The 55,749-nt window shown below is 71.1% G+C and carries 54 protein-coding genes and 1 tRNA gene (2 of these 55 cut by a window edge); 38 read left to right on the forward strand and 17 right to left on the reverse strand.

The window, feature by feature from the left end; translation table 11 throughout:
• A protein-coding gene (locus QRX60_RS13965) for a spermidine synthase (RefSeq protein ID WP_286003585.1) crosses the window boundary here: on the reverse strand, positions 1-443 show its 5' portion. It extends 382 nt beyond the left edge of the window; only the first 443 of its 825 coding nucleotides appear in the window; it begins with the start codon at positions 441-443; its stop codon lies beyond the left edge, outside the window.
• A gap of 72 nt (positions 444-515) precedes the next feature.
• Here QRX60_RS13965 and QRX60_RS13970 point away from each other — a divergent pair, with 72 nt between their 5' ends.
• A complete protein-coding gene (locus tag QRX60_RS13970) occupies positions 516-2,615 on the forward strand; it encodes a DNA polymerase III subunit gamma and tau (RefSeq protein ID WP_286001209.1) in 2,100 nt (699 codons plus the stop codon).
• Between the two features lie 61 nt (positions 2,616-2,676).
• On the opposite strand, the gene QRX60_RS13975 is transcribed toward QRX60_RS13970, so the two are convergent.
• Positions 2,677-3,525: an N-acetylmuramoyl-L-alanine amidase gene (locus QRX60_RS13975; protein WP_286001210.1), complete on the reverse strand. Its 849-nt coding sequence runs from the start codon at positions 3,523-3,525 to the stop codon at positions 2,677-2,679.
• 79 nt (positions 3,526-3,604) lie between these two features.
• Here QRX60_RS13975 and QRX60_RS13980 point away from each other — a divergent pair, with 79 nt between their 5' ends.
• From QRX60_RS13980 to QRX60_RS13995, 4 genes are all read left to right on the forward strand, one after another.
• On the forward strand, positions 3,605-3,964 hold the full coding sequence (locus QRX60_RS13980) for a YbaB/EbfC family nucleoid-associated protein (protein ID WP_155549341.1): 360 nt from the start codon (positions 3,605-3,607) through the stop codon (positions 3,962-3,964).
• Between the two features lie 5 nt (positions 3,965-3,969).
• Positions 3,970-4,566: a recombination mediator RecR gene (gene recR, locus QRX60_RS13985; protein ID WP_286001211.1), complete on the forward strand. Its 597-nt coding sequence runs from the start codon at positions 3,970-3,972 to the stop codon at positions 4,564-4,566.
• 378 nt (positions 4,567-4,944) lie between these two features.
• Positions 4,945-5,883 carry a glycosyltransferase 87 family protein gene (locus tag QRX60_RS13990; RefSeq protein WP_332845856.1) on the forward strand — a complete coding sequence of 313 codons (939 nt, stop codon included), beginning with the start codon at positions 4,945-4,947 and terminating at the stop codon, positions 5,881-5,883.
• A 152-nt stretch (positions 5,884-6,035) separates the two neighbouring features.
• Positions 6,036-8,006, forward strand: coding sequence for a DUF6541 family protein (locus QRX60_RS13995; RefSeq protein WP_286001212.1), 1,971 nt, complete (start codon positions 6,036-6,038; stop codon positions 8,004-8,006).
• A 27-nt stretch (positions 8,007-8,033) separates the two neighbouring features.
• Here the strand turns inward: QRX60_RS13995 and QRX60_RS14000 are convergent, their stop codons facing one another.
• Entirely contained in the window at positions 8,034-9,131 is a 1,098-nt protein-coding gene (locus QRX60_RS14000) for a UDP-N-acetylglucosamine 2-epimerase (RefSeq protein WP_286001213.1), read from the reverse strand.
• An 84-nt stretch (positions 9,132-9,215) separates the two neighbouring features.
• Between QRX60_RS14000 and QRX60_RS14005 the strand changes: the two genes are divergently transcribed.
• From QRX60_RS14005 to QRX60_RS14055, 11 genes are all read left to right on the forward strand, one after another.
• A complete protein-coding gene (locus QRX60_RS14005; RefSeq protein WP_286001214.1) occupies positions 9,216-10,235 on the forward strand; it encodes a glycosyltransferase family 2 protein in 1,020 nt (339 codons plus the stop codon).
• Entirely contained in the window at positions 10,232-11,551 is a 1,320-nt protein-coding gene (locus QRX60_RS14010) for a lipopolysaccharide biosynthesis protein (RefSeq protein ID WP_286001215.1), read from the forward strand. Before QRX60_RS14005 ends, QRX60_RS14010 begins: the two co-directional genes overlap by 4 nt.
• A 79-nt stretch (positions 11,552-11,630) precedes the next feature.
• Positions 11,631-13,598, forward strand: coding sequence for a DUF6541 family protein (locus QRX60_RS14015; RefSeq protein WP_286001216.1), 1,968 nt, complete (start codon positions 11,631-11,633; stop codon positions 13,596-13,598).
• 67 nt (positions 13,599-13,665) lie between these two features.
• Positions 13,666-14,403, forward strand: a complete 738-nt coding sequence (locus QRX60_RS14020; RefSeq protein WP_286003587.1) for a glycosyltransferase family 2 protein — start codon at positions 13,666-13,668, stop codon at positions 14,401-14,403.
• 13 nt (positions 14,404-14,416) lie between these two features.
• Complete coding sequence (locus QRX60_RS14025) at positions 14,417-14,851, forward strand: DUF2304 domain-containing protein (RefSeq protein WP_286001217.1); 435 nt, start codon at positions 14,417-14,419, stop codon at positions 14,849-14,851.
• 94 nt (positions 14,852-14,945) lie between these two features.
• Entirely contained in the window at positions 14,946-15,392 is a 447-nt protein-coding gene (locus QRX60_RS14030; protein WP_456298894.1) for a uridine kinase family protein, read from the forward strand.
• Between the two features lie 327 nt (positions 15,393-15,719).
• Positions 15,720-17,390, forward strand: a complete 1,671-nt coding sequence (locus tag QRX60_RS14035; protein ID WP_286001219.1) for an ABC transporter substrate-binding protein — start codon at positions 15,720-15,722, stop codon at positions 17,388-17,390.
• 86 nt (positions 17,391-17,476) lie between these two features.
• Positions 17,477-18,478: an ABC transporter permease gene (locus QRX60_RS14040; protein ID WP_286001220.1), complete on the forward strand. Its 1,002-nt coding sequence runs from the start codon at positions 17,477-17,479 to the stop codon at positions 18,476-18,478.
• On the forward strand, positions 18,475-19,398 hold the full coding sequence (locus QRX60_RS14045) for an ABC transporter permease (RefSeq protein WP_286001221.1): 924 nt from the start codon (positions 18,475-18,477) through the stop codon (positions 19,396-19,398). Before QRX60_RS14040 ends, QRX60_RS14045 begins: the two co-directional genes overlap by 4 nt.
• A 6-nt stretch (positions 19,399-19,404) precedes the next feature.
• Complete coding sequence (locus tag QRX60_RS14050; RefSeq protein ID WP_286001222.1) at positions 19,405-20,400, forward strand: ABC transporter ATP-binding protein; 996 nt, start codon at positions 19,405-19,407, stop codon at positions 20,398-20,400.
• The gene (locus tag QRX60_RS14055; protein ID WP_286001223.1) at positions 20,397-21,509 is read left to right on the forward strand and encodes an ABC transporter ATP-binding protein; all 1,113 of its coding nucleotides are present in this window, start codon (positions 20,397-20,399) and stop codon (positions 21,507-21,509) included. The genes QRX60_RS14050 and QRX60_RS14055 overlap by 4 nt, the downstream gene beginning before the upstream one ends.
• A 52-nt stretch (positions 21,510-21,561) precedes the next feature.
• Here QRX60_RS14055 and QRX60_RS14060 read toward each other — a convergent pair whose 3' ends face one another.
• Positions 21,562-21,984 carry a nuclear transport factor 2 family protein gene (locus QRX60_RS14060; RefSeq protein ID WP_286001224.1) on the reverse strand — a complete coding sequence of 141 codons (423 nt, stop codon included), beginning with the start codon at positions 21,982-21,984 and terminating at the stop codon, positions 21,562-21,564.
• A gap of 80 nt (positions 21,985-22,064) precedes the next feature.
• Here QRX60_RS14060 and QRX60_RS14065 point away from each other — a divergent pair, with 80 nt between their 5' ends.
• The 3 genes from QRX60_RS14065 (at position 22,065) to QRX60_RS14075 (ending at position 24,424) form a co-directional block, all read left to right on the forward strand.
• The gene (locus QRX60_RS14065) at positions 22,065-22,436 is read left to right on the forward strand and encodes a YciI family protein (RefSeq protein ID WP_286001225.1); all 372 of its coding nucleotides are present in this window, start codon (positions 22,065-22,067) and stop codon (positions 22,434-22,436) included.
• Positions 22,433-23,614 (forward strand): RNA polymerase sigma factor, encoded by a 1,182-nt coding sequence (locus QRX60_RS14070; RefSeq protein ID WP_286001226.1) that lies wholly within the window; start codon positions 22,433-22,435, stop codon positions 23,612-23,614. The genes QRX60_RS14065 and QRX60_RS14070 overlap by 4 nt, the downstream gene beginning before the upstream one ends.
• 165 nt (positions 23,615-23,779) lie before the next feature.
• Entirely contained in the window at positions 23,780-24,424 is a 645-nt protein-coding gene (locus QRX60_RS14075; protein ID WP_286001227.1) for a DedA family protein, read from the forward strand.
• Here the strand turns inward: QRX60_RS14075 and QRX60_RS14080 are convergent.
• Positions 24,421-25,317, reverse strand: coding sequence for an EamA family transporter (locus QRX60_RS14080; protein ID WP_286001228.1), 897 nt, complete (start codon positions 25,315-25,317; stop codon positions 24,421-24,423). The genes QRX60_RS14075 and QRX60_RS14080 overlap by 4 nt on opposite strands.
• An 83-nt stretch (positions 25,318-25,400) precedes the next feature.
• On the opposite strand from QRX60_RS14080, the gene QRX60_RS14085 reads away from it, so the two are divergent.
• Together QRX60_RS14085 and QRX60_RS14090 are read left to right on the forward strand one after the other, a co-directional pair.
• Entirely contained in the window at positions 25,401-26,453 is a 1,053-nt protein-coding gene (locus QRX60_RS14085; RefSeq protein ID WP_286001229.1) for an EamA family transporter, read from the forward strand.
• 24 nt (positions 26,454-26,477) lie between these two features.
• Entirely contained in the window at positions 26,478-27,380 is a 903-nt protein-coding gene (locus QRX60_RS14090; protein ID WP_286001230.1) for a LysR family transcriptional regulator, read from the forward strand.
• Positions 27,381-27,412: 32 nt separating this feature from the next.
• Here the strand turns inward: QRX60_RS14090 and QRX60_RS14095 are convergent, their stop codons facing one another.
• Positions 27,413-28,018 carry a TetR/AcrR family transcriptional regulator gene (locus QRX60_RS14095; RefSeq protein WP_286001231.1) on the reverse strand — a complete coding sequence of 202 codons (606 nt, stop codon included), beginning with the start codon at positions 28,016-28,018 and terminating at the stop codon, positions 27,413-27,415.
• Between the two features lie 59 nt (positions 28,019-28,077).
• Here QRX60_RS14095 and QRX60_RS14100 point away from each other — a divergent pair, with 59 nt between their 5' ends.
• Entirely contained in the window at positions 28,078-28,683 is a 606-nt protein-coding gene (locus tag QRX60_RS14100) for a peroxiredoxin-like family protein (RefSeq protein ID WP_286001232.1), read from the forward strand.
• Here the strand turns inward: QRX60_RS14100 and QRX60_RS14105 are convergent.
• Entirely contained in the window at positions 28,670-29,221 is a 552-nt protein-coding gene (locus tag QRX60_RS14105) for a DedA family protein (RefSeq protein ID WP_286001233.1), read from the reverse strand. The two genes, QRX60_RS14100 and QRX60_RS14105, sit on opposite strands and share 14 nt — an antisense overlap.
• A gap of 80 nt (positions 29,222-29,301) precedes the next feature.
• Entirely contained in the window at positions 29,302-31,062 is a 1,761-nt protein-coding gene (gene leuA, locus QRX60_RS14110; protein ID WP_286001234.1) for a 2-isopropylmalate synthase, read from the reverse strand.
• Between the two features lie 217 nt (positions 31,063-31,279).
• On the opposite strand from leuA, the gene QRX60_RS14115 reads away from it, so the two are divergent.
• Positions 31,280-31,654 carry a hypothetical protein gene (locus QRX60_RS14115; RefSeq protein WP_286001235.1) on the forward strand — a complete coding sequence of 125 codons (375 nt, stop codon included), beginning with the start codon at positions 31,280-31,282 and terminating at the stop codon, positions 31,652-31,654.
• Positions 31,655-31,717: 63 nt separating this feature from the next.
• Here the strand turns inward: QRX60_RS14115 and QRX60_RS14120 are convergent, their stop codons facing one another.
• Complete coding sequence (locus QRX60_RS14120) at positions 31,718-32,308, reverse strand: nitroreductase family protein (RefSeq protein WP_286001236.1); 591 nt, start codon at positions 32,306-32,308, stop codon at positions 31,718-31,720.
• A gap of 228 nt (positions 32,309-32,536) precedes the next feature.
• Between QRX60_RS14120 and QRX60_RS14125 the strand changes: the two genes are divergently transcribed.
• Together QRX60_RS14125 and QRX60_RS14130 are read left to right on the forward strand one after the other, a co-directional pair.
• The gene (locus QRX60_RS14125; RefSeq protein ID WP_086863551.1) at positions 32,537-33,802 is read left to right on the forward strand and encodes an aspartate kinase; all 1,266 of its coding nucleotides are present in this window, start codon (positions 32,537-32,539) and stop codon (positions 33,800-33,802) included.
• Positions 33,802-34,842, forward strand: a complete 1,041-nt coding sequence (locus QRX60_RS14130) for an aspartate-semialdehyde dehydrogenase (protein ID WP_286001237.1) — start codon at positions 33,802-33,804, stop codon at positions 34,840-34,842. Before QRX60_RS14125 ends, QRX60_RS14130 begins: the two co-directional genes overlap by 1 nt.
• 54 nt (positions 34,843-34,896) lie before the next feature.
• Here the strand turns inward: QRX60_RS14130 and QRX60_RS14135 are convergent, their stop codons facing one another.
• The gene (locus QRX60_RS14135; protein WP_286001238.1) at positions 34,897-35,994 is read right to left on the reverse strand and encodes a DUF4034 domain-containing protein; all 1,098 of its coding nucleotides are present in this window, start codon (positions 35,992-35,994) and stop codon (positions 34,897-34,899) included.
• A 10-nt stretch (positions 35,995-36,004) separates the two neighbouring features.
• Positions 36,005-37,483, reverse strand: coding sequence for a M48 family metallopeptidase (locus QRX60_RS14140; RefSeq protein WP_286001239.1), 1,479 nt, complete (start codon positions 37,481-37,483; stop codon positions 36,005-36,007).
• A gap of 161 nt (positions 37,484-37,644) precedes the next feature.
• Between QRX60_RS14140 and QRX60_RS14145 the strand changes: the two genes are divergently transcribed.
• Together QRX60_RS14145 and QRX60_RS14150 are read left to right on the forward strand one after the other, a co-directional pair.
• Positions 37,645-38,835, forward strand: coding sequence for an RtcB family protein (locus QRX60_RS14145; RefSeq protein WP_286001240.1), 1,191 nt, complete (start codon positions 37,645-37,647; stop codon positions 38,833-38,835).
• 16 nt (positions 38,836-38,851) lie between these two features.
• On the forward strand, positions 38,852-39,232 hold the full coding sequence (locus tag QRX60_RS14150; protein WP_286001241.1) for a hypothetical protein: 381 nt from the start codon (positions 38,852-38,854) through the stop codon (positions 39,230-39,232).
• A gap of 66 nt (positions 39,233-39,298) precedes the next feature.
• Here QRX60_RS14150 and QRX60_RS14155 read toward each other — a convergent pair whose 3' ends face one another.
• Entirely contained in the window at positions 39,299-40,435 is a 1,137-nt protein-coding gene (locus QRX60_RS14155; RefSeq protein WP_286003588.1) for an MFS transporter, read from the reverse strand.
• A gap of 184 nt (positions 40,436-40,619) precedes the next feature.
• Here QRX60_RS14155 and QRX60_RS14160 point away from each other — a divergent pair, with 184 nt between their 5' ends.
• The 3 genes from QRX60_RS14160 (at position 40,620) to QRX60_RS14170 (ending at position 43,674) form a co-directional block, all read left to right on the forward strand.
• Positions 40,620-42,146 (forward strand): DHA2 family efflux MFS transporter permease subunit, encoded by a 1,527-nt coding sequence (locus QRX60_RS14160; protein ID WP_286001242.1) that lies wholly within the window; start codon positions 40,620-40,622, stop codon positions 42,144-42,146.
• Positions 42,127-42,726, forward strand: coding sequence for an acyl-CoA-like ligand-binding transcription factor (locus tag QRX60_RS14165; RefSeq protein ID WP_286001243.1), 600 nt, complete (start codon positions 42,127-42,129; stop codon positions 42,724-42,726). Before QRX60_RS14160 ends, QRX60_RS14165 begins: the two co-directional genes overlap by 20 nt.
• 423 nt (positions 42,727-43,149) lie before the next feature.
• Positions 43,150-43,674: a hypothetical protein gene (locus QRX60_RS14170; protein ID WP_286001244.1), complete on the forward strand. Its 525-nt coding sequence runs from the start codon at positions 43,150-43,152 to the stop codon at positions 43,672-43,674.
• A gap of 90 nt (positions 43,675-43,764) precedes the next feature.
• Here QRX60_RS14170 and QRX60_RS14175 read toward each other — a convergent pair whose 3' ends face one another.
• A complete protein-coding gene (locus QRX60_RS14175; protein ID WP_286001245.1) occupies positions 43,765-44,817 on the reverse strand; it encodes an alpha/beta hydrolase in 1,053 nt (350 codons plus the stop codon).
• Between the two features lie 126 nt (positions 44,818-44,943).
• On the opposite strand from QRX60_RS14175, the gene QRX60_RS14180 reads away from it, so the two are divergent.
• The 4 genes from QRX60_RS14180 to QRX60_RS14195 all read left to right on the forward strand — a co-directional run bounded on the left by QRX60_RS14180 (position 44,944) and on the right by QRX60_RS14195 (position 48,072).
• Positions 44,944-45,516: an NADPH-dependent FMN reductase gene (locus QRX60_RS14180; RefSeq protein WP_286001246.1), complete on the forward strand. Its 573-nt coding sequence runs from the start codon at positions 44,944-44,946 to the stop codon at positions 45,514-45,516.
• A 134-nt stretch (positions 45,517-45,650) separates the two neighbouring features.
• Positions 45,651-46,073: an organic hydroperoxide resistance protein gene (locus QRX60_RS14185; RefSeq protein ID WP_285457651.1), complete on the forward strand. Its 423-nt coding sequence runs from the start codon at positions 45,651-45,653 to the stop codon at positions 46,071-46,073.
• A 46-nt stretch (positions 46,074-46,119) separates the two neighbouring features.
• Complete coding sequence (locus QRX60_RS14190) at positions 46,120-46,596, forward strand: Dps family protein (protein ID WP_286001247.1); 477 nt, start codon at positions 46,120-46,122, stop codon at positions 46,594-46,596.
• 87 nt (positions 46,597-46,683) lie between these two features.
• A complete protein-coding gene (locus QRX60_RS14195) occupies positions 46,684-48,072 on the forward strand; it encodes a glutamate decarboxylase (RefSeq protein WP_286001248.1) in 1,389 nt (462 codons plus the stop codon).
• A 154-nt stretch (positions 48,073-48,226) separates the two neighbouring features.
• Here the strand turns inward: QRX60_RS14195 and QRX60_RS14200 are convergent, their stop codons facing one another.
• The gene (locus tag QRX60_RS14200) at positions 48,227-49,288 is read right to left on the reverse strand and encodes an NADH:flavin oxidoreductase/NADH oxidase (protein WP_286001249.1); all 1,062 of its coding nucleotides are present in this window, start codon (positions 49,286-49,288) and stop codon (positions 48,227-48,229) included.
• A gap of 73 nt (positions 49,289-49,361) precedes the next feature.
• Here QRX60_RS14200 and QRX60_RS14205 point away from each other — a divergent pair, with 73 nt between their 5' ends.
• Positions 49,362-49,988, forward strand: coding sequence for a TIGR03085 family metal-binding protein (locus tag QRX60_RS14205; protein ID WP_286001250.1), 627 nt, complete (start codon positions 49,362-49,364; stop codon positions 49,986-49,988).
• 10 nt (positions 49,989-49,998) lie between these two features.
• A complete protein-coding gene (locus QRX60_RS14210) occupies positions 49,999-50,184 on the forward strand; it encodes a tautomerase family protein (protein WP_086859558.1) in 186 nt (61 codons plus the stop codon).
• 64 nt (positions 50,185-50,248) lie between these two features.
• Here the strand turns inward: QRX60_RS14210 and QRX60_RS14215 are convergent, their stop codons facing one another.
• Entirely contained in the window at positions 50,249-52,099 is a 1,851-nt protein-coding gene (locus QRX60_RS14215) for a prolyl oligopeptidase family serine peptidase (protein ID WP_286001251.1), read from the reverse strand.
• Positions 52,100-52,138: 39 nt separating this feature from the next.
• Between QRX60_RS14215 and QRX60_RS14220 the strand changes: the two genes are divergently transcribed.
• The gene (locus tag QRX60_RS14220) at positions 52,139-52,909 is read left to right on the forward strand and encodes a class I SAM-dependent methyltransferase (RefSeq protein ID WP_286001252.1); all 771 of its coding nucleotides are present in this window, start codon (positions 52,139-52,141) and stop codon (positions 52,907-52,909) included.
• A 127-nt stretch (positions 52,910-53,036) separates the two neighbouring features.
• Here QRX60_RS14220 and QRX60_RS14225 read toward each other — a convergent pair.
• Both QRX60_RS14225 and QRX60_RS14230 read right to left on the reverse strand, forming a co-directional pair.
• Positions 53,037-53,110, reverse strand: a tRNA-Pro gene (locus QRX60_RS14225).
• A 29-nt stretch (positions 53,111-53,139) separates the two neighbouring features.
• The gene (locus QRX60_RS14230; protein WP_286001253.1) at positions 53,140-54,120 is read right to left on the reverse strand and encodes a metallophosphoesterase; all 981 of its coding nucleotides are present in this window, start codon (positions 54,118-54,120) and stop codon (positions 53,140-53,142) included.
• Between the two features lie 118 nt (positions 54,121-54,238).
• Here QRX60_RS14230 and QRX60_RS14235 point away from each other — a divergent pair, with 118 nt between their 5' ends.
• Positions 54,239-55,749, forward strand: the 5' portion of a protein-coding gene (locus QRX60_RS14235; RefSeq protein WP_286001254.1) for a serine/threonine-protein kinase. 181 nt of this gene lie beyond the right edge of the window; only the first 1,511 of its 1,692 coding nucleotides appear in the window; its start codon is at positions 54,239-54,241; its stop codon lies beyond the right edge, outside the window.

Below are 55,749 nucleotides of genomic sequence, written 5' to 3' on the forward strand. Positions count from 1 at the left end.
CCGCCGGCCAGGGTGGCGCGCTCGAACGCGTCGACCACCACCAGGTCCGCCGAGTTATCGCGTCTTGTCGCCAGGCCTTCGCGGCCGTCCGTCACCCGGACGCGCAGGCCTGGGACCCGCAGCCCCAGCTGCGTGCGGACCAGCTCGACCAGTTCGCCGTCGGCGTCGAACACCAGTTGGCGAGATCCCGGGCGCGAGGCCGCCACGTAGCGCGGGAGCGTGCACGCCGCCCCGCCGATGTGCAGCGCGTCCAGCGGGCCCGGGGGCAGGTGGTCGACCACGTCGCCGAACCGGCGGACGTAGTCGAACTCCAGGTTGGCCGGGTCGTCGAGGTCGACGTACGACTGGGCGACCCCGTCCACGGACACCAGCCACGCGTTGCTGCGGTCGGCGTCGCGGAGGAGCTCCGCCGTCCCGAACCTGACCGGGTACCGCCCGGGCACCGGACCAGGCCTGCGAGTGCGCGCCACGACCGGCGAGCCTAACTGTCGGACCCTCCCGGTAGATTCACGGGCGTGGCTCTCGCGCTGTACCGCAAGTACCGTCCGGCAACCTTCGCCGAGGTCGTCGGGCAGGAGCATGTGACCGAACCCCTCCGCACGGCGCTGGCCGCCGGGCGGATCAACCACGCCTACCTCTTCTCCGGCCCCCGCGGCTGCGGCAAGACGTCGAGCGCGCGCATCATGGCGCGCTCGCTGAACTGCGCCCAAGGCCCGACGCCGGACCCGTGCGGCGAGTGCAACTCGTGCAAGGCGCTCGCCCCCGAGGGGTCGGGCAGCGTCGATGTCACGGAGCTCGACGCGGCCAGCCACGGTGGTGTCGACGACGCCCGTGAGCTGCGCGACAAGGCGTTCTACGCGCCGGCGGAGTCGCGGTACCGCGTGTTCATCATCGACGAGGCGCACATGGTCACCACGCAGGGCTTCAACGCCCTGCTGAAGATCGTGGAAGAGCCGCCCGAGCACGTCATCTTCATCTTCGCGACCACCGAGCCGGACAAGGTGCTGACCACCATCCGCTCGCGGACGCACCACTACCCGTTCCGGCTGATCCCGCCGGGCGCGATGCGCACCCTCCTGGAGGGCAACGTCGCGGCGGAGGGCGTCGAGGTCGAGCCCGCGGTGTACCCGCTGGTCATCCGGGCCGGCGGCGGTTCGGCGCGCGACACGCAGTCGGTGCTCGACCAGCTGCTTGCCGGCGCGGGCCCGGACGGCGTTTCGTATTCGCGCGCGGTGGCGCTGCTGGGCGTCACGGACGTCGCGCTGATCGACGACATGGTGGACGCGCTCTCGACCGAGGACGCCGGCACGGTGTTCGGCACGGTCGAGAAGGTCACGGAGGCCGGGCACGACCCGCGCCGGTTCGCGACGGACCTGCTCGACCGGCTGCGCGACCTGGTGCTGCTGCGCGCGGTGCCGGACTCCGCGGGCGGGCTGGTGTCCGCGCCGGAGGAAGAGCTGTCGCGGATGGTCGCGCAGGCGGAGCGGATCGGCCTGGCCACGCTCTCGCGGTACGCGGACATCGTCCACAACGGACTCCTGGAGATGCGCGGGGCGACCTCGCCCCGGCTGGTGCTCGAGCTGTTGTGCGCGCGGATGCTGCTGCCGTCGGTGACGGAGGCGGAGAACGCGCTGCTGGCCCGGCTCGAGCGGCTGGAACGCCGCGCGACGCTGGCCGGCGGAGGTGGCGCGCCTGCCGAGGGTGGCGTGGAGCCCCCGGTGCGGGCGGCGCCGGAGCGGGCGTTCTCACGTCCTTCGCAGCGTCCGGCTTCGGCCGGGCCGGCGCCGGTCGCGGCCCCGGAACCCGCGAGGCCCGAGCCCGCCGCACGTCCCGCGCCCACCCCCGAGCCCGTTCCGGCCGCGGAGCCGGTTCCCGCCGCCAAGTCCGCGGACAGCGGCTGGGGGACGCCGCGAACTCCTGGTGGCGACACGCCGGCCGCTGCCGCTGCCGCTGCCACCGCGCCGGCCGCCGCCCCGCCGGCCGCGGCCCCGAGCGCTCCGGCTCAGGAAGCGCCCGCGGCGTCCGGAGCCCTGGACGCCGCCGCGATCCGGAACGTCTGGCCACAGCTCATGACCGCCCTGCGCAAGTTCACCGGTGGCCGCAGCCTCGAGGCGATGCTCACCCAGGCGACGGTCGCGACCGTCGAGGGGAACTCCCTCACCCTCACCCACAAGTCCGAACCCCTGGCCCGCCGCCTGTCCGACCAGGACAACGCCCGCAAGATCGCCGGCGCGCTGTCGGACGTCGTCGGGGGCGACTGGCAGGTCCGCTGCGTGCACGGCAGCGCCCCGGCCGCGACCGCCGCGCGGCCGCAGCAGGCCGCGCCCGCGCCGGAACGGTCGTTCACCCGGCAGTCGGCGGCCCCGGCCGCCGCGCCCGCCGAAGCGCCCGCCCGGCCCGCGCCGGCACCCGCCGCACCGGCCCGTCCCCGGGTGGCCACCTCCGAGCCGGACATCCCGCTGCCCCCGGAACCCGCCGACGAGGACGACGAGGACCTCTACAACGAGGACGCCAGCCCGGCCCCGCCGCCGCCCCCACCGCCGCCGGACAAGGACCCGGACGAGCTGGCCCGCAAGCTGCTCTCGGACCACCTCGGCGCCCGCCCGCTCGACTGAACCCGGCCGCCGAGGCGCTCCTGAGCCTGCCGGTCCACCACGGAGAGGCGGTCCTCGCGGCTCAGGAAGCCAGGTAGGCCTCGATCGCCGCCGCGATGGCGGACGCGTACTGCTGGCGGCCCTCCGCGCTGGTCATCCGGGCCGCCTCCGCCGCGTTGCGCATGTTCCCGCACTCGACGAGCACCGCCGGCCGCGTCGAGAGGTTCAGCCCGCCGAGGTCCGTGCGCGCCGAAAGGCCGTTGCCGCCGATGTAGTTCGACGTGCTGAAGCCGTCCGACCGCATCGTGTCCCGGACGACCTGTGCCAGCCGCGTCGACGGCGCGCCCTGCGCCGCGTTCAGCGGCGGCGACGAGTACGCGACGTGGAAGCCGTTCGCGCCGGCCGCGGTCGAGCCGTCGGCGTGGATGGAGACGACGGCATCGGCGTTCGCGTCGTTGCCGACCGCGGCCCGCTTGTCGACGCAGGGCCCGACGCCGGTGTCGTTCTGTCGCGTGTAGACAACGCGGATTCCCTTGTCCGCCAAGGCTTTCCCGATTCGCTGAGCGACGTCCCAGGTGAACGCGTGCTCCGGGTAGCCGGCGTTGGTGGCGGTGCCGGTCGTGTTGCACGGCTTCGTCTGGCCGCGCCCGGCCGGGACCTGCCGGTTGATCTCCGCCGGGTGGGCGCCGTTCCCGCCGTTGTGGCCGGGGTCGAGCACGACGACCTTCCCGGACGCGACCGGCGGCGCGGCGGCCGAGGACGGCGGCAGCGAAGGCGACGGGGACGGCGTCACCGTCGTCGGCGTCGGCGTGACCGTCCGGGTGGTGACGGGAGCGGGCGCCGGCGCTGCCGGGGCGTCTTCTTCGCAGCCGGTGAGCAGCAGGGCACCGGCCAGCAGGAGGGGGGCAATCGCGCGTCGCACGGCGACCACGGTGCCACAGCCCGGCCCCCGGCGTGGCGCGACTACCCTGGTGGACGACACAGGCGTGCAGAGAGGACCGAGTGCGATCATGGTGCAACCCGGCGGCGGCTTCGACATTTCCCAGCTGATGCAGCAGGCGCAGCAGATGCAGCAGAAGCTCGTCGAGGCCCAGGAGGAGCTCGCCAACACCGAGGTCACCGGCACGGCCGGTGGCGGGCTGGTCACCGCGACCGTCTCCGGTGACAGCCAGCTCAAGAGCCTGCAGATCGACCCGAAGGTGGTCGACCCGGACGACGTCGAGACGCTGTCCGACCTCATCGTGGCGGCGGTCCGCGACGCGTCGGCGAGCGCGCAGAAGCTCACCGAGCAGAAGCTCGGCCCGCTGGCCGGCGGTCTCGGCGGCGGTGGCGGCATGCCCGACCTCGGCGCCCTCGGTTTCGGCGGCTGACGAACTTGTACGAAGGTGTCGTCCAGGACCTGATCGACGAGCTCGGGCGCCTGCCCGGGGTCGGGCCGAAGAGCGCCCAGCGGATCGCGTTCCACCTGCTGGCCGCGGACCCGGCGGACATCTCCCGGCTGCAGGATGTCCTCGGCAAGGTCAAGGAAGGCGTGCAGTTCTGCGAGGTCTGCGGCAACGTCTCCGAGCAGCAGAAGTGCCGCATCTGCCGCGACGAGCGCCGCGACCTCACGGTCATCTGCGTGGTCGAGGAGCCCAAGGACGTCCTGGCGGTCGAGCGCACGCGCGAGTTCAAGGGCCGCTACCACGTCCTGGGCGGGGCGCTCGACCCGTTGTCGGGCATCGGCCCGGAGCAGCTGCGGATGCGCGAGCTGCTCAGGCGCATCGGCGAGGCGGACATCAGCGAGATCATCATCGCGACGGACCCCAACACCGAGGGCGAAGCGACGGCGACGTACCTGGTGCGGATGCTGCGGGACTTCCCGGGGTTGAGCGTGACGAGGCTGGCGTCGGGGCTGCCGATGGGCGGTGACCTGGAGTTCGCGGACGAGCTGACGCTGGGGCGCGCCCTCTCGGGCCGGCGGGTGCTCTAGCTGGGGGACGAATCCGGATGGCGGCAGTCGCGGTGCCGGAACAGCCGGTGGAACGCAGATTGCCCGCGCCACTGTGGTGGGTGGTGCTGTCCGGGACGCTTTTGCTGGTGATTCTCGCCGGTTACACGGTGTGGGCCGGTGTCTGGGCGGCGACCGGGATCTATCTCGAGGACTTCCAGTCCTATGTGGCCACCGGCGAAGCGGTGCGTGCCGGGACGCCCCTGTACCAGGCGGGGGTCTCGCACCTGCCGACCATCGGCGGCACGTTCAAGTACCCCCCGTTCGCGGCCGGCGCGTTCGTCCCGTTGACGGTGCTCCCGAAGCTGCTGCTGCCGCTGTTCGCCGGGCTGGTGAACCTGTTCGCGTTGCTGGCGGTCGCTGGGGCAGCTGGGTTACGCGCGGGACCGCGGCCGGGCGGCGGCGACGGCGGGACTCGCGGCGCTCGCACTGCCGATGCAGCCGGTGCTGATGACCTTCACGGCCGGCCAGGTGAACCTGCTCCTGCTTCTGCTGGTGCTGCTGGACCTGGCCGGCCGGAACCGCTGGTGGACCGGCGCCGGGGTGGGGCTGGCGGCCGGGATCAAGCTGGCCCCGGCGATCTTCGTGGTGTACCTGCTGCTGACCCGCCGCTTTCGCGCGGCCGCGGTCGCGGTGGCGACGTTCGGCGCGACGGTTCTGGCGGGTTTCGTGGCCCTGCCGCGGGACTCGGCGGCGTTCTGGTCGGCGAACCTGGCCGACCCCGCGCGCATCACGGGCGACCGCAACGCGATGCCTTCGGAGAACCAGTCGATCCGCGGTGCCCTCGCCCGCCTGCTGGGCATCGCGGACGTCCCGGGTGCGGTCTGGATCCCGGTGGGCGTGGCGATCGCCCTGGCGGCCTTGTGGATCGCCGTGCGGGCGCACCGCCGCAACCGCGAACTGCTGTCGCTGGGCGTGGTGGGGGTGGCGATGGTGCTGGTCACCCCCTGGACCTGGACGCACTACTGGGTGTGGTTCATCCCGTTCCTGGTGATGGCGGCGTGCGCCGCGTTCCGCGCACGCACCTGGTGGCCGGCGGCGCTGCCGGCCGTGGCGTACCTGCTCCTGCTCCCGTGGCGGGTGGGAACGGGCCGCGCGGACATCCCTCTGGTCGGCCTGGTGCTCCTCCCGGAAAACCACTCGCCCTTGGTCCGGGCACCGGCTCACGCGTTGTACGTGGCGCTGGCCTTGGCGCTGCTGGCGATCTCGGCGTTCCGGCCGGCCTGGTTCGACCCGGCAACGCCCGCAGACTCCGCTCCGGCCGGTGGAGGATCACCCGGAAGCCGGCGCCACGCGTAAAACGGCAAGCCACCGCGGCTGTCGGGCAGCCCAGTACCAGTGGGCCGGTCAGCGTGTGAAAAAATTCCGGGCGGCTTGCCGATCGGGGTCGCGCAAGCGTTCGATGTGCCCGGGTGACGCGCGCCCTGAGTCGATAAGCGAGGAGCTCCTCCATGGCTTGGCTTGACGCGGTGCCGACCGTGCTCCTGTGCGGGTTGCTGCTGGTCTTGCCCGGGCTTCCCATCACCTACCTGCTCGGGTTGCGCCGGCTGACGGCCGTCGCGCTCGCACCGGTCGTCGTGACGGCCGTGGTGGTGCTGACGGCCGTTGCCGCGTCGAAACTCGGCATCGCCTGGTCGCCGCTGCTCGTGCTGCTCGTCTTCGCCGGGCTGGCGCTGGTGCTCGGCTGCGTGGTCGTTCCCCTGCGCAGACGGTTGCCGCCGGCGGCGCCGGGAGACAGCTGGCCGGTCGTCGGGGCTTCGGTGGCCGGCCTCGCCGGCGCCGTGCTGCTGGGCGCCCTCGCGGTACGGCTGTCGATCCGCGGTCCGGAAGAGCTGGTCCAGACCGACGACTCGTCGTTCCACTACAACGCCATCGCGAACATCCTCAACACTCGCGACGCCTCCACGTTCATGATCGACACCCTCGGCGTGCCGGGCCGCGCCCACGGGTTCTACCCGGCCGCCTGGCACGACCTGGGTTCGCTGTTCGTCATGATCAGCGGCAGTTCCGTGCCGGCGGCGGCGAACATCCTGTCGGTCACCATCGCCCTGGTCGTCTGGCCGCTGGGCTGCGTCCTGCTGATGCGCCAGCTCGCCGGGCCCTCGAAGCTGGCCCTCGGCCTCGCCGGCCTGCTCAGCACCGCTTTCGGCGCGTTTCCCTGGGAGATGCTCGGCTGGGGGATCCTCTGGCCCAACCTGCTGGGTCTCTCGCTCGTCCCGGCCGCGCTCGCCGCCTTGCTTTCGGTCACCAAGCTGGCCAAGGAGGACGCCATCGGCCGCGGCCGCGCGTGGTTGCTCGCGCCGGCTTTCCTCGTGGCCTTGACCATCGCGCACCCCAACGCGGTGATCAGCCTGGCGGCGATCGCCCTGCCGCTGGTGTTCCTCGGCTTCGCCCGGGCGTCGCTGCGGCGGTACCGCGCCGGCAGGCGGCTGCCCGCCGCCCTGCTGGCCGCGCCGATCGTGCTGGCGGCGCCGGTGTACTGGCTGGTCGTCGTCAAGTCCGGGGTGTTCGCGGTGACGATGAGCGCGGACGCGAAGCCGTTCGAGTCGCCGTCGCACGCGATCGGCGAGGCACTGACCGGGGCGACGAACGGCCGGGGCGCGGGCTGGGTCCTGGCCGTGCTCGTGATCGTCGGGGCCGTGTCGTGCTTCCGGCAGCGAAGCCTGCGCTGGCTGGTGGCCGGGCACGCCATCTCCGCCGGCCTCTACGTGCTGGCCGCGGGGGTGCAGTGGCCGGGCCGCAGGATGTTCACCGGGTTCTGGTACACCGACTCCCACCGGCTCGCCGCCATGCTGCCGATCACCGGGATCCCGCTCGCGGTGATCGGGGTGCTCGCGGTGATCGCCGCGGTCCGGTCCTGGCTCAGCTCGGCGAGCTTCCTCGACCAGCGCCGGACCCTGGCCACGCGGGCGTCCGCGGTCGTGCTGCCGGTGGTGTTCCTCCTGCTGCTGCTGTCGACCGGTGGCCTGAACGTCCTCGACCACCGCAACCGCGTGCTGAGTGCCTACCCCAAGGTCGATCCGCTCGTGAACCAGGAGGAGTACGACCTCTTCAAACGGATCGCCGAGCGCACCGAGCCCGGCACGATCGTGGCCCAGATGCCGTACAACGGCAGTCCGGCGGTGATGGCGCTGACCCGCCGGCAGGTGCTGTTCCCGCAGCTGAACATCGGCAGGCTCACCAGCGACCAGATCTACCTGGCCCGCCACCTGAACCAGGCGGCGACGGACCCGCGGGCGTGTGCCATCGCGGACCGCCTCGCCGTGCGGTACCTGCTCACCAACGACATCCCGCGGGGCAACCTGTGGGACGGCCTCGCCTACCCGGCGCCGTCGGCGGGCTTCCGCCAGATCGACCAGGGCGGCACGTTCAAGCTCTACCGCGTGCCGTTGTGCGACCGGGCGCAGCCCGAGAACCGCTGACGGCCCCGGGCGGCGGGCCCGGGGCCGTCAGCAGTAGCCGAGCTGCGCCAGGGTGTTCACGACGATCTCGGACGGGTGGTACTTGTCCATCCAGTTGTCGCCACGACGCTCGGTGTAGCTGTCGAGGAACGCGCGCAGCTTGTCGCCGCGCATCTCGGTGAGCTCGATGTTCGCCCCGATGCCGACGTGCCGCTCGGTGCGGTGGCGGTGCACGGCGCAGGGGATTCCGAGGTAGCCGCACTCCTCCTGCAGGCCGCCCGAGTCGGTGACGACGTACTCTGCGCGCGCGACCAGCGGCAGGAACTTCAGGTACCGCAGCTTCGGCCGGATGATGAACTTGTCGTCGAAGAGGTGCTCGAGGTCCAGTGCGCGGATCTTCTCGCGCTCCGGCGCGCCGGCCATGTACAGCACCGGCATCTTGCGGCTCTCTTCGCGCAGGATCTCCAGCGCCTCGCGGTACTTGTCCGCTCGGGAGAGCAGCTCGAAGCGGTGCAGCGTGGCCAGGCCGAACTTCTCCGGCAGGTCCTCGATCACCAGCGGCTGGCCGATCGCCAGGCGCATCGAGTCGATCGCCGTGTTCGCCTCGGTGTCGACCACCACACCGCGGGTGTGCTTCAGGTTCGCGACCTCGCGGGCCGTCGGCGCGAAGTGGATGTCGACGACCTTCGCGGCGATCTTGCGGTTCAGCTCCTCCGGCAGCGGCGACAGGATGCTCCCCGACCGCGCGCCCGCCTCGATGTGCCCGACCCTCGACTTGAGGATCCGCTTCCCGATCAGCGCGCCGTACGGCGTGGTGAACGTGTCGCCGTGCACCAGCACCAGCGGCGGCCGGCCGTCCTCGGTCAGCGCCGCGCGAAGCTCGTGGCGGCGCCCCCACGCGGTGCGCAGCACCTGGGCGGCCCAGCCCGGCACCTGCGCCGGCGACTCGAGGTTGTGCGCCTTCTCGCGCGGCACGAGCCAGACGTCCGGCTCCGGCAGGTTGAGGTCGGCCAGGACGTCGGCCACCTCGTCGACGTGCTGCGCCGTGAACCAGATCTTCGGCCGCACCCCGCGCTCGACGATCCCGTGGTAAACCGGCGCGATCTTGATCAGTTCCGCGGTGGTACCGAGGATGAAGGAAATCACCGTGAGAGCCCATTCCTGGTCGGGTGCGGTGGCGTAAGGATACTGGCCGACCCGCCGCAGGGGTCGCCGGGTAGCCTCGGCACGGTGAGTGCGAACCCGCTCCTTCCCTCGCTGAGCGTCGTGATCCCGGTCTACAACGAACAGGACTGGATCGAACGCAGTGTCGGCGCCCTGCTCGCCTCGGCCGAGGCGGCGAACTGGCCGATCGAGGTCGTCGTCGTGGACGACGGCAGCACCGACGCCACGCCGTCGCGGCTCGACGAGCTGCGCGAACGGCACGGCATCACGGTGCTCAGCCAGGCCAACTCGGGCCGCTTCGAGGCGCGCAGCGCCGGCATCGCGAAGTCGTCGGGCGACTGGATCGTGCTGCTCGACAGCCGGGTCATCGTCGGCGAAGGCAGCCTGACGTTCCTGCGCGACCAGCTCGTGGACCACCCCGAGCGCGCGGTCTGGAACGGCCACATCGACGTCGCCTCCGACCACAATCCGTACGCGGGGTTCATGGCCGGCCTGGTGAAGGTGCCGTGGCGCAAATACTTCGCGAATCCGCGGTTGACGTCGTACGGAATCGAGGAATTCGACGTCTACCCGAAGGGGACGACGTTTTTCTGTGCCCGCCGGGCTCTGCTCGAAGGGTCGATCACGGCGTTCGTGTCGCTGTTCGACGACATCCGCTTCGCCAGTGACGACACCCGCATGCTGCGGTGGATCGCCGAGCGCGAGCGGATCTGGCTGGCACCCGGGTTCTCCGCGGTCTACAACGGGCGCGACTCGTTCAAGAAGTTCGTGCACCAGGCCTACTTCCGGGGCACCACCTACGTGGACTCCTACATCGGCTCGCCGGGCCCGGCCCGCAACGCCCTCTTCGGGGCGCTGGCCGCCGGCGTCGTCGGGCTGGTCTTCGCCACCAAGAAGCCGAAGACGACCCTGGTCGCCGGGGTGGCCGGCGTCGTCGCGGCCGGCGAGGTCGTGAAGAAGTGCGGTGCGACCGGCCCGGAGGCCCGCGCGGTCACCCGGCTGCTGCCGGTGTTCGCCGGCGGCTTCGGCGCGGGTGTCCTGCGTGGACTGGCCATGGCCGTGCGGGCCCGGCTCCGGCGCCGATGAGCACCGCGGGCGTGCGGGGGACGAACGTGGAGGCCGGCACCGGCGCACGCGGCCGTGCCACCGCGGGCAGCCTCGGCAGCTCGCTGCTGGTGTCGATCGGCCTCGGCTACGTCCTCACGGTCGCCTGCCAGCGCCTGCTTCCGCCGCAGGAGTACGCGGTCTTCGTCACGTTCTGGGGCCTGCTGATGGGCCTCGGCAGCACCCTTTCGCCGCTGGAGCAGGAGCTGTCCCGCCAGTCGGCGGTGGCGGCCCTGGCCGGCGGCAAGGCGGGCCGCCCGGCGCTGCGCGCGGTCGCCGTCGGCGTGGTCGTCGCGGCCGCTTTCTCGCTGGCTCTGCTGATCCCGCCGGTCAATGACCGGCTGTTCCACGGAGACTGGTCGCTGGCGGTCATCGTGCTGGCCGGCGGTGTCGCGTTCGCCTGCCAGTTCGGCACCCGCGGGCTGCTGATCGGGCAGCACAAGGTGAAGGCCTTCTCGCTGCTCGTGGTCGCCGAACCGGCGGTGCGCGCGCTCATCCTCGGCGTCCTGTTCGTGTCGGTCGCCTACAACGTCGTCTCGCTGGCCATCGCGGTCGCCGCCGGCTCGTTCGCCTGGCTGCTGTTCGCCCGGCCGGCCCGGCGCCTGCTCGACCCGCACGTCGAGGGCGACGGCTGGGGCGTCACCACCCGCCGGATGGGAATGCTCCTGGTCGGGGCCGCGCTGACGTCGGCGGTCATCACCGGCTACCCGGCGCTGGTCGGCCTGCTGGCGCCCGGCGGAGACGGCGACCGCGTCGGCTCCCTGTTCGCCGCGCTGGTCATCGCGCGGCTGCCGCTGACCCTGATCGGGCCGGTCCAGTCGCTGGCCGTGCCGTTCGTCGTCCGGCTCTCGGTCACCGAAGAGGGCCGCCACCGCCTGCGCCGCGTGCTGGCCCTCGGCGCCGTCGCCTCCCTGGCCCTGGCCGCACTCGGCGCACTGGTCGGGTTGTGGCTCGGTCCCTGGGCGGTGCGGTTCGTCAGCGGCCCGGGCTACGACATCGACGGCTGGTCGGTCGCGGGACTGGTGTGGTCTTCGGTGCTGCTGGTGCCGATGCAGCTGCTCACGGCCGTGCTCGTGGCCCGCACCCAGGCGAAGCTCGTGCTGGTCAGCTGGGCCGTGGTCACGGGCACGGCGTCGCTGTTGCTCCTCTTCCTGCCCGGTGACACGGTGTTCCGTGCGGTCGTCGCGCTGGCCGCGGCGCCCGCGCTGGGCCTGGCCGTGGTGCTCGCGTTCGTCCTGCGGCGTGCCCCGGAGAACGGGACGGCGACAACCGCGGGCGCAGATGAAGCGTCTTCATAGCGGCCCAGTAAGGTGCAGTGCGCCCGCTGGTGGGACGGGAACGGCGTGAAGCGCCGGTGAGGTTTGGACTGCGAATTCGATGAACGTTCTGCTCGTTTTGCTCGCGTTCTGGTTGCCGGGTCTAGTCTTCGGTGCCGCGATCCGGCTGCGGGGCTGGACCTTGGCCGCCGCCGCGCCGATGCTCACTTTCGGCCTCGTCGCACTCGGTATCCCGGTGCTGGGCAAGCTCGGCATCCGCTGGACGATGCTCGACGTGGCGTTGTGGACGCTCGTGCTCTCGGCCGCCGGTTTCGGGCTCGCCTTCGCGGTGTCCCGGTTCACTCGGCGACGCCACCCCGACCGGGAAGAGCCGGAGCGGCCGGCGCGGAGCGTGCGGGACCACGTGCTCATCGGTCTCGGCGTCGCCCTCGGCATGGGGATCGGCACCGTCACGTTCCTGCGGGGCATCCGGAACCTCGGCAACGTCCAGCAGGGCTGGGACGCGCCGTTCCACGCGAACCTGGTGCGCTGGATCGCCGAGCACGGCGACGCCCGGCCGTCGACCGTCGGCACGATCTCGAACCTGCCGAACCAGACGGACTACTTCTACCCGGACACCTACCACGCGCTGCTCGCCCTGGTCTTCGGCAAGGCCGGCCTGACGATCATGCCGACGCTGAACCTGGCGGCCCTGGCGGTGGTCCTCACCGTCCCGCTGGGTGTCGCCGCGATGTGCCACGCCTGGCGGATGCCCCCGATCGGCGTCGCCGCGGCGGCCGCGGTTTCGGCCTCGTTCTCGGTCTTCCCCTACGACTCGCTGTGGCGCGGTCCGCTGTGGCCGTACGTCGCCGGTGTCGCCCTGATCCCGGCCATGCTCGCGGTCGCGCGGCACCTGCTGGAGCCCCGCGGGATCGCCGGGCCGGTGGGGATCGGCGTCGGCGTGGCCGGGCTCGCGGGCCTGCACACGAGCGTCGTCTTCGTGGTCATCGTCTACTTCCTGCTGATCCTCGTCGCCGTGCTGGTCCGCTGGGAGCCGATCACCTGGAGCCGGTCGGCGCCGTCGCTGGTCGCGACCGTGGTGCTGGCCGCCGCGCTCGGCATCCCGGTGGTGCTGCCTTCGCTCTACAACGCCAGCGGCGTGACCAGCGCTTACTGGGCGTCCGAGGCGACGGTCTCCGGTGCCGTCGGCGAAACCATCACGTTCTCGCCGATGGCCGACTTCCCGCAGTGGTGGATCGGCGTCCCGGCCATCATCGGGGTGTTCCTGCTGGTCAAGCACCGCCGGATGCTGTGGATGGTGGCCGCGTACGTCGTGCTGGGCGGGTTCTTCGCCGCCACGGTTTCGCTCGAGACCGACCTGGTGCACACGCTGAGCAGCCCGTTCTACAACGACCACTGGCGCATCGCGGCGCTCGTGCCGCTGGCCGGCTGCGTCGCGTTCGGAGAGTTCGTGAACACCGCGTCGGCCGGGTTCGCCCGGAAGGTCGCGCCGCGGCTGCCCAAGCTCAAGCCCGCGACGCTGACCGTCCTCGGCGTCGTCGTGCTCGCGCTGGTCGTCGGCGGGCTGAGCCGCGGTGGCTACATCGGCCGCAACGCCGCCCGGCTCCAGTTCAACTACGGGGGCGGCCCGACGGTCAGCAAGGACGAGGAGACGGCGTTCACCTGGCTCGCCGGCCACACCTCGCCCGGTGAGCGGGTGCTGAACGACAAGGCGGACGGCTCGGTCTGGATGTACGCGCTGGCCGGGGTGCAGCCGACGCAGTGGACGTTCTACGGGGCCGAGCCGGCCACCGACGCCGGTTACCTGAGCATCTTCGGCAACGACGTCGACAAGTACCCGAAGGTGCGCGAGCTGCTCACCGACCTGAAGGTGCGGTACGCGTTCGTCGGAACCGGCAAGGTCACGCCGACGACGGTGCGCGACGTCGGTCTCCAGCACCTCGACACCAATCCCGGCTTCAAGCTGGTCTACCGCAACGCCGGTGCCTCGATCTACGAGATCGAGGGCCAGCAGGGTGTGGTCGCGTCCGGTGCGACGCCCGGCGCCGCTCCCGGTGACGGCCAGTGACCGGCGGTTCGGCCCCGGGGGCTGGAAGTCCGCCGCAGAGCCGAAAGGTTAAGGTGATGGCGTGTCCATGACCCCTGTGAGCAGCCGTCGCGTGCTCATCGTGATGCCGGCGCTGAACGAGTCCGCGAGCGTCGCTTCGGTCATCGAGCAGGTGAAACGCGCCCTGCCGAACGGCGATCTGCTGGTCGTCGACGACGGTTCGGTCGACGAAACCGCCAAGCTCGCCCGGGCGGCCGGGGCCGAGGTCGCCCGGCTCGCGGTGAACCTCGGGGTCGGCGGGGCCATGCGCACCGGGTTCCGGTACGCCGCGGCCCGCGGGTACGACGTGGTCGTGCAGGTGGACGCGGACGGCCAGCACGACCCGGACGAGCTCGACGCCCTGCTGCGCGGCCTGGACGACGCGGACATCGTGATCGGCTCCCGCTTCGCCGGCAAGGGCTCCTACAAGGCCAGCGGACCGCGCAAGTACGCGATGGTCGCGCTTTCGCTCGTGTTCTCACGGCTGGCGAAGACCAAGCTCACCGACGTCACGTCGGGGTTCAAGGCGATGGGACCGCGCGCGATCCGGTTGTTCGCCTACTACTATCCGGCCGAGTACCTCGGCGACACGGTGGAATCGCTGGTCATGGCCATCCGCGCCAAGCTGACCATCCGGGAGATTCCGGTCATCATGCGGGAACGGGCGGGCGGCACGCCCAGCCACTCACCCGTCAAATCGGCGGTCTACCTGGGCCGGGCCGGCCTCGCGCTGCTGCTCGCGCTGGTCCGGCGCCGCCCCGCGGTCGACTCTTCAGACTCGGCATAAGGAGCTTGCGAAGATGGCCGGTTGGCGCATCCTCAGCATCGTCATCGCCTGCCTGGTGCTGTTCGTCGTCATCGAGATGATGCGGCGACGCAAGCTCCGCGAGAAGTACGCGGGCGTCTGGCTGGTCGTCGCCACCGGTGTGGTGGTGCTCGCCGTGGTCCCGTCGGCCGCGCTGTTCCTCGCCCGGCTGACCGGGGTCGAGACCCCGTCGAACTTCGTCTTCCTCCTCGCCGGCGTCGTGCTGGCGCTGGTGTCGCTGCACCTGTCCACCGAGGTCGGGCACCTGGAGGAAGAGGTGCGCACGTCGGTCGAGGAGACCGCGCTGCTGCGCTGCGAGCTCGAGGACGCCAAGCGCGAGCTGGTCGCCCGGATCGCCGAGCTGGAGGCGCGGACCACCGCGCCGGACAACGTCAACGGGCTTCCCGAGGTCGAGCGCGTCAGCAAGTGACCGGGTGATCGAAGCCCTGCTCGCCGCGCCCGCCCGGTTGGGGGCGGTGCGCCTGCTGGCCGTCGACGGCCCGTCGGGCGTGGGGAAGTCCACAATGGCCGCCCAGGTCGCCGCCGGACTGCGTGCTCGCGGGTGCCGGACCGAGCTGGTGAGCACGGACGCCTTCGCCACGTGGGACGACCCGGTCTCGTGGTGGCCCCGGCTGGTCGACGGGGTCCTGAAACCGCTCGCGAACGGCGTCGAAGGCGCTTACCGGCCGATGGACTGGACGGGCGGGGCACCCCGGCCGGGTGAGCTCGTCCGGGTGCCCGTGCCGGAAGTCCTGGTGCTGGAGGGCGTCTCGTGCGGCCGGACTTCGGTAAGACCCCTGCTTTCGCACCTCTGCTGGCTCTCCGGCGGCCCGGAGGCCGGGCGGTTGGCCAGGGCCGTGGCGCGCGACGGTGAGGCTGCACGGGCCGAACTGGGCCGCTGGCAACGGTTCGAGCGTGGCTGGTTCGCCGTCGACGGCACCTCCGAGGCCGCCGACACCCGACTTTCGTAGGAAACCGAGTCGTCACCGTGCGTGCGCGAGCCGCCCTGGATCGATCAAGGAAGACCTTCGCGCCAACACGACCGGGCTAACGTTGGTACCGCCATCTGAGTCAGTGATCCGGCACCGGACGCAGTGGTCGGCCACAAATGGTCACATTCTGTCGCGATTTACGGACACATTGCGGTCAAATCGACGCCCACGTAGCGCGATCGTAACCTCACGTGCTTAAGTGCGGGCCGAGTTCCCGCTAGTGTCGGCGAGCACACCGATCGTCCGTCGAGTTCCTGACCGACCGGACGGTGACTTTGAACCCGAACATCTCCCAAGGGGTGCCAGATGCAGCAATTGCGGCTGACCCGAACACGCCGCGTGGCCCTGATCGGGCTCGCCGGCGCGCTCGCGGTTTCGCTGTCCGCCTGTGCGGAATCCAAGCGTGAAGAGGGCGCCGGGGGTGGTACCGGAGGCACGATGATCTTCGGTGCGGCCGGTAACCCGAAGATGTTCGACCCCGCGTTCAACGACGAGGGCGAGACCTTCCGGATCACGCGGCAGATCTACGACACGCTGATCCAGAACAAGCCGGGCACCGCCGACCTCGAGCCCTCTCTCGCCGAGAAGTGGGAGTCGAGCAACGAGGGCAAGACCTGGACGTTCACCCTCAAGTCCGGCGTGAAGTTCTCCGACGGCACCCCCATGGACGCCACGGCGGTCTGCTTCAACTTCGACCGCTGGTACAACATGAAGGGCGCCGCCGCCCAGAGCCAGATGATCTACTACGGCGACGTCTTCGAGGGCTTCGCCAAGAACGAGGGCGACGCGAGCGGCGACCCGGTCTACAAGAGCTGCGAGGCGAAGGACCCGACGACCGCGGTCCTCAACCTGAACAAGGCCAAGGGTGCGTTCCCGGCGGCGTTCACGCTGCCGTCGTTCTCCATCGAGAGCCCGGCCGCGCTCAAGCAGTACAACGCGGATCAGGTCACCCAGAGCGGCGACTCGTTCACCTACAGCGAGTACGCGAACAAGCACCCGGTCGGCACCGGCCCGTTCAAGTTCGAGAGCTGGGACCAGGCCAAGGGTGAGATCACCCTGGTGCGCAACGACACCAGCCCGAACCCGGCGAAGCTCGACAAGCTGATCTTCAAGGTCATCCCGGACGAGAACGCCCGCAAGCAGGCGCTCAAGGCCGGCGACATCAACGGCTACGACTACCCGAGCCCGGCGGACTACGGCCTGCTGCGCAACGACGGCGAGCAGGTGCTCATCCGCCCGTCGTTCAACGTGCTGTACCTGGGCATCAACCAGGCCAACAACCCGAAGCTCAAGGACGTCAAGGTCCGCCAGGCGCTGGCCTACGGCATCAACCGCGAGCAGTTCGTGAAGTCGAAGCTGGCCGAGGGTTCCGAGGTCGCGACCGAGTTCGTCCCGAAGGTCATCTCGGGCTACACCGACGACGTCACGAAGTACCCGTACGACCCGGAGAAGGCCAAGCAGCTGCTGCAGCAGGCCGGGGCGACGGACCTGACGCTGAAGTTCTACTACCCGACCGAGGTCAGCCGGCCGTACATGCCGAACCCGGCGGACACCTTCACGGCGATCTCCGAGGACCTCAAGAAGATCGGCGTCAAGATCGAGGCCCACGCCGAGCCGTGGAACGGTGGCTACAAGGACGACGTGCAGAAGGCCGGCAAGCAGGACCTCCACCTGCTCGGCTGGACCGGTGACTACAACGACGCCGGCAACTTCGTGGGCACGTTCTTCGGCCGCAAGAAGGCGGAGTTCGGGTTCGACAACGCGGAGCTGTTCTCGGCTCTGAACGCGGCGGACGCTTCGCCCGCCGGCGACGCCCACGCCAAGGCGTACCAGGAAGTCAACAAGAAGATCATGGACTTCCTCCCGGCGATCCCGATCGCGTACCCGACCCCGGCGATCGTGGTCGGCCCGAAGGTCAAGGGTCTGGTGGCGAGCCCGCTCACCGACGAGCGTTTCAACACCGTGACCGTGAGCTGATTCTGGATTTCAGCCAAAGGCAGGGGGTGGGTGCTACCGCACCCACCCCCTGCGCCTGATCCCGGGCTGGCAACAAAGGACTGCAAGTGCTCCGTTTTCTCGTGCGTCGGCTGCTACAAGCGATCCCGACGCTCTTCATCCTGTCCATCCTGGTCTTCGCTTGGCTCCGGTCCCTGCCCGGCGGTCCCGCCGCCGCTCTGCTGGGGGACAAGGCGACGCCGGAGAAGATCGCCAACCTCAACCACGTGCTCGGCCTCGACCAGCCGATCTTCGTGCAGTACTTCGGGTTCCTCGGCCGGGCGGTCACCGGCGACTTCGGCAACTCCCTGGTGTCGACCCAGCCCGTGATGGGCGAGATCGTCACCTTCCTGCCGGCGACCATCGAGCTCGGTCTCTCCGCGATGATCATCGCGGTCGTCATCGGCATCCCCGCCGGCTACCTGTCCGCGCGGTACCGCGGCGGGCCGGTCGACAACGTGGTCATCGTGCTGAGCCTGATCGGCGTCGCGGTGCCGGTGTTCTTCCTCGGCTACATGATGCAGGACATCCTGGCCGCGCCGCTGGGTCTGCCGTCCCAGGGCAGGCAGGCCGCGGGCCTCGACGCCACCGCGATCACGAACTTCGCCATCCTCGACGGCATCATGACGAGCGAATGGGACGCCGTCTGGGACGCGATCAAGCACCTGATCCTGCCCGCGTTCGCCCTCGCCACGATCCCGCTCGCGGTGATCACCCGGATCACCCGCGCGTCGGTGCTGGACGTCCTCAACGAGGACTTCATCCGCACGGCCAACTCGAAGGGCCTGACCCAGCAGGTGGTGCGCACCCGGCACGTCCTGCGCAACGGCCTGCTGCCGGTGGTCACCACCATCGGCCTGCAGACCGGCGCGCTGCTCGGCGGCGCGGTGCTGACCGAGCGGGTGTTCAACTTCCGCGGCCTCGGCTTCCTGCTGGCCGAAGGGATCGAACGGCGTGACTACCCCCGCCTGCAGGCACTCCTGCTGTTCGGCGCCGTGGTCTACGTCCTGGTGAACATGCTGGTCGACATCTCGTACGGGATCATCGACCCGAGGGTGCGTGTGCGATGAACACTCTGCTCAAGAAGAAGAAGGAACCGATCGACAAGCTCGCCGCGGCGAGCGGGCACAGCCTCGGCGGGGACGCGATCCGCCGGATGCTGCGCAGCCCGGTCGCGATCACCGGCGGGGTCATCACCGGCCTGTTCCTCATCGTCGCGATCTTCGCGCCCCTGCTGGAACCGAAGGACCCGGACGTCCACTACCTCGGCGACCAGATCCGGCCGAACTTCATCCCGGGCGCGCAGAGCGGGTTCCCGCTCGGCGTGGACGACTTCGGCCGCGACTTCCTGTCGCGGCTGATCGCCGGCGCCCAGCAGACGCTGATCGTCGGTGTGCTCGCCACGATCGTCGGCGTGCTCATCGGCGTGCTCATCGGTGGCCTGGCGGGCGCGTTCGGCGGCTGGGTCGACACCGTCCTCATGCGACTGGTCGACGTCATGCTGTCGTTCCCGTCGCTGCTGCTGGCCATCTCGATCGCGGCGCTGTTCGCGAAGCCGAGCCAGTGGACCGTCATCCTGGCCGTGTCGATGATCGGCGTGCCGATCTTCGCCCGGCTCCTGCGCGGGTCCATGCTTTCCCAGCGCGACGCCGATCACGTGCTGGCGGCGAGGTCGCTGGGCGTGAAGCGCGGGGCGATCGTGTTCCGGCACATGCTGCCGAACTCGCTCGGCCCGGTCATCGTGCAGGCGACGCTGACGCTGGCGACCTCCATCCTGGAGGCCGCGGCGCTGTCGTTCCTCGGTCTGGGCGACCCGGACCCGTCGCGGGCGGAGTGGGGGCTGATGCTGGGCAAGGCCTCGCACCAGTTCCTCGACGTCCGTCCCGAGCTGGCGTACTACCCGGCGATCGCGATCATCATCGTGGCGCTCGGGTTCACGCTGGTCGGCGAGTCCCTCCGTGAAGCCCTCGACCCGAAGAACAGGCGGTGAGAACCCATGGCACTCCTTGAAGTCCGTGACCTGACGGTCAACTTCGTCCGCCGCGGCGAGCGCCCGTTCACCGCGGTCGACGGCGTCAGTTTCGACGTCGAACCCGGCCAGACGGTCGGCCTGGTCGGCGAGTCCGGCTGCGGCAAGTCCGTGACGTCGCTGGCGATCATGCGGCTGCTGGCCCGGCGCGGCAACAAGGTCAGCGGTTCGGTGCGCTTCGAAGGCACCGACCTGCTCAAGCTGTCCGACAAGGACATGCGCGACCGCCGCGGTCGCGACCTCGGCATGGTGTTCCAGGACCCGCTGTCCTCGCTGAACCCGGTCATCCCGATCGGGCTGCAGATCACCGAGGTGCTGGAACGCCACCGCGGGATGTCGCGCAAGGCGGCGACCGTCGAAGCGACGGACCTGCTCGACAAGGTCGGCATCCCGGACCCGGCGCGCCGGCTTTCCGAGTACCCGCACCAGCTTTCCGGCGGGATGCGGCAGCGCGCGCTGATCGCGATCGCGCTGGCGTGCCGGCCGCGGCTGCTCATCGCCGACGAGCCGACCACTGCCCTGGACGTCACCATCCAGGCGCAGATCCTGGCGCTGCTGCGGGAACTGGTGCAGGACACCGGCACCGCGCTGATCATGATCACGCACGACCTCGGCGTCGTCGCCGGGCTGTGCGACGAGGTCAACGTGCTCTACGGCGGCAAGATCGTGGAGCGGGCGCCGCGGCACCAGCTGTTCGCCGAGCCGCGGCACCCGTACACGCACGGCCTGCTGGCCTCGATCCCGCGCCTGGACGCGGGCCGCGGCGAGAAGCTGGTCCCCATCCGCGGTTCGGTGTCCGACAACATCCCGTGGGAGGGCGGCTGCGCGTTCGCGCCCCGCTGCCCGAACGCGCTGCCGGTCTGCCGTGAGGTCTCGCCGCAGCTGGTGCCCGACCAGGGCGGGCTGCTGCGCTGTCACAACCCCGTGCGGCCGGCGGTCGCGGCGGGAGGAGGAACCCGATGACCCGTCCTGCTGGTGACGTGCTGCTGGAGGTCAAGGACCTCAAGGTGCACTTCCCGATCAAGAGCGGCGTCGTGTTCGACCGGACGGTCGGGCACGTGTACGCGGTCGACGGCGTCGACCTGGCCATCCGGCGCGGGGAGACCTACGGCCTGGTGGGCGAGTCCGGGTGCGGCAAGTCCACTTTGGGCCGGGCGATCCTGCGGCTCAACGAGCCGACCTCCGGGCACGTCGTGTTCGACGGTACGGACGTCGCGCACCTGAAAGGTGAGGAGCTGCGGAAGGCCCGGCGCCGGATGCAGATGATCTTCCAGGACCCGATGTCCAGTTTGGACCCGCGGCAGTCGGTCGAGTCGATCCTGGTCGAGGGCATGCACGCGCACGGCCTCGACAAGGACAAGGAGGCCACCCAGCGGCGGCTGCGGCAGCTGCTGGCCGCGGTCGGCCTGCCGGAGACGTCGCTGCGGAAGTACCCGCACGAGTTCTCGGGCGGGCAGCGCCAGCGCATCGGCATCGCGCGGGCGCTGGCGGTGGAGCCGGACCTGATCGTCGCGGACGAGCCGGTGTCGGCGCTCGACGTGTCGGTGCAGGCCCAGGTGGTCAACCTGCTGGAGGACCTGCAAGACCAGCTCGGCCTGACGTACGTGGTGATCGCGCACGACCTCGCGGTGGTGCGCCACATCTCCGACCGCATCGGCGTGATGTACCTCGGCGCGCTGGTCGAGGAGACGGACGCGGATTCGCTCTACCGCGACCCGCTGCACCCGTACACGCGGGCGCTGCTGTCGGCGATCCCGGTGCCGGACCCGCAGGTCGAGGACACCCGCGAGCAGATCCTGCTGGCCGGTGACCTGCCCTCGCCGGCGAACCCGCCGTCGGGCTGCCGCTTCCACACGCGGTGCCCGTGGAAGCAGGCGAGCCTGTGCGACACGGACCGCCCGCAGCTCCGCGAAATCGGTGCCGGCCACCGGGTGGCGTGCCACTACGCGGAGGACATCCGCGACGGGCGCATCCAGCCGCACGAGGTGGAGCCGGAGCTGATCGAGCTCACCGGGGCGCTGAACCCCGACCTGGGCCCGCCGGACGTCGGCACGTCCGCCGAGATCCTCTGAGGTCTCTCCGAACGGCCGGCCGGGGTTCGTCCCCGGCCGGCCGTTCGCCGTTTCAGGGCCGCAGGTCCAGTGCCGCCCGGAAGGTGCCGTCCATGTGGAACGGCGTCGAGTCGTGCACGTGGGTGATCCGCCAGTCGCCGTCGTGCTTCCGGAAGCAGACCGTCGAGCGGAACCACAGCTCGAACGGCTGGGGCAGACCCTTCGGCGTCGCCGACAGCCGGGTGAGGGCGTGGCAGTACGCGATGTCCTCGCCGGCCGTGACCGCGAGGTCGCGGGTCGCATACTCGATCGGGCCGTCGAACGACGCGAACCACGCTTCCCGGGCCGTGCTGTCTTCCCCGTGGTGCACCAGCGGTGGGGCCAACGTGTACGCCACGGCTTCCGGTGCGTACTGCGCCGCCAGCGCCGCGGCGTCGCGGGCGGTCATCGCCGCTTCACGCGCCGCCATCAGTTCGCGGATCCGCTGCTCCGTCATGCCATCCTCCTGAGGTGGGGTGCTTTCGGAGGGGACGTAGGCGCCGCCGCGCGGATTTCGACATCGACCGGGAGGCGTTCGTGAAATATGTGGTCCTGATCTACGGCAACCCCGAGTCCCGGCAGGCCTGGGAAGGCATGAGCGACGAGCAGCGCGCCGCCGGGCTCGCCTACTACCAGCAGCTCAACGACGACCTCGACGCGTCCGGCGAGCGGATCGTCTCCGAGCGGCTCGCCTTCCCCGAGCTCACCACCCGGGTGCGCGCCGGCGACGGCGGCACGATGACCACCGACGGGCCCTTCGCCGAGGCCAAGGAGTTCCTCGCCGGCTTCTACCTGCTCGACTGCGAGAGCCACGAGCGCGCCGTCGAGATCGCCGGGCGGATCCCCGAAGCCGCGTTCGGGGTGGTCGAGGTGCGGCCGGTGATGGGGCTGCACGGGCCGGACCTGTGACCGAGGTCGAAAGCCTGCTCCGCGAGCTCGCGCCCCAGGTCCTCGTGGCGCTGGTCCGGCACTACGGTGGCTTCGACACCTGCGAGGACGCCGTCCAGGAGGCCCTGCTGGCGGCGTCGCAGCAGTGGCCTGCTTCGGGGATCCCGGACCACCCGAAGGGGTGGCTGATCACCACGGCGTCCCGGCGGCGCATCGAGCAGTTCCGCAGCGAGACCGCCCGGCAGCGGCGGGAGCAGGCCGTCGCGCTGGCCGAGCCGGCGGACCCGGAGCCGGTCGCCGTCGACGACACGCTGACGTTGCTGCTGCTCTGCTGCCACCCGTCGCTGACCCGGCCGTCCCAGGTGGCGCTCACGCTGCGCGCGGTCGGCGGCCTGACGACGGCGGAGATCGCCCGCGCGTTCCTCGTCCCGGAGGCCACGATCGGGCAGCGGATCAGCCGCGCGAAGCAGAAACTCCGAGGGGAACGCCTCACGGGCGAAGAAAGCCCGGAGCGGCTGGCCGCCGTGCTGCAGGTGCTGTACCTGATCTACACCGAGGGCCACACGGCCAGCTCGGGCGACGCCTTGAACCGCGTCGAGCTGACGACCGAAGCGATCCGCCTGGTCCGCCGGCTGCGCGCGGAGCTCCCGGACGACGGCGAGGTCACCGGCCTGCTGGCCCTGATGCTCCTGACCGAAGCCCGCCGCCCGGCCCGCGTCGACCCCACCGGCGCCCTGGTCCCCCTGGCCGACCAGGACCGGACCCGCTGGACCGCGGAGTTCGTCGAAGAGGGCGTCTCGCTGATCACGAAGGCGCTGTCGACCGCGCCGGTCGGCCCGTACCAGCTCCAGGCGGCCATCGCGGCGGTCCACGACGAGGCCGCGACGGCCGCCGAGACGGACTGGGCGCAGATCCTCACGCTGTACGACCTGCTGCGGGTGGTGGCGCCGGGACCGATGGTGACGTTGAACCGGATCGTGGCGTTCGCGCAGGTCCACGGGCCCGAGGCCGGGCTGGCGGAGCTGGCGGGCGTCGAGCTGAAGGCCCACCACCGGGTGGACGCCGTGCGGGGTCACCTGCTGGAGCGCTCCGGTGACGTCGCCGGCGCGCGGGAGGCGTATCTGGCCGCCGCCCGGCGGACGTTGAGCCTGCCGGAGCAGGCCTACCTCCAGTCCCGGGCCGCGAAGCTGAAGCCCTGACCCGAGTTGTCCACATGGGGGTGAACCCTGTGGACAACTCCAAACCCAACCGGGTGACCCCGACTCAAGTCGTACCCCCTGCAATACCTGAGTAGGCCGCCCCGGGCGCTCCACCCCCGGTACCCTGCGAAAGGCAGATCCGCCGGACAGCAGGGAGTACGAGCAGTGCACATCGACCAATGGCTGGAGGCGATCCCGCCGCTCTCGGTGTACCTGATCGTCGGCGCGGTGATCATGATCGAAAGCCTCGGCATTCCGCTGCCGGGCGAGATCGTGCTGGTCAGCGCCGCTTTGCTGGCTTCGCAGCACAGCAACCTGAATCCGCTGTGGATCGGCATCCTGGCCAGTGCCGGCGCCATCATCGGCGACAGCATCGGCTACCTGATCGGGAAGACCGGTGGTCAACGGCTGTTCGCCTGGGCCGGCCGGAAATTCCCGAAGCACTTCGGCCCGACGCACCTCGCCAACGCCGAGCGGATCTTCGACAAACGCGGCGTGTGGGCCGTCTTCCTCGGCCGCTTCATCGCGTTCCTGCGCATCCTCGCCGGCCCGCTCGCCGGGTCGCTCAAGATGCACTACCCGAAGTTCCTGCTGGCGAACGCGGCCGGCGGCATCGTCTGGGCGGGCGGTACGACGGCCGCCGTCTACTACCTCGGCGTCGTCGCCGAAGAGTGGCTCGGCAACTTCTCCAAGTACGGCCTGGTCGCCGCGATCGTGCTCGGCGTCGTCGTCTTCTTCGTCATGAAGAAGCGGCTCGGCCGCAAGCACGCGGAAGAGGAGAAGCAGGAAGTCACCGAGCCGACCGCCTAGACCGCGACGAGCTCCGGTTCGGGCTTGCGCACGGGCCGCAGCGACCCGAGCAGCACTCCGGCGATCACGACGACGGCGGCGCCGACCTCCAGCCAGGTCGGCCGCTCGCCGAGCAGCAGGAACGACGCCGTCAGCCCGACCACCGGCACGAGCAGCGAGAACGGCGAGACGACACCCGCCGGGTTGCGCCGCATCAGCGTCGTCCACAGGCCGGACCCGACGACGGTGCCGATCAGCACGACGTAGCTCAGCCCGCCCAGCGCGGTCAGCCCGGTCGGCGTCCCGAGCGTCGTCAGCGACCGCCACTGCGCGGCCGGGCCCTCCATGACCAGCGAAAGCGCGAACATCGGCAGCGGCGGCACCACCGACATCCACAGCGTGAAGTGCAGCGGGTTGTCCGGCTCGGCCTTGCGCGTGCTGAGGTTGCCGAACGCCCAGCTCAGCGCGGCCAGCAGGGTGAGGACCATCGGCAGCAGGGCCGCGTGCCCGGACTGCTGCCACGCGATCGCGACCATCCCGGCGACGGCCAGCGCGATCCCGGCCAGCTGGTGCGGCGTGACGCGTTCGCGCAGGAAGACGGCGCCGAGCAGCACCGTGAACGGCGCCGATGCCTGCAGGACCAGCGAAGCGAGCCCGGTCGGCATCCCGGTGTCCATCGCGATGAACAGGAACGCGAACTGCCCGGTGCCGAAGCCGAGGCCGTAGCCGAGCAGGTGCCGCACCTTCACCTTCGGCCACGGCACGAACAGGATCGTCGGCACGGCGATCACGGCGAACCGCAGCGCGCCCGCGAACACCGGCGGGAACTGGCCGAGCGTGGCGTGGATGGCGAGGAAGTTCAGGCCCCAGAGGACGGCGACGAGCACGGCGAGCAGGCGGTCACGGGTGGGCATGCCTCCACTGTGGCAACGGCAACCGTGAAGGACCAGCGAGAATATCTGCAGGGACCGTTCAGCTCTCCTTCAAGGAAACGCCGGTGACCTGGGCTGTTCGGCCGGGACGACGGCTGGGGCGCCGCCCGGCGGCCGGCGCGGTGTTGCCCACGGTCTCCGGATCCGGCAACGATGGGCGTCCACCGACGACCGGGGAGATGCCGATGCTGCGCGGGGTACTGCCGCTGACCGGGTTCGCGGCGCTGACGGCGGCGCTCGACGTCTTCGCCGGCAACCAGCTCGAACAGCTGCGCCCGGCGACCGTCGCCGCGGTTTCGTTCACCCTCGCCGCCGTGTTCTTCCTGGTGTTCGCACTGCTGCGGGACGGCGTGGCCGCGACTTTCCGCCCGCTGCGCGAACTGCGCCGCGACGTCGTGATGATCAACGTGACGACGGCCGCGACGTGGCTCTCGATGCTCTTCGCGCTCCGCTACCTCGAACCCGCCGTGGTGAACGTCGTCGGCATCGCGCTCGGCCCGGTGCTGACCCTCGCGTTCACCCCGTTGCTGCGCAGGGGAACCGCGATCCTGCGCGCGGAGGCGTGGGTGGCGGTCGGGATCGGCGTGCTGATCGGGCTGCTCGTCTGGGGCTCGCTCACCGGCCACAGTGGACTCGACCGGACTCCCGGCGAGACGCTCGCGGGAGTGGCGCTCGTGCTCGTCACGGGGGTCGGCTCGGTGACGAACGTGATCTATTCGAAGCGGCTGAGCGACGCCGCGTTGCCACCTCGGCGGGTGCTCGCCGTGCGGTTCTTCCTCATCCTGGCGATGACCTGGGCGCTCGTCGCGGTCGACGACGCGCCGGGCCTCGGGGCGACGGCCGGGCCGTCCGCGCTGATCGCCCTGCTCGGCGTCGCGCTGCCGCTCTACCTGCTGCAGGTGGGGATCCGGCGGACCGAGCCGATCACCGCGTCGATCCTGCTGACGCTCTCGCCGCTGTTCGCCTACGTGCTGCAGCTCGCCGACCACCGCCTGACGCCGTCGGTGCTCACGCTCGGCTGCGTGGCCGGGATCGTCGCGCTCGTCAGCGCCGGGACCGTCGCGCGGCTGCGGCACGACCGTGAAGCGGCGGCCGCCGAAAGCGTCGCCACTGTGTAGCCGAGCTTCAACTACGCTGGGCTCGTGGATCTGGGTCGACTGCGCACCTTGCGGGAGTTCGCCGACCGCGGGAGCGTGACGGCGGCCGCGCGAGCGCTGCACTGCACGCCGTCCGCGGTTTCGCAGCAGCTGCGGGCTCTGCAGGGCGAGGTCGGCCTGCCGCTCACCGAACCCGCCGGGCGGGGACTGCGGCTGACCGACGCCGGCCGCGCGCTGGTCGCCCGGGCCGACGAGGTGCTGGCCGCGCTCGAACGCGCGGAGTCCGAACTGGACACCTACCGCAGCGCGCCGCGCGGCCGGGTGCGGATCGCGATCTTCCAGTCGGCCGGGCTGATGCTGCTGCCGGGCCTGCTGACCCGCGTCGCCGGGTACGAGGGCCTGGAGGTCGACGTCCGCGACGTCGACATGACGCCGCCCGAGGTGCCCGGCCTGGTCGCGGACTACGACATCGTCGTCGCGCACCGGGACGAGCACGCGCCGGAGTTCGACCAGGACCGCCTCGACGTCGTGCCGCTGCTGCGGGAGCCGCTCGACGTCGCGCTCCCGGCCGGGCACCGCCTGGCGAACCGGCGTCGCGTCGAGCTGGCGGAGCTGGCCGACGAACGCTGGATCAGCGTCGACTTCGGCTTCCCGGTGGACGACGTCCTGAAGTCGCTGACCATCCGCACCGGCGTGCGGCCGGTGGTGGTGCAGCGGATCAACGACTTCCGGATCACCGAGCGGCTGGTCGCGGCCGGGCATGGGATCGCCTTGCTGCCGCGCTACACGATGAACACCGGCCGCGGCCTGGTCGCGCGCCCGCTGGCGGGGATCCGCGCGGCGCGGCTGGTGGAGGCGGTGTGCCGGACCGGCGCGCTGCAACGCCCGGCCGTGGCCAAGGTGATCGAAGAACTGCGCGCGGAGATCGCCCACCTCACCGCCTCGTGAGTGGTTAGGGCGGTTCTAACCGCCCTAACCACTCACGACGTGGTGTGGGAGCGCAGGTAGGTCAGCGCGATCCCGAGCGCGTCCTCCAGCGCCGTGAGGTCGTGCCGGATGTGGGCCAGCAGCAGTCCACCTTGGACGGACGTCATCGCCGCCTGGGCCAGCCGTTCCGGGTCGGCGTCGGCGGCGAGCTCTCCGTTGTCCTGCAACGTTTTCAGGCCGCGCACCAGATGCGACTCCCACGTCCGGTAGGCCCGGTCGACCAGGGGCGCGAGCTTCGGGTTGTCGCCGACCTCGCCGGCGAGGTTGCCCAGCGGGCAGGCGACCGGGGTGCCCGCGCGGCGGTGGACGTCCAGCAGCTGCTCGGTCCACGTCTCGAGGTCGGCCCAGGAAGCCAGCGTGAAGATCGCGGGCTGGTTGCCGAGGATCTGCTCGAGGTACCGGTCGATCACGGCCTCGACCAGCTGCTCCTTGTTCTTGAAGTAGTGGTACATCTGCGATTTCCCGGCACCGCTCGCGGCCAGCACCTTGTCGACGCTCGTGCCCGCGACGCCGTCGACGTACATCAGCCCCGCCGCCGCGTCGACGATCGCGTCGCGGGTCCGCTTGCCGCGCGGGGTCGAAGCCGCTTGCGTCTCCATGTACTGAATAGTACAGTTTGCTTAACTGTACCGATCAGTACAACGAGCTAGGGGGATCCATGACGCTCAACAGCGCCCTGAACGGCGTGAACGACCAGCTCCGCGGCGCACTGCCGCCGGAAATCTTCGAGATCCTCGAAGCCGACCGGCGTCGGGCGGCCGGGACGAAATTCGCCGAGGCGGGTGCCAAGATCGAGGACTTCACGCTGCCCGGGGCCGACGGCACGCCGGTGAGCCTGGGTGACCTCGTTGCGGACGGGCCGGCGGTGCTCGTCTTCTACCGCGGCCAGTGGTGCCCGTACTGCAACCTGACCCTGCGCACCTACCAACAGGAGCTCCTGCCCGAGTTGACGGCGCGGAACGCGACCCTCACCGCGATCAGCCCGCAGAAGCCGGACGGCCCACTCCCGGATCTGGAGTTCCCCGTGCTTTCGGACACCGGCAGCACCGTCGCGCGGGGGCTCGGGCTGAGCTACCCGGTCTCCGCCCCGGTCCGGGAGGCGATGGAAAGGCTCGGCACCGACCTCGAGCGGGTCAACGGCACCTGGGAGCTGGTCCACCCGGCGGTGGTCGTGGTCGATCGGGATCGCGTGCTGCGGTTCGTCGACGTCCACCCGGACTTCACGACGCGCACCGAGCCGGCGGAGATCCTCAAATCGCTTTAGCGCCGCGCTTCACGCCGTAGGTGATCACCGAACCCAGGATAAGGGCGACACCCAGGGAGAGCAGCATGCTGATCCCGGGTTCGGTGATGATCTGGCCGCCCGCGTAGCCCAGGAAGGCCACGTACGACGTCCAGAGCGTGACGCCGACGGCCGACGCGGTGAAGAACTCCGCCATCGGCCACCGGAGCGATCCGGCGAGCAGGGCACCGACCGTCCCGCCCGACGGCAGCCAGCGGGCCACCACCAGCACCGGCCGCGGGTGGCGCTGCAGCCGCCCGTCGAGCCAGCCGATGCCGGCGGCGATCTTCTGCCGCCGGCTCAGCCGGTCCAGCGCCGCCCGGCCACCGAACCGGCCGAGGGCGTAGAGCGCCTGGTCCGAGACCAGGCACCCGGCCGACGACACGGCGATCACCAGCGCCAGCGACGTCCCGCCCTGTGCCGCCGCGACACCCATGCCGAGGAGCGTCACCTCGGTGGGCAGCAGGGGCACGAGCGAGACGACGAACAGCACCAGCAGTCCCGCCGTTGTCGCGTCCACACCTCCATTAACCGCCTGCCGGGGGCCGATGAGTCCCGATCACCGGGGACTCACAGGAACCCGACAGCCGGCCCACAGGTTCAGCGGTGGGCGCGGTTCACCGCCGAGACGACCGCGCGCAGCGACGCCGTGACGATCGACGGGTCGATGCCGATGCCCCAGAACACCCGGTCCGAGATCGCGCACTCGATGTAGGACGCGGCACGCGCGTCGTCACCCGGCGAGAGCGTGTGCTCGGAGTAGTCCAGGAGCCGCAGGTCGAAGCCGACGGTCGACAGCGCGTCGAAGAACGCCGCGATCGGGCCGTTGCCGCGGCCGGTGACCTCGTGCTCGTCACCTTCCACGCGGACGGTCGCGGTGATGTCGTACTCGCCGTCCCCGTTGTCCTGGACGTGCTGGCGGACCAGCTCCAGCGGCGTCTTCAGCTCCAGGTACTCGGCCGCGAAGGCGTTGTACATCGTGGTCGGGTCGACCTCGCCGCCCTCGGTGTCGGTGTAGCGCTGGATGACCTTCGAGAACTCGATCTGCAGGCGCCGCGGCAGGTCGAGCTGGTGCTCGGCCTTCATGATGTAGGCGACGCCGCCCTTGCCGGACTGCGAGTTCACCCGGATCACGGCCTCGTACGTGCGGCCGACGTCCTTCGGGTCGATCGGCAGGTACGGGACCTCCCACGGGTACTCGTCGATCGGTACGCCCTGCTTGTCGGCGGCGTCCTTCAGCGCGTCGAGGCCCTTGTTGATCGCGTCCTGGTGGCTGCCCGAGAACGCCGTGAACACCAGGTCGCCGCCCCACGGCGAGCGCTCGCCGACCGGCAGCTGGTTGCAGTACTCGACCGTCCGCTTGATCTCGTCCATGTCGGAGAAGTCGATCTGCGGGTCGATGCCCTGGCTGTAGAGGTTCATGCCCAGTGCGACCAGGTCGACGTTGCCGGTGCGCTCGCCGTTGCCGAACAGGCAGCCCTCGATCCGGTCCGCGCCGGCCTGGTAGCCCAGCTCGGCGGCGGCGATGCCGGTGCCGCGGTCGTTGTGCGGGTGCAGCGACAGGATCACCGAGTCGCGGCGTTCCAGGTTTCGCGACATCCACTCGATCGAGTCGGCGTAGACGTTCGGCGTCGCCATCTCGACGGTCGCCGGCAGGTTCAGGATCACCGGCTTCTCCGGCGTCGGCTGCCAGATCTCGGTGACGGCGTTGCAGACCTCGAGCGCGTAGGACAGCTCGGTGCCGGTGTAGGACTCCGGCGAGTACTGGAAGCGGAAGTCGGTGTCCGGCTGCTTCGCGGCCAGCTCGACGACCATTTCCGCGGCCTGCGTCGCGATCTTCTTGATGCCTTCGCGCTCCTCGCGGAAGACCACGCGGCGCTGCAGGATCGAGGTCGAGTTGTAGATGTGGACGATGGCCCGTGGCGCGCCTTCGAGGGACTTGAAGGTCCGCTCGATCAGCTCGGGACGGCACTGCGTCAGCACCTGGATGCTGACGTCGTCCGGGATGGCGTGCTCTTCGATGATCTCGCGGACGAAGTCGAAATCGGTCTGGCTCGCGGCCGGGAAGCCGACCTCGATCTCCTTGTAGCCCATGCGGACGAGCAGGTCGAAGAACTTGCGCTTGCGCGCGGGCGACATCGGGTCGATCAGGGCCTGGTTGCCGTCCCGCAGGTCGACGGCGCACCACAGCGGTGCGCGGTCGATGCGCTTCTCGGGCCAGGTGCGGTCGGGCAGGTCGATGTTCTCGACGAGGTCGTACCAGGGGCGGTAGCGGTGGACCGGCATGGACGTGCCGCGCTGGGTGTTCCAGGCGGGCTGGTCAGCGGGCGCGGGACGCGAAGGCTTGCGGATCTTGCTCATGCGAATTCGGGAGTCTCCAGCTCGACGGGTGCGACCGGCACCACAAAGCCCCGCGACGGGGAGCCGGTCCGGTCAGGCCCCGTCGCGGCAGCGAAGCAGGAGAGCACGCGCCACGTCTTCACCATAGCCACGGAACACCACGCGAGGGAAGCCGGGCGTCTCCTGCTGGGGTTACCTGTGGGTAGCAATTGGCCGGTCGTCGTGCGAAACTGCGGGCATGGGTGAGCACGCGGAGTCGTCGTCGGCGTCGAAGGAGACCCGGGTCTCCCGCCGGGCCCCGGTCGACTGGCGCGGCACCGGGGGCAAGGTGGCCTCGGTGGTGGCGTCGATCGTCCGCTGGGCCGGGTTGATCTTCGCCGCGCTCCTGGTGATCCACGTGATCTTCACGGTCGGCTCGGCCAACCCGGACAACGGGATCGTCTCGTTCGTGAAGTCGTGGGCGGACAGCCTGGCGCTGGGATTCAGCGACCTGTTCACCCCCAGTGACGAGAAGCTGCGGGTCCTGGTGAACTACGGCATCGCGGCGATCTTCTGGCTCGTGGTGTCGGGGGTGCTGGCGAAGGTCATCCGCCGCGTCGGCGGAGCTTCCTGACGTTCAAGTCCGTGAAGGCCTCCTTACCGGCTCTTAGCGCCGGTAAGGAGGCCTTCACGGCTTTCACAAGGCCGGCGTGCCCCACTGGCCGGTGAACGCGAAGTCCGCCAGCGGTACCCGCACCCGGTCCGCCTTCTCGCGCTCGATCCGCCAGTCCTCCTCCAGGACGTCGGGCGAAGCCGGCGACCCCACGGCGATCGCCACCTTCGGCACGGCGTCGTCGGGCAGCGAGAACGCGGACCGGACCGCGTCCGCGGAGAACCCCGCCATCTGGTGGGCGACCAGCCCCAGCTCCACCGCCTGCAGCACGAGGTTCTCCGAAGCCAGCCCGAGCCCGTACTCGGCGTAGGGCACCGGCCCCTTCTCGTTCGTCGTCACCATCACGCCGACCAGCAGCAGGCTCGCCCGGTGCGCCCACGCCCGGTTGCCCGAGTTGAGCGTCGCCAGGATGCCGTCGAACGACGGCGTGCCGCGTAACCCCATCAGGTAGCGGGCCGGCTGGGTGTTGCCGAAGGACGGGGCCCAGCGGGCCGCCTCCAGGAGGGCCTTCACCTGCTCCGGGGTGACGGCCGCCGAGGCGTCGAAAGCCCGCGGGCTCCAACGCTCGGCCATCAGGGACGCGATCGGGACGCTCGTCACAGCTGGCTTTCGCACGATCGACACGGTACCCAGGCGTGCGCTGCATCACTCGGGAGGAAGGGCTTCGTGCATTTCGTTGGTGTTACGGAAGATTTACTTCCGCGCTGCCTCCATCCGGTGCCCGCCCCACGTCAGGAGGGTGGCGGGCCGCGAAACCCCCGGTAGGCTCCTCTTCAAATCATGGGACGCGGGGGCTCTCCGGTGCCCGCCAGGGAGCCGCCCGGCCCGCGAGGAGGTTCGGGCGTGGCCCTCGTGGTCCAGAAGTACGGCGGATCGTCGCTGGAAAGTGCCGACCGGATCAAGCGCGTCGCGGAGCGGATCGTCGCCACCAAGAAGGCGGGCAACGACGTCGTCGTGGTCTGCTCGGCGATGGGTGACACCACCGACGAGCTGCTCGACCTGGCGCAGCAGGTCAACCCGGCGCCGCCGGAGCGGGAGATGGACATGCTGCTCACCGCGGGTGAGCGCATCTCGAACTCGCTGGTCGCGATGGCCATCTCGGCCCAGGGCGCGGAGGCGTGGTCGTTCACCGGGTCGCAGGCCGGCGTCGTCACGACGTCGGTGCACGGCAACGCGCGCATCATCGACGTCACGCCGAGCCGCGTCACCGAAGCCCTCGAGCAGGGCTATGTCGCGCTGGTGGCGGGCTTCCAGGGCGTCGCGCAGGACACCAAGGACATCACCACGCTGGGCCGCGGTGGCTCGGACACCACCGCCGTCGCGCTGGCCGCCGCGCTGAACGCCGACGTCTGCGAGATCTACTCCGATGTGGACGGTGTGTACTCCGCCGACCCGCGGATCGTGCCGGACGCGCGCAAGCTCGACACCATCCCGTACGAGGAGATGCTCGAGCTCGCCGCGAGCGGGTCGAAGATCCTGCACCTGCGGTCGGTCGAGTACGCGCGCCGGTACGGCGTCCCGATCCGAGTCCGCTCTTCCTACAGTGACAAGCCGGGCACGACGGTGACCGGTTCTATCGAGGAGATCCCCGTGGAACAAGCCCTGATCACCGGTGTGGCGCACGACCGCTCCGAAGCCAAGATCACGGTCACCGGGGTGCCGGACCACGCCGGCGCCGCGGCCCGGATCTTCCGCGTGATCGCCGACGCCGAAATCGACATCGACATGGTGCTGCAGAACGTGTCCAGCACGGTGTCCGGCCGCACCGACATCACGTTCACGCTGTCGAAGGCCAACGGCGCCAAGGCGGTCAAGGAGCTGGAGAAGGTCAAGGCGGAGATCGGCTTCGAGTCGGTGCTCTACGACGACCACGTCGGCAAGGTCTCGCTGGTCGGCGCCGGGATGCGCTCGCACCCCGGTGTCACGGCGACGTTCTGCGAAGCGCTGGCCAACGCCGGCGTAAACATCGAAATCATCAACACCTCGGAAATCCGGATCTCGGTGCTGATCCGCGACGCGCAGCTGGACGACGCCGTGCGCGCGATCCACGACGCGTTCGAGCTGGGTGGCGACGAGGAAGCTGTGGTCTACGCGGGGAGTGGTCGCTGATGGCGGACGGGCTGCGGGTCGGGGTGGTCGGCGCGACCGGCCAGGTCGGCGCGGTGATGCGCAAGCTGCTGGCGGAGCGGGAGTTCCCGATCGCCGAGCTCCGGTACTTCGCTTCGGCGCGCTCGGCGGGTTCGAAGCTGCCGTGGCGCGACACCGAGATCACGGTCGAGGACGCGGCGGCGGCGGATCCGTCCGGTTTGGACATCGCGTTGTTCTCCGCGGGCGGGTCGACGTCGAAGGCGCAGGCGCCGCGGTTCGCCGAGGCGGGCGTGACGGTGATCGACAACTCCTCGGCGTTCCGGATGGACCCGGACGTGCCGCTGGTCGTCAGCGAGGTCAACCCGCAGGCCATCAAAGAGGCGCGCAAGGGGATCATCGCGAACCCCAACTGCACCACGATGGCCGCGATGCCGGTGCTGAAGCCGCTGCACGACGAGGCCGGGCTGGTCCGGCTGGTCGCGTCGACGTACCAGGCGGTGTCCGGCAGCGGGCTGGCCGGCGTCGACGAGCTGGCGGGCCAGGTCAAGGCGGGCGCGGAGCACGCGGCGCTGCTGACCCACGACGGCGCGGCGATCGAGTTCCCCGCGCCGGACAAGTACGTCCGCCCGATCGCGTTCAACGTCCTGCCGATGGCCGGGTCCATTGTGGACGACGGGGAGCTCGAGACGGACGAGGAGAAGAAGTTCCGCAACGAGAGCCGCAAGATCCTGAGCATCCCGGGTCTCGGCGTGTCCTGCACCTGCGTGCGCGTGCCGGTGTTCTCGGGGCACTCGATCTCGGTGAACGCGGAGTTCTCGCAGCCGTTGACCGTGGAACGCGCGACGGAGCTGCTGGCGCACGCGCCGGGCGTCGAGCTGTCGGAGATCCCGACCCCGCTGCAGGCGGCGGGCAACGACCCGAGCTACGTCGGCCGCATCCGCGTCGACCAGGGCGTCGAAGGTGGTCGCGGGCTGGCGCTGTTCATCGCGAACGACAACCTGCGCAAGGGTGCGGCGCTCAACGCCGTGCAGATCGCGGAGCTGATCGCCGAGCAGTCCTGACGCAAGTGCTTCGAAGGCCCCTCACCGAATCCCGGTGAGGGGCCTTCGCGCGCTTCACGGCCGGGGCGCGCCGTGGCAGGCCAGGTAGCGCGTCTTGATGAACTCGTACCCGGGACGGCCGCCGTAGGCCCAGACCAGCGCGTCCGCGTGCTCGCCGAACACCTTGAACTGCTCGACGGCCTCGTCGCAGCGGCCGTTCTCCACCAGCGCCTTCGCCGCGTACGCGCGGTCACGCAGGTTCGCCGGGTGGTCCCGGCCCTCGCCGGCCAGCCACGGCAGGACGCCGTCGAGCGCGCGCGAGGTCCGGTCGCTCTTCCAGGCCCCGACCTCCTTTTCCTCCGCTTCGTGCGCGGCGACGAGGCCCAGGCCGGCCAGCTTCGGCGCCTTCGCGACGGCTTCGTCGGCGAAGGCGAACATCTGCTCGTGCGAGCCGAACCACTTGGCGCACCAGTACTGCAGCGCCTGCTCGTGGCCCGGCCGGTGGAGCGGGTCACGCGCCACGAGCTCCGCCCACACCCCGCGGAAGTCGTCGTTGCCGTACTGGCGACCGCGGGCGACCGTGAGCATGGTCCACCACGGCGTCGGGTCTTCCGGCGCCGCTTCGGTCGCGGCGCGGGCCGCCGCTTCGGCCTCATCGAGCACGCGGAAGAACCCGGCCCACTGGTCCTGGGAAACGTGGTCGGTGGTCGCTCCCGTGCGGATCTGCCAGGCCAGCGCGACCAGGCCCTGGGCGTGGACGGCTTCGGCGTCCGCGCTGCCGGACGCCCGCCACGCCTTCAGCGGGGCGTCGTCGTCCGCCGCGGCGTCGCCGAGCTGCTGCACGGCGAAGGCCCGGCGGTCCCAGTCGGTGCCGAGGTCCGCCAGCAGCGCGGCACCCGGCTGCCAGTCACCGGCGCGGTAGGCCGTGACGGCTTCGGCGAGGTGGGCGTCGGCGATGAACTTCGCCGCCGTCACGGCGGAGTCCGGCGGGAGGCCCCACAGCGCGACGTCGGGCATCTCGACCTCGGGCTTGGCGTCCTGTGGCACGTACTGCGCGAGTTCGGCCGGGGAAAGCGTCTTCGCGTAGTCCTCGACGCTCATGCCCCGGGCTCTGGCGGCCTTCACCAGCGCGACGGCGGCCTTGCGGCGCTTGGAGTTGAACAGGGAAAGCAAGAGTTCCTCCTCAGGAACGGACCGGGAGCACGCCGGCGGCGGCCAGCAGGCGGCGTAGCGGAGCGGTGTCGGGGTCGGCCGCGGCCGCGGCGTCGAGGGCCGCGGACAGCTCGCGGCCGTGGGGCTCGTCGACGACCAGGTCGGCCGGGCCCGACCAGGACAGCTTCCAGTGCGCCACACCGGCTTCCGCCAGCGCGGCGGCGATCATGGTGGACAGGTTTTCGCGGACGGAGGCGACGACGAATTCGCGCCGGGCCCGCGGTCCCGCGGTCGCCGGGGGCCGGCAGTCCGGGTCGGCGAACTCGCTCGCGTGCCCCTCGTCGATGAGCGTGAGCGCGTCCTCGAGCGTGCGCCCGTTCAGGAACGCCGTCGCCACCTTGGTCGCGGCGTGCCGGAAGCCGAGGTTCACCAAGCTGTCCCAGTCCGTGCGCCGCTTGGCCGCCGCTTCGGCGTCCAGGTCGGCGAACAGGGCCGCGTCCAGCGTCGCGTCGGCGTCCCGCAGGACGTCGCTCGCCGGGCGGTCGCCGCCCGGCGAGCCCGGGACCGCAGGCAGGGCTTCCAGCGCGGCGATCCGCTCCGGCGTCGCCGGGTGCGTGTCGTAGCGGGAGGTCTCCTCCTCCGGCAGCTCCTGCCGAAGCCGGTCGATCTGCTCGGCGCGCTCGGCGTCGGAGAGCAGCGCGCGGAACCCGGCGGCAGGCCGGTCCGGCAGGTAGCCCGCGTGCCAGCCGACCAGCAGGTAGTGCTCGACGTAGAACTTCCAGGCGACGTCGAGCGCTTCGACTTCGCGCAGCGCGCCGGCGGCGGCCGCGGTCCCGGCGAGCCGCGCCGCGGCGGCGTCGGCAGCGAGCTCCTGACGGCGGCAGACCGACGCGGAGACCGCGAAGTAGAGCTTCGCGTAGAGCACGAACAGCTTGCGGACCAGTCCTTCGAACCAGCCGTCACCGTCCAGCCCGGTCAGCGCTTTCTCGATCGACCGTCGGCCGCGGTAGGTCAGGCCGGCGAGCCGGGTGTCGCGGTTGGTGTAGTGCGCCAGCTCGTGCCCGAGCAGGGCGCGCAGCTGGTCGTGGCGCAGGCCCGCGAGCAGCTGCGCCCCGATGAACATCTCGCGGCGGCGCACCCGCAGCCCGAGCCACCCGGTCCGCTCGCGCACCCCGGCGTTGACGTCGTTGAGCAGCGAGATCGCGTCCGGCGGCCGGGTGCCGACGGTGTCGGCGAGTTCGCGCACGAGCGCCCACAGCCCGGGTTGGCCTTCCGGCGTCACCGGCACGCCCGGCAGGTCGCCGCCGCGGGTCCGCTCGATCGCGAACAGGGCCTTGAGCAGCGCGAACGACACCGGGACCGCGACGATGCCGAGCTTGATCGCCAGCAACCCGGAATGCCGGAAGGCGTAGTACTCGGCGACGGCGAGGCCGCCGACGACCAGGAGCACGAGAACCGGGAACCCGGCCAGCAGCACGACGGCGACGAGCGCGCGCCACGACGTCTTCACGATGGATCGATCCTCCCCCGACCGTCCTCCCCGGACGGTCGGCTCATTCTGCCGGACCGATCGCGTCCGCCGGATTTCTTTTTGCTCACGAAGAATCGCGTTGGTGTTTTGCCGGGGGCCGGGGGATCCTGTGCACCGCAAGCAAGTCAAGGGGAGGAATCATGTACACCGCTGTCGAAGGCGCCCGCGTCCCGATCCGAATGTGGGCGGACCCCGCGTCGGTCGAAGACCAGGCCATGCGGCAGCTGCACAACGTCGCGAACCTGCCGTGGGTGCACGGCGTCGCCGTGATGCCCGACGTGCACTACGGGAAGGGCGCGACCGTCGGCAGCGTCATCGCCATGCGCGACGCCGTTTCGCCCGCCGCGGTCGGCGTGGACATCGGGTGCGGCATGAGCGCCGTCCGGACGTCGCTCACCGCGAGCGACCTGCCGGACGACCTCGGGAAGCTGCGCCGACGCGTCGAATCGGCCGTGCCGGTCGGCTTCGGGCTGCACAAGACGCCCGTGAACCCCGCGAAGGTGCACGGCGTCGGCGGCTGGGACGCCTTCTGGAAGGGCTTCGGCGAGCTGCACACCGGGGTCCAGGAGCTGCACGACCGGGCCGCGCGCCAGATCGGGAGCCTCGGCGGCGGGAACCACTTCATCGAGGTCTGCCTCGAGCAGGGCGGCGACGACGAGGGCCGCGTGTGGCTGATGCTGCACTCGGGTTCGCGCAACATCGGCAAGGAGCTCGCGGAGCGGCACATGGCCGTCGCGCGCAAGCTGCCGCACAACGCCGACCTGCCCGACCGGGACCTCGCGGTCTTCGTCGCCGGCACGCCGGAGATGGCGGCTTACCGGCGTGACCTGTTCTGGGCGCAGGACTACGCGGCGCGCAACCGCGCCACGATGGTCGCGCTCGTGAAGCAGGCGCTGAAGGACGTCGTCCCGCAGACGACCTTCGACGACGCGATCTCCTGCCACCACAACTACGTCTCCGAGGAGACGTACGACGGTGTCGAGCTGCTCGTCACCCGCAAGGGCGCGATCCGTGCCGGATCGGGTGACCTCGGGATCATCCCGGGCAGCATGGGGACCGGGTCGTACATCGTCCGCGGTCTCGGGAACGAGTCGTCGTTCCGGTCGGCGTCGCACGGGGCGGGCCGCCGGATGTCGCGCACCAAGGCCAAGAAGCTGTTCACCGCCGACGACCTCGCGGCGCAGACGACCGGTGTCGAGTGCCGCAAGGACTCGGGCGTCGTCGACGAGATCCCGGCGGCGTACAAGGACATCGATTCGGTGATCCGCGCCCAGACGGACCTGGTCGAGGTGGTGGCGCACCTCAAGCAGGTGGTCTGCGTCAAGGGCTGACCGGTACCTTGGCGCCATGACGAGGGGTGGAACGACGGCCGCGCTGCTGGCCGGGGCCGCACTGCTGCTGAGCGGGTGCGACCAGGTCGGCACCGCGGTCGACCAGGGGTCCAGGACCGCGGACAAGGTCGCCGCGTGCACCGAGGCGCTCGGGCTCGCGGACCTGAACCCGCTGGTCGACCCGGACAAGCTCAAGGCCCGCGCCGCGGACAAGGAGAAGCGGCTGCGGGAGCTGGCGGGGAACGTCGAGGACCAGGACGTCAAGAACGCGTTGCTGGGCATGGCCGGCTCGTACGTCGAGGTGCAGAAGGAACGCATCGAGGACGCCGGCGTGGTGGCCCAGTGGGTGCAGCGCAACGTCAAGAAGCTCGACGCCCTCCGCGCGGCCTGCGGCTGACCCGTCGTGAGTGGTTAGGGCGGTTAGAACCGCCCTAACCACTCACGACGAGCTGCGGCAGGCCCGCTAGCTTTCGGCCAGCGCCGGGACCGGCTCCGCGGCCGGTTCCGGCGCCCGCCGTCGCAGCAGGCCGGCCGAGGCGATCACCAGGCCGCCGAGCCCGGCCGCGGCGAAGCCCCACGCCGGGTTCGAGTGGTCGATCGCGAAGCCGACCACCGGGCTGCCCAGCGCCAGGCCGAGCCGCGTCGCCGCGTCCTGCAGACCCATCGCCTCGCCGCGGACCCGCGGCGGGGCGATCCGGGTGACCGTCTCGGTGGTCGCCGCGAGCGTCGGCGCGCAGAGCAGGTTCGTCGGGATCAGCACCAGCGTCAGCAGCCACCACGGATGGCCGGCCAGCCCGACCGGCACCACCAGCAGCGCGAGCAGCAGCATCAGCACGCCCTGCGGCAGCGACCGCTTCACCGCGCCGTGCACGATGCCGCCGGCGATCGACGCCGCGCACATCACCGCGATCACCAGCCCGGTCACGCCGAGGTCGCCGTTGGCCCGCAGCGTCGCGAGCGTCGCCAGCTCGGTGCCGACGAGCACGAACAGCGTGCCGGCGGCGATCAGCAGTGTCGCCACGAGCGGGCCGGTCAGCCAGCTGCGCAGCGGCGGCCGGGTCGTCGACGCGCCGGGCTCGGCCGATTCGCGGATCGGCGGGTCGATGAGCCAGATCAGGAACGCCGTGCCGCCGAACAGCGCGCCGAGCGCGCTGAGCGTGAAGGTCGGCGAGAGCGTCGTGATCGCCGCGATGCCGATCGCGGGGCCGATCATGAACGTCGCTTCGACGGAGATCGTGTCGAGCGAGTACGCCGCGCGGCGCTCCTCGACCGGGACGAGCGCGGCCAGGATCTGCCGCGCGAGTGAGCCCGCCGGCACCGAGAGCATCCCGGCCGGGACCGCGACCGCGGCGAGCGCTTCGTACGGCAGGTGGGGTGCGGCGAACCAGAACGCCGTCGTGCCGATCCCGCAGACGGCGACGATCGGACGCAGGCCGTAGCGGTCGAAGCAGCGGCCCAGCAGTGGCGCGCCGAGGGCCATCCCGAGGGTGATGCCCGCGCCGACCAGCCCGGCGGCGCCGTAGCCGCGGCCGAGTCCGGTGACGATGTACAGCGTCATCAGCACGCCGTTCATGGTCATCGGCAGCCGGGCCAGGAACATCAGCGCCATCGTCGACGGGACGCGGGGGACGGCGAGGACCCGGCGGTAGGGCTGCAGCGGCACGTCCTCGATGAGAACCCAAGGTGGTACGCGCGTGCAAGTTATTTCCCGGGGTGCGGGGTCTGGCGCCGGAAGATTTTGAGAGTTACTCTCATTTGGTAGTAACTATCAAATGGGGGTCGCTATGACTCAGCTCCATCCACGCAGGTGGTGGGCGCTCGGAGCGCTCGCGGTGAGCCTGCTGACCGTCGGGCTCGACCTGACCGTGCTGAACGTCGCCGTGCCGACGCTCGCCGTCGACCTCGGCGCCACGACCACGCAGCTGCAGTGGTTCGGCAACGCCTACACGCTGGCGCTGGCCGCGCTGCTGCTGCCGGCGGGCCTGCTGGGCGACCGGTTCGGCCCGAAGAAACTGCTGCTCGGCGCGCTCGCGCTGTTCGGGCTCGCCTCGCTGGGGTGCGCGTACGCCGGGTCGCCCGGCCAGCTGATCGCCGCCCGCGTCGTGCTCGGTGTCGGCGCCGCGTTCCTCATCCCGCTCTCGCTCTCCCTGCTGAACATCCTGTTCCCGCCGGAGGAGCGGGCGAAGGCGCTGACGACGTGGGTGATGGCGACGTTCGCCGGCATCCCGCTCGGGCCGCTGCTCGGCGGCTGGCTGCTCGACCACTTCGCGTGGGGCTCGGTGTTCCTGATCAACGTCCCGCTGACCGTGATCGGCCTGGTCGCGGTGCTGTTCCTGGTGCCGCTGACGCCCGGGTCCGGCCGGGGCGCGATCGACTTCACGGGCATCGCGCTCTCGGCCGCCGGGCTGGTCGCGCTGACCTACGGGTTCGTCCACGCCGGCGAGCACGGCTGGGCCGACCCGGTGACGTACGGCCTGATCGCCCTCGGCGTCGCGCTGCTGGCGGTGTTCTGCCGGGCGCAGACGCGGACGGCCGCGCCGCTGACGGACCTCGCGTTGTTCCGCGAGCCGCGGTTCGTCTGGGGTGCGGTGCTCGCGACGATGGCGTCGTTCGCGCTGATGGGCCTGCTGTTCGTGCTGCCTCAGCTGTTCCAGGCGGTGCAGGGGGCCGACGCGCTGCAGACCGGCGTGCGGCTGCTGCCGCTGATCGGCGGGATGCTGGTGTCGGCGAAGATCGCCGAGCGCCTGGTCGCCGCGGTGGGCGTGCGCGTGGTCGTGACGGCCGGGTTCGTGCTGCTCGCGGCCGGGCTGGCCTGGGGTTCGACGACGTCGCCGTCGGACGGCTACGGCGTCACCGTCGCCTGGGAGGGCGTGATCGGGCTGGGCACCGGGTGCACGCTGCCTCCGCTGATGTCGATGGCCATGGGCGCGCTCACCGAAGGCCGCTCGGGTGCGGGGTCGGCGCTGATCCAGGTGCTGCGCCAGATCGGCGGCACGATCGGGGTGGCGGTGCTGGGCACGGTGCTCAACGGCGTCTACCGCGCCGGTGTCGCCGTCGACGGCCTGCCCGCACCGGTCGCCGACGCGGTGCGGGGCAGTGCGTCGGCCGCGGTCGCCGTCGCGGAGAAGCTCCACCTGCCTGCGCTGGCCGGTTCCGCGCGGGTCGCGTTCACCGACGGCATGGCGGCGACCCTGTGGGTGTGCGCCGGGCTCGGCGTGGCCGGCGCGCTGCTCGCGCTGCTGTTCCTGCCCGGGCGGGCGGCCCCCGGGACGCAGCCGCGAGAATCGGAGCATGACGTCGTCGCCATCTGAGCCCTCGGGGCTGCGAGAACGGAAGAAGGCCAGGACGCGTGCCGCGATCCAGCGGCACGCGTTGCGGCTGTTCCGGGAGCAGGGCTACAGCGCCACGACGGTGGACCAGATCGCGGCGGCGGCGGAGATCTCGCCCAGCACGTTCTTCCGGTACTTCCCGACGAAGGAAGCGACGGTGCTGTACGACCCGTTCGACCCGGTGCTGATCGCGGCGACGCTGGCCCAGCCGGCGGAGCTCAGCCCGCTCGCCGCCTTGCGGGCGACGGTGGACATCATCCGCGAGCAGGTCTCGGGCGAGGAGTGGGAGCGCGAGCGTCAGCGGCAGCTGCTGGTGTTCCGCGAGCCGGAGCTGCGCAGCGCGGTCATGGACCAGTTCGCGGAGGGGATCGACCTGCTGGCGGGCATGGCGGCCGAGAGGACGGGCCGCGCGGCGGACGACTTCGAGGTCCGCAACTGGGCGGGCGCGGTGGTCGGGGTGATCATGGCGGCGTTCCTGGGCGCGGCGGCGGATCCCGACGTGGACACGCTGGTGGTGCTCGACCGGGCGGTGGCGCACCTGGAGGCGGGCCTGCCGCTCTGACGGCCGGTGCCCGATTCGGAGCCGTACGACGGTTTTTCCGGAATTGATTTCGCATTTCTGCCCCGGCCAGGGGAGAACCTTGTGGGTGGCGGTGCGAGCGTGGGGGACGCCCCGTCTGGAGCAGTCTTGACACGCGGTCCGACGGAGTGATGAAGCTAAATGATCACCGTTTACACCCGGGTGAGTGGCCGAGTCGCTCTACAGTGGACGCTCGCTACCAGGGGTGACGGAGAGAATCGATCAGGATGATCTTCAGGGGGATGGGCAAGGTTTCGACGTTAATCAATTGCGGTCGAGTTCGCTGCCTTCGCATCCGGCACGTAAGGGTTAGAAAACATCCCTAACCGGTGATCGGGTGGCTTATCTCCGATACGGGGGGTATCGATTTAACCCGTCAGGTCTCCCGAGGCCAGGAGGTAGGAAATGAAAGGCAAGTTCGGGCGGTCCATCGCCCTGGTAGCCGCCGGCAGTCTGCTGGCGGTCGGAATGGCGGGGATCGCCTCGGCGAGCCCGGAGGGGGGCAAGGGTTCCTCCAGCACCCAGGCCCTCGCCGCACAGGTGCTCCAGATGCGTGACGACCTGACCAAGGTGGCCTACGCGGGCAACGTCGGGGCCACGCGCGCCGACCTGGGTCAGATGAGCCCGGTGCTCGCGGACATCGCCGCGGGAAAGCGCTACACGATCCAGACCGACACCCAGCAGCTGGCCGGCCTGGCCAAGGGCCGGGCCGACGAGTCCAGCCGGCTGCTGGCCAACCCCCAGGCGACGCCGCGGCAGCTGCCGCCGCTGCCGCTGCCGCCGATCCCGGACCTGCCCGGTCCGCTGAAGGTCGTCAGCGACCTGCTCAAGGCCCTGCTGGGTGCCGTGACCGGCATCCTGGGCGGCCTGCTCGGCTCGCTGCCGGTACCGCCGCTGCCGGTGCCACCACTGCCGGTTCCGGGCTCGTAGTCCGACCACCGGAAAACAGGGGGGCCCGGAGCCCGGTCGCGGACATTCCTCCGCGCCGGGCTCCGGGTTCGTTTCCTCGAAGCCCCGGTCTCAGTCCCGTTTGGACAGACCCTGCCGCAGTGCGCCCGCCATCTCGGCCAGCGCTTCGCGGAACCGGGTGCCGACGCCGGTGAAGTTGATGAACCCGTGGATCAGGTCGTCGTGCCGGCGCAGCGCCACCTCGACGCCGGCCTCGCGCAGCTTCTCCGCGTACGCCTCACCCTCGTCGCGCAGCGGGTCGAAGCCCGCCGTGACGACCAGCGCCGGCGGCAGGCCGCTCACGTCTTCCGCGTGCAGCGGCGAGAGCCGCGGGTCGGTCAGGTCCGTGCCCTCCGGCACGTAGTGGCCCTCGAACCACTTCATGTGCACGTCGGTGAGGAACAGGTCCTCGGCGAACAGGTCCTGCGAGCGGTAGCGCCGCGCGAAGTCCGTCGCCGGGTAGATCAGCAGCTGGAACGCCGGCGCGGGGCCGCCGCGCCGCGCCGCCTGCTGCGCCGTCACGGCGGCGAGGTTGCCGCCCGCGCTGTCGCCGCCGACGGCGATCCGGGCCGGGTCGGCGCCGAGGTCGCCCGCCTTCGCCACCGCGTACTCGAACGCCGCGAGCGCGTCCTCCGCGGCCGCCGGGAACGGGAACTCCGGCGCCAGCCGGTACTCGATCGACAGCACCCGCACCCCGGCGTGCTTGGCCAGGAAGCGGACGGCGTTGTCGTGGCTCGCCCGGGTGCCGATCACCCAGCCGCCGCCGTGGAAGAACACCAGCAGCGGGGACTTCTCGGGCAGCCCGACCGGTGTGTAGAGCGTCGCCGGGAGATCGCCATCCGGCGTCGGCACGGCAATCTCGCGCACCGAGACCGGCTCGATCGGCTTGCCGCTGACCAGGTGCCGAGCGGCGTCGAGCAGGGCCCGCGACTGCTCCACCGAGCCCCGCACCAGTTCGGCACCCGCGAGCTTCTGCAGCCGGAGCAGCAACTGGGCGTCGAGCGCGAGGTCCTGGCCGTCGAGGCGCACCGGGCGGCCCGCGACCATCCGCCGCAGGGGCCTGGGCAGCCAGAACGCGAGCTGGGACGCCGCGGCCTGGACGCGGACCGGGAGCGGGATCGCCATGTTGCCTCCTGAGCGTCGGTGCCGCCCGGGACGTTACTCGTCAGTAGGTAACAGGTCCAGCTGTGACGCGAGCCTCGGTCCCAAAGTCTGGATATCCACTCAAGTAGAGGGGTTAGCCTGGAAAGCGTGACTTCAGCCAGGACTGTCAACGTGCTCGGGATCGGCGGCTCTCTGCGCGAGAGCTCCCAGTCCGAACGCGCTCTGCAGATCGCGCTCGGCGGTGCGGCCGAAGTCGGGGTCCGGATCCGGATGCTCACCGGGCCGGAGCTGGTGCTGCCGTTCTACGACGCCGGCGAGCCGGACCGCCACGAACGCGCCGCCACGCTCACCGAAGCCGTGCGGCAGGCGGACGGGCTCATCGTCGTGTCGCCGGGTTACCACGGCGCACTGTCCGGCCTGGTCAAGAACGCCCTGGACTACGTCGAGGACCTGCGCGACGACCAGCGCCCGTACCTCGACGGCCGCGCGGTCGGGCTGGCCGCCGTCGCCTATGGCTGGCAGGCCGCGGTCACGACGCTCGAGCAGCTGCGCACGATCACGCACGCACTGCGCGGCTGGGCCACCCCACTGGGTGGTGCGATCAACTCGGCCGAGACCAAGTTCGACGAGGGCGGTGGAGCGTCGGACGAGAAGAGTGTCCGCACCCTTCGCCTGATCGGGCGCCAGGTCGCCGAATTCGCGGTGACGCGCGCCTCGTGACGTTTCACCCGGATGCCGCCGGGTAATCGATCGACGTGATGCCTGCCATGTGGGGGCACTGTTCCGCGGGTGCGGGATGTTGTGCTCGGTGAGACGCTCGCTGTGGAGCGTCCGCGACAGAAGGCAGGCTGAGCATGGGTCAGGCGATCTACACGGCGGTGGCGACGGCGCGCGGCGACGGCCGCAACGGCGAGGTGACCTCGTCCGACGGCGTCATCGACGAGTCCCTGGCCATCCCGAAGGAGATGGGCGGCCCCGGGGGCGACAAGACCAACCCCGAGCAGCTCTTCGCCGCCGGCTATTCGGCCTGCTTCCACAGCGCCCTGCAGCTGGTCGCCCGCCAGGCCAAGGTGCCGCTGAACGGCTCGACGGTGACCGCGGAGGTCAGCGTGCTCAAGCAGGAGGTCGGGTTCGGTCTCGGCGTCGCGCTGAACGTCTCCCTGCCGGGCCTCGAGCAGGCCCAGGCCGACCAGCTGGTCGAGCAGGCCCACCAGGTGTGCCCGTACTCCAACGCGACCCGCGGCAACATCGAGGTCGCGCTCTCCGCCACCGTCTGACCACCCCTTCCACGTCCGCACGAGTCCGAGGAAAGGATCACCAGAGATGAGCAAGTCTCCGATCAAGAGCCCGCTTTCCGAGGCCGACAAGGAGATCACCGGCAACGCCCTCCAGGCGACGCTGGTCGACCTGGTCGACCTGTCGCTCATCGCCAAGCAGGCGCACTGGAACGTCGTCGGCTCGAACTTCCGCAGCGCGCACCTGCAGCTCGACGAGCTCGTCGCCACCGCGCGCCAGTACGTCGACGAGGTCGCCGAGCGCGCCAACGCCATCGGCATCTCGCCGAACGGCAAGGCGAAGACCGTCGTCGAGAGCTCGGGCGTGCCCGAGTACCCCGAAAACTGGCAGTCCGTGGAGTCCACGGTCGCTGCGATCGTCGACATCCTCTCCGCGCTCATCGAGCGGCTGCGGGCCCGCATCGACGAGACCGACAAGAGCGACCTCGTGACGCAGGACCTGCTGATCGAGATCACCCGTGCCCTCGAAGAGGCGCACTGGATGTGGCAGGCCCAGCAGGCCTGACCTTTTTCCGCGCGAAAGGGGCCGTTCCGGGTGGAACGGCCCCTTTCGCGTCTGCCGAAGCCCGTGATTCGCAGTACGTTCGGCGGCATGGTGCTGCATCAGGGGAAAACGGATCGCCCGGACCGCGTGGGCGGCACGAATCCGATGTACGCCGGGGCGAACCCGGCGCTCGCGGCAGGCTTCGTCATGCCGCACGACAAGCTGCTCGACAACTCGCTGCCGCCGGACACGGCGCTGCAACTCGTGCGCGACGAGCTGATGCTCGACGGCAACGCGCGGCTCAACCTCGCCACGTTCGTCACGACGTGGATGGAGCCGCAGGCGCGGGAGCTGATGGCCGAGTGCGTCGACAAGAACATGATCGACAAGGACGAGTACCCGCAGACGGCCGAGCTGGAGCGGCGCTGCGTGAACATCCTCGCCGACCTCTGGCACGCGCCCGACCCGGCCGACATCATGGGCTGCTCGACGACCGGTTCGTCCGAAGCCTGCATGCTCGCCGGGATGGCGTTGAAGCGGCGCTGGTCCCGCCTCGGCCGCACCGGGAAGCCGAACCTGGTGATGGGCGCCGACGTCCAGGTCTGCTGGGAGAAGTTCTGCGAGTACTGGGAGGTCGAGCCGCGGCTGGTGCCGATGGACGGCGACCGGTACCACCTCTCGGCCGAGGAGGCCGTCGCCCGCTGCGACGCGAACACGATCGGCGTGGTGGCGATCCTCGGCTCGACGTTCGACGGGAGCTACGAGCCGGTGGCCGAGATCGCCGCGGCGCTCGACGCGCTGGCCGAGCGCACCGGCTGGGACATCCCGGTGCACGTCGACGGCGCGTCGGGCGCGATGATCGCGCCGTTCCTCGACCCGGACCTGGAGTGGGACTTCCGGCTGCCGCGGGTGGCGTCGATCAACACGTCGGGCCACAAGTACGGGCTCGTGTACCCGGGCGTCGGCTGGGTGGTCTGGCGCGACCAGGACGCACTGCCGTCGGAGCTGGTGTTCAAGGTGAACTACCTGGGCGGCGACATGCCGACGTTCGCGCTCAACTTCTCCCGGCCGGGTGCCGAAGTCGCGGCGCAGTACTACACGTTCGTGCGGCTCGGCCGTGAGGGGTTCCGCGCCGTACAACAGGCTTCGCGGGACGTCGCGATGCACCTTGCGTCCGGGATCGCCGCGCTGGGGCCCTTCGAGCTGCTGACCCGCGGTGACCAGCTGCCGGTGTTCGCGTTCACGACCCGCGCGGACGCGGGGTTCGACGTCTTCGACGTGTCACGACGGCTGCGCGAGCGCGGCTGGCTGGTGCCGGCGTACACGTTCCCGGAGAACCGGACGGACCTGGCGGTGCTGCGCATCGTGGTCCGCAACGGCTTCACGCACGACCTCGCGGACCTGCTGCTGGCCGACCTGAAGCGCCTGCTGCCGGACCTGGAAAAGGAGGGCGGTCGCCCGAAGGACCCTGCGAAGGCGACCGCCTTCCACCACTAGTGCCAGGACTCGGCGCGGCCCGCGTGATCGAGGCCGTAACTCGCGTGATCGGAGCCGGAAAGGCCGGTCAGCGCGAGTTCCGTGCTCGATCACGCGAGTCACGTCTCTGATCACGCGAGTTCCGCGCGGGATCACGCGAGGTGCGGTCAGCGGGTCAGTGCCAGGACTTGGCGCGGGCGTACTGGTCCGGCCAGTGCACGTCCGCTTCGAGGGTGTTCGCCGCTCGCAGGGGCCAGTGCGGGTCCCGCAGCAGGGCCCTGGCCAGGAACACCGCGTCGGCTTCGCCGCCGGCGATGATGTCCTCGGCCTGCTGCGGGTTCGTGATCATGCCGACCGCGCCGGTCGGGAGGCCGGTTTCGGTGCGGATCCGCTCGGCGAACGGGACCTGGTAGCCCGGGCCGACCGGGATGTCCGGGTTCGGGGTGTTGCCGCCGCTCGAGGTGTCGATCAGGTCGATGCCGCGTTCGGCGAGGAGCTTCGCCAGCCGGACGGACTCGTCGAGGGTCCAGCCGTCGTCCGTCCAATCCGTGGCCGACAGCCGGGCGAACAGCGGGACGTCGGTCGTGGCGCGGACGGCGTCGGCGATCTCCAGCGCCAGCCGGGTGCGGCCTTCGAAGTCGCCGCCGTAGCGGTCGGTGCGGGAGTTCGACAGCGGCGAGAGGAACTGGTGCACCAGGTAGCCGTGCGCGAAGTGCAGCTCGAGCAGGTCGAAGCCGGCGTCGACCGCCCTCTTGGCGGCTTCGGCGAACGCCTCGGGCAGCGCGCTGACCTCGTCCGTGGTCAGCGGCCGCGCGGGGGCGTAGGCGCCGAAGGGCTGTGCGTCGGCACCGACGCTCTGCCAGCCGCCCTCGTGCTCCGGGACGCTGCCGCTGCCTTCCCACGGCCGCCGCGTCGAGCCCTTGCGGCCGGCGTGGCCCAGCTGCATGCCGATCGCCGTGTTCTGGCGGTGCACGAAGCCGACGATCCGGCGCCACGCCTCGGCCTGCGTGTCGTTCCAGATGCCGGTGTCCCGCGGGCTGATCCGGCCTTCCGGGACGACGGCGGTCGCTTCGGTCATGACGAGCCCGGCGCCACCGGTGGCGAACTGGCCCAGGTGGACGAGGTGCCAGTCGTCCGGGACGCCGTCCGTCGCGGAGTACTGGCACATCGGCGACACCCACGCGCGGTTCGGCAGGGTCAGGCCGCGGACGGTGATCGGGCTGAAGAGTCGGCTCACCTTCCGATCAACGACACGTGCCCGCCGTCTCTTCCCGTCGCCAGAGCGGGTACCGGCGAGTAACGTCGACCACATGTGTGTCGCTGCTGACGAACGCCAGGCATTGAGCTCGCTCCTCGAAGACCTCGGGCCGGACGCGCCCACACTGTGCGAAGGCTGGACGACGCGGGACCTCGCCGCGCACCTCGTCGTGCGTGAGCACCGTCCGGACGCCGCGCCCGGGATCGTGGTGCCCGCGCTCGCCGGGTACACGCAGAAGGTGCAGGACAGCTACGCCGCGAAGCCGTGGGCCGGCCTGGTCGAGCAGGTCCGCCGGGGGCCGTCGAAGTTCTGGCCCACCGCGATCGGCCCGCTCGACGAGCTGACCAACACCGCCGAGTTCCTCGTCCACCACGAAGACGTCCGGCGCGCGCAGCCGGGCTGGGAGCCGCGGCCCGCCGACGCCACCCGGGACGCCGCGGCGTGGCGCTCGGCCAAGGGCGCCGCCAAGCTCAACCTGCGCAAGTCGCCGGTCGGTGTGACGCTCCGCACGAAGGACGGCCGGGAGGCCGCGGTCAAGACCGGGCCGGACCCGGTCACGATCGTCGGCGAGCCGGTGGACCTGCTGCTGTTCGTTTTCGGCCGCGACGCCGTGCACCTCGACTTCGAGGGCGACGCCACCGCCGTCACGAAGCTGCAGTCGGTGAAGCGGGGGCTCTAGGCTGCGCGTCATGCCGATGATCAGCGTTGCCATGTTCCCCGGTCGCACGCCCGCCCAGAAGAGCGCTCTGGTCCGGGAGCTGACCGACGCGTTCGTCCGCACCTGCGGCGGCAAGCCCGAAGGCGTCCAGGTGACGCTGGTGGAGATCGGCGCCGACCACTGGGCCACCGGCGGCGTCCTGCACTCCGAACGCTGAAAGCCGTGAATGTCGCATTGAGAGACTTAGAGTCCCTCAATGCGACATTCACGGACTTGCCGGGTCAGCGCAGGCCGAGGGCTCGCAGCGCGAAGTGGACCTCGATCGACGTCTGCTTGATCGTCTCGGCGATCACCAGCGAGCCGTGGCCCGCGTCGTAGCGGTAGAACTCGTGGTGCAGGTCGCGGCCGCCGAGCCGGTCGAGGTAGTTCTCGATCTGGCGGATCGGGCAGCGCGGGTCGTTGTCACCCGCGAGCACGAGCACCGGCGCCGTCACGGCGTCGACGTACGTGATCGGCGAGCACTCCCGGTACACCGCGGGCACGTCCTCCGGCGACCCGCCGAAGAGCGCGCGGTCGAACGAGCGCAGCTGCTCCATCTCGTCCTCGTACGCGGCGACGTAGTCCGCCACCGGCACCCCGGCGACGGCCGCCGCCCACCGCGTCGGCTGGGTGCCGATCGCCAGCAACGACAGGTAACCGCCCCACGAAGCGCCGTTCACGACGCACTTGGCCGGATCACTGAGTCCACTTTGGACGGCCCAGTCGTGCACCGAGGCGACGTCTTCCAGCTCGGTCAGGCCGGGCCGGCCCTCGATCGCGTCGCGCCAGGCCGAGCCGTAGCCGGTCGAGCCGCGGTAGTTGACCTCGACCACGGCGAACCCGGCGTCGAGCCAGGTCGCGCGGTAGGCGGAGAAGCGGTCCTCGTCCGCGGCGTGCGGGCCGCCGTGCAACGAGAACACCGTCGGCAGCGGACCCTCCGGCGCGTTCGAAGGCCGCGAGACCAGCGCGTGGATCCGGCCGCCGACGCCTTCGACGAACGCGTCGGTCACCGGCTCCGACCCCGGCGCCCGCTCGCCCGGGGGCTCGAGCAGCACCGAGTCGGCTCCGTCGGCGGTCCGCGCGCGGACCGCGGCCGGCTCGGCGGCGCTGGACCACGAGTACTCGACCGTCCCGTCCGGACGGACCCCGGCGCCGCCGATGCGGCCGGCCGGAGTGTCTACAGAGGACAGCTCGGCCGTGTCGAGGTCGTAGCGGTACAAGGAGCTGCGGCCTTCGTGGAAGTGGACGACCAGCAGGGCACGCGCGTCCGGGTACCAGCCGGCGACGACCTCGCCGGGCAGGTCGAGCTCGAGCTCCGTCTCGGTGTCCTCCCGGACGTCCCAGATCAGCAGCTCCTCGCGGCCCCGGCGTTCGTGCAGCACCAGCAGGCGCTGGTCGCCCGGCAGCGGGGAGAACTCGAGGGCGGACAGGCCCTTGCCCTCGCCGTCCCACTTCTCCGCGACGGTGGCGAACCCGTCGGCGGCGAGCACCCGCAGGGCGGGGTGGCGCGAGTCGCCGTGCTCGGAGTGGGAGATGGCGATCAGGCTCTCGTCGCGGGAGAGCGACGCGATGCCGGCGTCGTCCGCGTGGCTGTAGAAGCGGTGCGTCTCACCGCCGATCCGGGCGAACAGCTCGCTGCCGTCGTCGGTCGAGACGCCGACCGCGACGAGGTTCGCCCCGATCTCGAGGCCGGCCGGGTAGCCGTCGTGGACGTCCGGCACCGCCTTCTCGGGCTTGCTGCCCTCGGTCGCGGCGAACGGCTCGCGCACCCAGGAGCCGAACTCGTCGCCGTCGGTGTCGTCGAACCACCAGATCCACGCGCCGTCCGGCGAGGGGGTGGCGTGCATGGTGCCGTTGGGCCGGTCGGTGACGCGGCGGTGCTCGTCGGTCGCCCGGTTCCAGGCGTAGACCTCCCAGACGCCGCTGGAATTGGAGACGTAGATGTTGGCGTCGGGGGCGTCGCGGGCCCAGTCGGGTGTGGAGATGCGGGGGGCGTGGAAGCGGGCGCGCCAGCGGGCTTCGGCTTCGGCGTCGTCGAACAGCCGGTCCGGGACCACCGCGGGCGGGAATTGCTTGGCTGACTGCGTGCTCACCCCTCGATCCTGCCACCTTCTGGCCGTACTGTGTGCGGGGTGCTGGAGGGTTACGCGCCGGGCTACGGGCGAGACGCGGTTTCGATGATGTCCGCGCGCACGGCGGCGGAGCGCGCGGCGTTCGCCCAGCCGCTGTTCGGGCCGGGGATGTGGGTGGTCGACCTCGGCTGCGGCCCCGGCTCGATCACCCTCGGCCTCGCTGCGGGATCCCGGGTGGCGGGCGTCGACGTCGACGCGGGTCAGGTCGCGATGGCCCGCGATGCCGCGCGCCGAGCCGGAAGGTCCACAGTGGACTTCGTGGTGGCGTCGGCCTACGACCTGCCGTTCGCCGCCGCGAGCGTGGACGTGGCTTTTTCGCACGCACTGATCGAGCACCTCTCCCGCCCGCTGGACGCGCTGGCGGAACTGCGCCGCGTGCTGAAGCCGGGCGGCAGGCTGGCGTTGTCCACTTCGGACTGGAGCAAGGCCCGCCTGCGCCCGAAGACGGCGAACGTCGACGCGGCGCTGAGAGGGCACTACCTGCTGCGCCGCCAGGCGGGCGGAAATCCGTTCGCCGGCCGGGTGATCGCCGACCAGTGCGCGACGGCGGGGTTCACGGAGATCGTGTCGAGAGCCCGGTACCGCTCCGACATGAGCTACCGCGACCTGGCGAAGTACGTGGAGGCGCGGCTGAGTGAAGCGGTGGCGAACCCGGACTTCGGGCGCAACCGCGACCAGCTGGCGAGCGCGGCCCGTTCGGCGCTCACGTGGGTCCGCGGCGGCGACGGCGATTTCAGTCAATGCTGGGTCGAAGTGACTGCGACGCGATAGCCGGGGCGCGCGGGGGTCCGGGGGCGAAGCCGCCCGGCGGGGTTTGGGGTTCGACCCCAAAAAAATGCCGAGAGGGCCAGCACGGTTGGCGTTTTCCGCCAACACACCGGCCCTCTCGGCACTCTCGTCGGGGTGGCGGGATTCGAACCCACGACCTCCTCGACCCGAACGAGGCACGCTACCAAGCTGCGCCACACCCCGAGGTACTGCTTAACGGGTCGTGGAGAAGTCTAGCGGACGGTGTCGCGGGCTTTTCGGGGGGCCGACTTAGGCGACTTGGGTGACCCCGATCCCCTCGGGACCAGGGTCAACAAGCTCGCTTCCGGCGGGCACGCGAACCGCGCCGGGGCCCAGGGTGAGGTCCCCAACCCGGCCGAAACGTGCAGCCACATGTGCGCGCCCCACCGCGAGGCGCCGCGGGCCCGGCTGCGATCCAGCTCACAGTTCGTGACCAAAGCGCCGTAACCCGGGAGCCGGAGCTGGCCGCCGTGGGTGTGGCCCGCCAGGACCAGGTCGTAACCGTCCGTGGCGAACGTGTCGAGCACCCGCGGCTCGGGCGAGTGCGTGACGCCGATGCGGACCGCCGCGCCGCTGTCGGCCGGGCCGGCGATGTCGGCGTAGCGGTCGCGGCGCAGGTGGGGGTCGTCGACGCCGGCCGCGAACACCGCCTGCCCGCCGACGTCGATCGTGCGGCGGACGTGCGTCAGGTCCGTCCAGCCGTGCTCGACGAACGCCGCGCGCAGGTCACGCCACGGCAGCTGGACGCCGTGGATGCGCTTCTTCTTGCCCGTCGGCATCAGGTACCGGGCCGGGTTCTTGGGTTTCGGTGCGTAGTAGTCGTTGCTGCCGAAGACGAACACGCCGGGGCGGTCGAGCAGCGGGCCCAGCGCACGCAGCACGGACGGGACCGCCTGCCGGTGCGAAAGGTTGTCGCCGGTGTTGACGACGAGGTCGGGGTCGAGCTCGTCGAGCGCCGCGACCCAGCGCTGCTTGCTCCGGTGTCCCGGCAGCATGTGCAGGTCGGAGACGTGCAGGATGGTGAACGGCCGTGATCCGGGCGCCAGCACCGGGAGCTGGGCGGTGCGCAGGGTCCAGTGGCGCCGTTCGATGCCGACGGCGTAACCGAGGGTCGCGGCGCCGAGCGCCAGCGTCCCCGCGGCGAGGCGCTTCGCGGTCGCCCCCGACGTGCTTGTGTTACTGAGCGTGCTCACGAGGTCCAGGATACGTGCTCAACGGTTGGATGACTTCGCCCCCGTTCCGGGGAACCTCCCGCTTAGCATTTGCGTCGGCCCGATGACGGGAGACCAGCCGGGGGGCTTGGGGAGAACGATGGAGCAGTTCGGGCCGTACCGGATCGAGGGCCTGCTCGGCCGCGGTGGCATGGGTGAGGTCCACCGCGCCTACGACACCGCGCACGACCGCGTCGTCGCGCTGAAACTGTTGTCCGATCCCTTCGTCGCCGACGAAGCCTTCCGCGCGCGGTTCCGCCGCGAGTCGCAGATCGTCGCGCGGCTGCGCGAGCCGCACGTGATCCCGATCCACGCCTACGGTGAGATCGACGGCCGGCTGTACCTCGACATGCGGCTCGTCGAGGGCCGCGACCTCAAGGAGCTCCTGGCGGACGGGCCGCTGGAGCCGGCCAGGGCCGCCGGGATCGTCGAGCAGGTCGCGGGCGCGCTCGACGCCGCCCACGAGGACGGCCTGGTGCATCGGGACGTCAAGCCGTCCAACGTGCTCGTCACGAGCAGCGACTTCGTGTACCTCGTGGACTTCGGCATCGCGCGGTCGATGACCGCGGAGGGCACGTCGATCACCGGGACCGGCAACGTGATCGGCACCCTCGACTACATGGCGCCCGAACGCTTCGGCGAGGCGCCGATCACCGGGCTCGTCGACGTCTACGCGCTCGCGTGCGTGTTCTTCGAGTGCCTCACCGGGCGGCGCCCGTTCCCGGCGGAGGGCGCGGCCGCGCAGATGGGTGCGCACCTGACCACGCCGCCGCCGGTGCTGTCGCGGGAGCGGCCCAGGCTGCCGCCGGCGCTGGACGCGGTGGTGGCGCGCGGGATGGCGAAGAACCCCGCCGACCGGTACCCGACGGCGCAAGCCTTCGCCGACGCCGTCCGGGCCGCGATCGCCGCGCCCGCGCCGCCGATGCCGACGTGGCAGCACACGACCCCGGCCCCGGCGAGCCCGCCGACGCCCTCGGCCCCGCTGACCCCGCCGCGCCCGATGCCGACCGCGCCCTACGGAGGGCCCCCGACCGGGACGTACGCGGGTCCGACGAGCGCCCCGGTCCCGGTTCGGCCGCAGGCGAAGTCCCAGCGGAACCGGTGGATCGCGCTGTGTGCCGCGCTGGCGGGCGTCGTCGTGGTCGCGCTGGTGATCACGTACGTCGTGACCAAGGACCGGACGACGCAGACCGGCGGCCCGGGCCCGACGCCGCCGGTGACCATCACGACATCGTCGTCGTCGCCGACGCCCGAGACGACCGCGCCACCGTCCACTTCGGAATCGAAGCCGGCCCACGACACCAAGCTGTACGAGTCGCTTCCGGCCGTCTACAAGCAATACACGTGCGAAGACGCGCAGGTGCCGCCCGGCGCGTCCGCGGCGGTCCAGTGCGGGGACTCGAACGTCGGGGACGTCAAGGCGGGCAACGTGGTGTTCCCGCAGCCGACCGGGGCGAAGTTCCTGCGCTTCTCCGACGCGGCGTCGCTGGACCAGTGGTTCAAGGCCGTCGTCGAGGAGCAGGGTCTCGCCCGCAACGACGCCCAGGGCGCCTGCCGGCCCCTGAAGGTGCCCAAGATCTGGGGCACGTACTACCGCGCGGAGACGCGGGC

Source organism: Amycolatopsis mongoliensis (genome assembly GCF_030285665.1).
Lineage (GTDB): Bacteria > Actinomycetota > Actinomycetes > Mycobacteriales > Pseudonocardiaceae > Amycolatopsis > Amycolatopsis mongoliensis.

Excerpts from the sequence above, each read along its gene's own strand:
- QRX60_RS13980 (WP_155549341.1), top strand. The coding sequence starts at position 3,605 with ATGGTGCAACCCGGCGGCGGCTTCGACATTTCCCAGCTGATGCAGCAG.
- QRX60_RS13995 (WP_286001212.1), top strand. The coding sequence starts at position 6,036 with ATGGCTTGGCTTGACGCGGTGCCGACCGTGCTCCTGTGCGGGTTGCTG.
- QRX60_RS14010 (WP_286001215.1), top strand. The coding sequence starts at position 10,232 with ATGAGCACCGCGGGCGTGCGGGGGACGAACGTGGAGGCCGGCACCGGC.
- QRX60_RS14015 (WP_286001216.1), top strand. The coding sequence starts at position 11,631 with ATGAACGTTCTGCTCGTTTTGCTCGCGTTCTGGTTGCCGGGTCTAGTC.
- QRX60_RS14020 (WP_286003587.1), top strand. The coding sequence starts at position 13,666 with ATGACCCCTGTGAGCAGCCGTCGCGTGCTCATCGTGATGCCGGCGCTG.
- QRX60_RS14025 (WP_286001217.1), top strand. The coding sequence starts at position 14,417 with ATGGCCGGTTGGCGCATCCTCAGCATCGTCATCGCCTGCCTGGTGCTG.
- QRX60_RS14030 (WP_456298894.1), top strand. The coding sequence starts at position 14,946 with ATGGCCGCCCAGGTCGCCGCCGGACTGCGTGCTCGCGGGTGCCGGACC.
- QRX60_RS14035 (WP_286001219.1), top strand. The coding sequence starts at position 15,720 with ATGCAGCAATTGCGGCTGACCCGAACACGCCGCGTGGCCCTGATCGGG.
- QRX60_RS14045 (WP_286001221.1), top strand. The coding sequence starts at position 18,475 with ATGAACACTCTGCTCAAGAAGAAGAAGGAACCGATCGACAAGCTCGCC.
- QRX60_RS14050 (WP_286001222.1), top strand. The coding sequence starts at position 19,405 with ATGGCACTCCTTGAAGTCCGTGACCTGACGGTCAACTTCGTCCGCCGC.
- QRX60_RS14055 (WP_286001223.1), top strand. The coding sequence starts at position 20,397 with ATGACCCGTCCTGCTGGTGACGTGCTGCTGGAGGTCAAGGACCTCAAG.
- QRX60_RS14060 (WP_286001224.1), bottom strand. The coding sequence starts at position 21,984 with ATGACGGAGCAGCGGATCCGCGAACTGATGGCGGCGCGTGAAGCGGCG.
- QRX60_RS14080 (WP_286001228.1), bottom strand. The coding sequence starts at position 25,317 with ATGCCCACCCGTGACCGCCTGCTCGCCGTGCTCGTCGCCGTCCTCTGG.
- QRX60_RS14095 (WP_286001231.1), bottom strand. The coding sequence starts at position 28,018 with ATGGAGACGCAAGCGGCTTCGACCCCGCGCGGCAAGCGGACCCGCGAC.
- QRX60_RS14100 (WP_286001232.1), top strand. The coding sequence starts at position 28,078 with ATGACGCTCAACAGCGCCCTGAACGGCGTGAACGACCAGCTCCGCGGC.
- leuA (WP_286001234.1), bottom strand. The coding sequence starts at position 31,062 with ATGAGCAAGATCCGCAAGCCTTCGCGTCCCGCGCCCGCTGACCAGCCC.
- QRX60_RS14115 (WP_286001235.1), top strand. The coding sequence starts at position 31,280 with ATGGGTGAGCACGCGGAGTCGTCGTCGGCGTCGAAGGAGACCCGGGTC.
- QRX60_RS14130 (WP_286001237.1), top strand. The coding sequence starts at position 33,802 with ATGGCGGACGGGCTGCGGGTCGGGGTGGTCGGCGCGACCGGCCAGGTC.
- QRX60_RS14145 (WP_286001240.1), top strand. The coding sequence starts at position 37,645 with ATGTACACCGCTGTCGAAGGCGCCCGCGTCCCGATCCGAATGTGGGCG.
- QRX60_RS14150 (WP_286001241.1), top strand. The coding sequence starts at position 38,852 with ATGACGAGGGGTGGAACGACGGCCGCGCTGCTGGCCGGGGCCGCACTG.
- QRX60_RS14155 (WP_286003588.1), bottom strand. The coding sequence starts at position 40,435 with ATGTTCCTGGCCCGGCTGCCGATGACCATGAACGGCGTGCTGATGACG.
- QRX60_RS14160 (WP_286001242.1), top strand. The coding sequence starts at position 40,620 with ATGACTCAGCTCCATCCACGCAGGTGGTGGGCGCTCGGAGCGCTCGCG.
- QRX60_RS14165 (WP_286001243.1), top strand. The coding sequence starts at position 42,127 with ATGACGTCGTCGCCATCTGAGCCCTCGGGGCTGCGAGAACGGAAGAAG.
- QRX60_RS14170 (WP_286001244.1), top strand. The coding sequence starts at position 43,150 with ATGAAAGGCAAGTTCGGGCGGTCCATCGCCCTGGTAGCCGCCGGCAGT.
- QRX60_RS14175 (WP_286001245.1), bottom strand. The coding sequence starts at position 44,817 with ATGGCGATCCCGCTCCCGGTCCGCGTCCAGGCCGCGGCGTCCCAGCTC.
- QRX60_RS14185 (WP_285457651.1), top strand. The coding sequence starts at position 45,651 with ATGGGTCAGGCGATCTACACGGCGGTGGCGACGGCGCGCGGCGACGGC.
- QRX60_RS14190 (WP_286001247.1), top strand. The coding sequence starts at position 46,120 with ATGAGCAAGTCTCCGATCAAGAGCCCGCTTTCCGAGGCCGACAAGGAG.
- QRX60_RS14195 (WP_286001248.1), top strand. The coding sequence starts at position 46,684 with ATGGTGCTGCATCAGGGGAAAACGGATCGCCCGGACCGCGTGGGCGGC.
- QRX60_RS14205 (WP_286001250.1), top strand. The coding sequence starts at position 49,362 with ATGTGTGTCGCTGCTGACGAACGCCAGGCATTGAGCTCGCTCCTCGAA.
- QRX60_RS14210 (WP_086859558.1), top strand. The coding sequence starts at position 49,999 with ATGCCGATGATCAGCGTTGCCATGTTCCCCGGTCGCACGCCCGCCCAG.